At 50.5% G+C, this 57,671-nt stretch carries 47 protein-coding genes and 5 tRNA genes (2 of these 52 cut by a window edge); 17 read left to right on the top strand and 35 right to left on the bottom strand.

Annotated elements, in window-relative coordinates; genetic code table 11:
• The 24 genes from IE055_RS06940 to IE055_RS06825 form a co-directional block, all read right to left on the bottom strand.
• A protein-coding gene (locus IE055_RS06940; RefSeq protein ID WP_189399288.1) for a hypothetical protein crosses the window boundary here: on the bottom strand, positions 1–612 show its 5' portion. Its footprint begins 21 nt before the window's first position; the window shows 612 of its 633 coding nt (coding positions 1–612); it begins with the start codon at positions 610–612; its stop codon lies beyond the left edge, outside the window.
• Between the two features lie 220 nt (positions 613–832).
• Positions 833–5,077 (bottom strand): DNA-directed RNA polymerase subunit beta', encoded by a 4,245-nt coding sequence (gene rpoC, locus IE055_RS06935; RefSeq protein ID WP_189399287.1) that lies wholly within the window; start codon positions 5,075–5,077, stop codon positions 833–835.
• Positions 5,078–5,107: 30 nt separating this feature from the next.
• Complete coding sequence (gene rpoB / locus IE055_RS06930; RefSeq protein WP_189399286.1) at positions 5,108–9,202, bottom strand: DNA-directed RNA polymerase subunit beta; 4,095 nt, start codon at positions 9,200–9,202, stop codon at positions 5,108–5,110.
• 253 nt (positions 9,203–9,455) lie between these two features.
• On the bottom strand, positions 9,456–9,830 hold the full coding sequence (rplL, locus tag IE055_RS06925; protein ID WP_189399285.1) for a 50S ribosomal protein L7/L12: 375 nt from the start codon (positions 9,828–9,830) through the stop codon (positions 9,456–9,458).
• Positions 9,831–9,908: 78 nt separating this feature from the next.
• Positions 9,909–10,430 carry a 50S ribosomal protein L10 gene (gene rplJ, locus IE055_RS06920; protein ID WP_189399284.1) on the bottom strand — a complete coding sequence of 174 codons (522 nt, stop codon included), beginning with the start codon at positions 10,428–10,430 and terminating at the stop codon, positions 9,909–9,911.
• A 208-nt stretch (positions 10,431–10,638) separates the two neighbouring features.
• The gene (gene rplA, locus IE055_RS06915) at positions 10,639–11,328 is read right to left on the bottom strand and encodes a 50S ribosomal protein L1 (protein WP_189399283.1); all 690 of its coding nucleotides are present in this window, start codon (positions 11,326–11,328) and stop codon (positions 10,639–10,641) included.
• Between the two features lie 2 nt (positions 11,329–11,330).
• The gene (gene rplK, locus IE055_RS06910; protein ID WP_189399282.1) at positions 11,331–11,762 is read right to left on the bottom strand and encodes a 50S ribosomal protein L11; all 432 of its coding nucleotides are present in this window, start codon (positions 11,760–11,762) and stop codon (positions 11,331–11,333) included.
• Between the two features lie 174 nt (positions 11,763–11,936).
• On the bottom strand, positions 11,937–12,464 hold the full coding sequence (gene nusG / locus IE055_RS06905) for a transcription termination/antitermination protein NusG (RefSeq protein WP_189400280.1): 528 nt from the start codon (positions 12,462–12,464) through the stop codon (positions 11,937–11,939).
• A 103-nt stretch (positions 12,465–12,567) separates the two neighbouring features.
• Positions 12,568–12,930 carry a preprotein translocase subunit SecE gene (secE, locus tag IE055_RS06900; RefSeq protein WP_189399281.1) on the bottom strand — a complete coding sequence of 121 codons (363 nt, stop codon included), beginning with the start codon at positions 12,928–12,930 and terminating at the stop codon, positions 12,568–12,570.
• 149 nt (positions 12,931–13,079) lie between these two features.
• Positions 13,080–13,155, bottom strand: a tRNA-Trp gene (locus tag IE055_RS06895).
• Positions 13,156–13,385: 230 nt separating this feature from the next.
• Positions 13,386–14,570 carry an elongation factor Tu gene (gene tuf, locus IE055_RS06890; RefSeq protein WP_189399280.1) on the bottom strand — a complete coding sequence of 395 codons (1,185 nt, stop codon included), beginning with the start codon at positions 14,568–14,570 and terminating at the stop codon, positions 13,386–13,388.
• Positions 14,571–14,837: 267 nt separating this feature from the next.
• Positions 14,838–14,912, bottom strand: a tRNA-Thr gene (locus IE055_RS06885).
• Positions 14,913–15,008: 96 nt separating this feature from the next.
• Positions 15,009–15,082: transfer RNA gene (locus IE055_RS06880), tRNA-Gly, on the bottom strand.
• Positions 15,083–15,177: 95 nt separating this feature from the next.
• Positions 15,178–15,262: transfer RNA gene (locus IE055_RS06875), tRNA-Tyr, on the bottom strand.
• 79 nt (positions 15,263–15,341) lie between these two features.
• A tRNA-Thr gene (locus IE055_RS06870) sits at positions 15,342–15,417 on the bottom strand.
• 119 nt (positions 15,418–15,536) lie between these two features.
• Positions 15,537–16,241 (bottom strand): SPOR domain-containing protein, encoded by a 705-nt coding sequence (locus tag IE055_RS06865; protein WP_189399279.1) that lies wholly within the window; start codon positions 16,239–16,241, stop codon positions 15,537–15,539.
• A 40-nt stretch (positions 16,242–16,281) separates the two neighbouring features.
• Positions 16,282–17,013, bottom strand: a complete 732-nt coding sequence (locus IE055_RS06860; protein ID WP_189399278.1) for a type III pantothenate kinase — start codon at positions 17,011–17,013, stop codon at positions 16,282–16,284.
• Positions 17,010–17,969 carry a biotin--[acetyl-CoA-carboxylase] ligase gene (locus IE055_RS06855; RefSeq protein ID WP_189399277.1) on the bottom strand — a complete coding sequence of 320 codons (960 nt, stop codon included), beginning with the start codon at positions 17,967–17,969 and terminating at the stop codon, positions 17,010–17,012. The genes IE055_RS06860 and IE055_RS06855 overlap by 4 nt, the downstream gene beginning before the upstream one ends.
• 92 nt (positions 17,970–18,061) lie before the next feature.
• Positions 18,062–18,748: a phosphoadenosine phosphosulfate reductase domain-containing protein gene (locus IE055_RS06850; RefSeq protein WP_189399276.1), complete on the bottom strand. Its 687-nt coding sequence runs from the start codon at positions 18,746–18,748 to the stop codon at positions 18,062–18,064.
• Positions 18,749–18,878: 130 nt separating this feature from the next.
• Positions 18,879–20,075 (bottom strand): M48 family metallopeptidase, encoded by a 1,197-nt coding sequence (locus tag IE055_RS06845; protein ID WP_189399275.1) that lies wholly within the window; start codon positions 20,073–20,075, stop codon positions 18,879–18,881.
• Positions 20,076–20,107: 32 nt separating this feature from the next.
• Positions 20,108–20,929: an alpha/beta fold hydrolase gene (locus IE055_RS06840; protein WP_189399274.1), complete on the bottom strand. Its 822-nt coding sequence runs from the start codon at positions 20,927–20,929 to the stop codon at positions 20,108–20,110.
• Between the two features lie 22 nt (positions 20,930–20,951).
• Entirely contained in the window at positions 20,952–22,547 is a 1,596-nt protein-coding gene (locus IE055_RS06835; RefSeq protein ID WP_189399273.1) for an ABC-F family ATPase, read from the bottom strand.
• A 200-nt stretch (positions 22,548–22,747) separates the two neighbouring features.
• Positions 22,748–23,767, bottom strand: coding sequence for an OprO/OprP family phosphate-selective porin (locus IE055_RS06830; RefSeq protein ID WP_189399272.1), 1,020 nt, complete (start codon positions 23,765–23,767; stop codon positions 22,748–22,750).
• Positions 23,768–23,999: 232 nt separating this feature from the next.
• Positions 24,000–24,236: a hypothetical protein gene (locus tag IE055_RS06825; protein ID WP_189399271.1), complete on the bottom strand. Its 237-nt coding sequence runs from the start codon at positions 24,234–24,236 to the stop codon at positions 24,000–24,002.
• Positions 24,237–24,342: 106 nt separating this feature from the next.
• On the opposite strand from IE055_RS06825, the gene IE055_RS06820 reads away from it, so the two are divergent.
• From IE055_RS06820 to pyrB, 5 genes are all read left to right on the top strand, one after another.
• On the top strand, positions 24,343–25,728 hold the full coding sequence (locus tag IE055_RS06820) for an SLC13 family permease (protein ID WP_189399270.1): 1,386 nt from the start codon (positions 24,343–24,345) through the stop codon (positions 25,726–25,728).
• 110 nt (positions 25,729–25,838) lie between these two features.
• Positions 25,839–26,780, top strand: a complete 942-nt coding sequence (gshB, locus tag IE055_RS06815; RefSeq protein WP_189399269.1) for a glutathione synthase — start codon at positions 25,839–25,841, stop codon at positions 26,778–26,780.
• Between the two features lie 4 nt (positions 26,781–26,784).
• Positions 26,785–27,690, top strand: coding sequence for an energy transducer TonB (locus IE055_RS06810; RefSeq protein ID WP_189399268.1), 906 nt, complete (start codon positions 26,785–26,787; stop codon positions 27,688–27,690).
• Positions 27,690–28,097, top strand: coding sequence for a Holliday junction resolvase RuvX (gene ruvX, locus IE055_RS06805; protein WP_189399267.1), 408 nt, complete (start codon positions 27,690–27,692; stop codon positions 28,095–28,097). The genes IE055_RS06810 and ruvX overlap by 1 nt, the downstream gene beginning before the upstream one ends.
• A gap of 44 nt (positions 28,098–28,141) precedes the next feature.
• Positions 28,142–29,059, top strand: a complete 918-nt coding sequence (gene pyrB / locus IE055_RS06800) for an aspartate carbamoyltransferase (RefSeq protein WP_189399266.1) — start codon at positions 28,142–28,144, stop codon at positions 29,057–29,059.
• 58 nt (positions 29,060–29,117) lie between these two features.
• On the opposite strand, the gene IE055_RS06795 is transcribed toward pyrB, so the two are convergent.
• Together IE055_RS06795 and IE055_RS06790 are read right to left on the bottom strand one after the other, a co-directional pair.
• Positions 29,118–30,251, bottom strand: a complete 1,134-nt coding sequence (locus tag IE055_RS06795) for a PilT/PilU family type 4a pilus ATPase (RefSeq protein WP_189399265.1) — start codon at positions 30,249–30,251, stop codon at positions 29,118–29,120.
• Between the two features lie 42 nt (positions 30,252–30,293).
• Positions 30,294–31,331, bottom strand: a complete 1,038-nt coding sequence (locus tag IE055_RS06790) for a type IV pilus twitching motility protein PilT (protein ID WP_189399264.1) — start codon at positions 31,329–31,331, stop codon at positions 30,294–30,296.
• 72 nt (positions 31,332–31,403) lie between these two features.
• Here IE055_RS06790 and IE055_RS06785 point away from each other — a divergent pair, with 72 nt between their 5' ends.
• From IE055_RS06785 to IE055_RS06755, 7 genes are all read left to right on the top strand, one after another.
• Positions 31,404–32,099, top strand: a complete 696-nt coding sequence (locus tag IE055_RS06785) for a YggS family pyridoxal phosphate-dependent enzyme (protein ID WP_189399263.1) — start codon at positions 31,404–31,406, stop codon at positions 32,097–32,099.
• Between the two features lie 103 nt (positions 32,100–32,202).
• Positions 32,203–33,021 carry a pyrroline-5-carboxylate reductase gene (proC, locus tag IE055_RS06780; RefSeq protein WP_189399262.1) on the top strand — a complete coding sequence of 273 codons (819 nt, stop codon included), beginning with the start codon at positions 32,203–32,205 and terminating at the stop codon, positions 33,019–33,021.
• Between the two features lie 68 nt (positions 33,022–33,089).
• Positions 33,090–33,641 (top strand): YggT family protein, encoded by a 552-nt coding sequence (locus IE055_RS06775; RefSeq protein ID WP_189399261.1) that lies wholly within the window; start codon positions 33,090–33,092, stop codon positions 33,639–33,641.
• Between the two features lie 17 nt (positions 33,642–33,658).
• Positions 33,659–34,819 carry a homoserine O-succinyltransferase MetX gene (gene metX, locus IE055_RS06770; RefSeq protein WP_189399260.1) on the top strand — a complete coding sequence of 387 codons (1,161 nt, stop codon included), beginning with the start codon at positions 33,659–33,661 and terminating at the stop codon, positions 34,817–34,819.
• Positions 34,816–35,457, top strand: coding sequence for a methionine biosynthesis protein MetW (gene metW, locus IE055_RS06765; protein ID WP_373299178.1), 642 nt, complete (start codon positions 34,816–34,818; stop codon positions 35,455–35,457). The genes metX and metW overlap by 4 nt, the downstream gene beginning before the upstream one ends.
• Positions 35,454–35,933, top strand: coding sequence for a YehS family protein (locus IE055_RS06760; RefSeq protein WP_189399259.1), 480 nt, complete (start codon positions 35,454–35,456; stop codon positions 35,931–35,933). Before metW ends, IE055_RS06760 begins: the two co-directional genes overlap by 4 nt.
• Positions 35,933–36,661: a formyl transferase gene (locus IE055_RS06755; RefSeq protein WP_189399258.1), complete on the top strand. Its 729-nt coding sequence runs from the start codon at positions 35,933–35,935 to the stop codon at positions 36,659–36,661. Before IE055_RS06760 ends, IE055_RS06755 begins: the two co-directional genes overlap by 1 nt.
• On the opposite strand, the gene IE055_RS06750 is transcribed toward IE055_RS06755, so the two are convergent.
• Positions 36,658–38,145, bottom strand: a complete 1,488-nt coding sequence (locus IE055_RS06750) for a Na+/H+ antiporter NhaC family protein (protein WP_229794179.1) — start codon at positions 38,143–38,145, stop codon at positions 36,658–36,660. The two genes, IE055_RS06755 and IE055_RS06750, sit on opposite strands and share 4 nt — an antisense overlap.
• Before the next feature lie 387 nt (positions 38,146–38,532).
• On the opposite strand from IE055_RS06750, the gene IE055_RS06745 reads away from it, so the two are divergent.
• Positions 38,533–41,025: a TonB-dependent receptor plug domain-containing protein gene (locus IE055_RS06745; protein WP_189399257.1), complete on the top strand. Its 2,493-nt coding sequence runs from the start codon at positions 38,533–38,535 to the stop codon at positions 41,023–41,025.
• A 122-nt stretch (positions 41,026–41,147) separates the two neighbouring features.
• Positions 41,148–42,629 carry an alanine/glycine:cation symporter family protein gene (locus tag IE055_RS06740; protein ID WP_189399256.1) on the top strand — a complete coding sequence of 494 codons (1,482 nt, stop codon included), beginning with the start codon at positions 41,148–41,150 and terminating at the stop codon, positions 42,627–42,629.
• 61 nt (positions 42,630–42,690) lie between these two features.
• Here IE055_RS06740 and IE055_RS06735 read toward each other — a convergent pair whose 3' ends face one another.
• The 5 genes from IE055_RS06735 to zwf all read right to left on the bottom strand — a co-directional run bounded on the left by IE055_RS06735 (position 42,691) and on the right by zwf (position 48,472).
• Complete coding sequence (locus IE055_RS06735) at positions 42,691–43,659, bottom strand: DUF2333 family protein (protein ID WP_189399255.1); 969 nt, start codon at positions 43,657–43,659, stop codon at positions 42,691–42,693.
• 106 nt (positions 43,660–43,765) lie between these two features.
• Entirely contained in the window at positions 43,766–44,440 is a 675-nt protein-coding gene (eda, locus tag IE055_RS06730; RefSeq protein WP_189399254.1) for a bifunctional 4-hydroxy-2-oxoglutarate aldolase/2-dehydro-3-deoxy-phosphogluconate aldolase, read from the bottom strand.
• A complete protein-coding gene (gene edd, locus IE055_RS06725; RefSeq protein ID WP_189399253.1) occupies positions 44,437–46,266 on the bottom strand; it encodes a phosphogluconate dehydratase in 1,830 nt (609 codons plus the stop codon). The genes eda and edd overlap by 4 nt, the downstream gene beginning before the upstream one ends.
• An 18-nt stretch (positions 46,267–46,284) precedes the next feature.
• A complete protein-coding gene (gene pgl / locus IE055_RS06720; RefSeq protein ID WP_189399252.1) occupies positions 46,285–47,010 on the bottom strand; it encodes a 6-phosphogluconolactonase in 726 nt (241 codons plus the stop codon).
• Between the two features lies 1 nt (position 47,011).
• Positions 47,012–48,472 (bottom strand): glucose-6-phosphate dehydrogenase, encoded by a 1,461-nt coding sequence (gene zwf / locus IE055_RS06715; RefSeq protein WP_189399251.1) that lies wholly within the window; start codon positions 48,470–48,472, stop codon positions 47,012–47,014.
• Positions 48,473–48,840: 368 nt separating this feature from the next.
• Between zwf and glk the strand changes: the two genes are divergently transcribed.
• A complete protein-coding gene (gene glk, locus IE055_RS06710) occupies positions 48,841–49,812 on the top strand; it encodes a glucokinase (protein ID WP_189399250.1) in 972 nt (323 codons plus the stop codon).
• A gap of 82 nt (positions 49,813–49,894) precedes the next feature.
• Here the strand turns inward: glk and IE055_RS06705 are convergent, their stop codons facing one another.
• Positions 49,895–51,148 carry a sugar MFS transporter gene (locus IE055_RS06705; protein ID WP_189399249.1) on the bottom strand — a complete coding sequence of 418 codons (1,254 nt, stop codon included), beginning with the start codon at positions 51,146–51,148 and terminating at the stop codon, positions 49,895–49,897.
• A gap of 361 nt (positions 51,149–51,509) precedes the next feature.
• On the opposite strand from IE055_RS06705, the gene IE055_RS06700 reads away from it, so the two are divergent.
• Complete coding sequence (locus IE055_RS06700) at positions 51,510–52,556, top strand: LacI family DNA-binding transcriptional regulator (protein WP_189399248.1); 1,047 nt, start codon at positions 51,510–51,512, stop codon at positions 52,554–52,556.
• Between the two features lie 4 nt (positions 52,557–52,560).
• Here IE055_RS06700 and IE055_RS06695 read toward each other — a convergent pair whose 3' ends face one another.
• The gene (locus tag IE055_RS06695; RefSeq protein ID WP_189399247.1) at positions 52,561–54,069 is read right to left on the bottom strand and encodes an MFS transporter; all 1,509 of its coding nucleotides are present in this window, start codon (positions 54,067–54,069) and stop codon (positions 52,561–52,563) included.
• 46 nt (positions 54,070–54,115) lie between these two features.
• Positions 54,116–55,978: a glycoside hydrolase family 13 protein gene (locus IE055_RS06690; RefSeq protein ID WP_189399246.1), complete on the bottom strand. Its 1,863-nt coding sequence runs from the start codon at positions 55,976–55,978 to the stop codon at positions 54,116–54,118.
• A gap of 584 nt (positions 55,979–56,562) precedes the next feature.
• Here IE055_RS06690 and IE055_RS06685 point away from each other — a divergent pair.
• Positions 56,563–57,671, top strand: partial view of an alpha-amylase family glycosyl hydrolase gene (locus IE055_RS06685; RefSeq protein WP_189400274.1) — the 5' portion only. 523 nt of this gene lie beyond the right edge of the window; only the first 1,109 of its 1,632 coding nucleotides appear in the window; the start codon lies at positions 56,563–56,565; its stop codon lies off the right edge, out of view.

Below are 57,671 nucleotides of genomic sequence, written 5' to 3'. Positions count from 1 at the left end.
CAGTGGCAAAGTTTCTGCCTTACGCGCTGACTTGTGATCGCCAGATTTATTCTGCTTGGTGTAGACCACACGCAGACGCTCTGGTTCAACACCACTTTGGCGTTTCAGCTTTCGAATCAACTCATTGATACGCCCTTGAACTAAACGCTGCTCACGCGATGATTCGGGGTCACGAGGCTCGTGCACTAACAGCTCGAAACGCGTATCACGGCTGAAATAACGCAGTGCATTGGCCATCTGTTCGACCGCACTGCGACCGCTCGCCGTCATAATGATAGAGTCAACGGCAAAGGCAATATTAAAATTAACGGCAGCCCCCGCACCAGAACTCAATGCCTTATAGGCATCAAAGTCATTAGCGGAGTTCACCGTCATCGTGTCATCAGATTCGTATACAACTTCTGCGGAGACTCTTTTTCTGCTTACAACTAAGTCTTCTAGTACTTGTGTATCGCCTGGCGATAACAAGACTTGAGTCGAGCTTGGGTTAGGCGCTCGATTTTGCTCAGCAGACGGGTTACCTGCCAGAGCGTTGTCGACTGGGGTTAGGGCAAAACAAACAGTCATTAACAGCGAAGTTGCATAGATCGTTTGGTATTGGGTTAGGAGCATACTTAAACGATTGGGTAGCAATTTCACACAGCGTCAGCTAGTTAGCTGACATATTGTATGAATTATTATAGACCAGTCAAATTGACATTTGTGTTAAAAAAACCGAACTTTCTGCGGATTTCAGCAATCACCTTCGCCTAATCTTCTATCTCTAATTTGCATAAAAAAACCCTCATGCTGTCACCAGCATGAGGGTTAGTGCTTTTATTTCGACGACTGATTATTCAGATTCGGCAGCGACAGCACCATCTGAATCTTCGTATGCATCGAACGCTGCTTCCGCGTCCGCGGTTTCCTGTGCTAACAGTGCAGCCAATTCAGCTTCTTTTTCATCCGCTTCACGACGACGGCGTACACGATCTTCATGGTATGCCAAGCCAGTGCCCGCAGGAATCAGTCGACCGACGACCACGTTCTCTTTCAAGCCGCGCAGACTGTCTACTTTACCCGCGATAGACGCTTCGGTCAGAACGCGCGTTGTTTCCTGGAACGATGCCGCTGAGATAAATGACTCCGTGGTCAGGGATGCTTTGGTAATACCCAACAACACTGGTTCGGATTTTGCTGGAATCAGCTCATCCTTCTCAATTTTTTCGTTTTCTTCCAAGAAGCGCGTACGCTCAACTTGCTCACCGGGTAACAACTTAGTTTGCCCTGGATCAGTGATACGAACCTTACGCAACATTTGCCGCACAATGACTTCGATATGTTTATCGTTGATCGTCACACCTTGCAAACGGTAAACGTCTTGTACTTCGTCTACGATATAGTCGGTTAGCGCTTCTTTGCCTTTGAGCGACAAAATGTCTTCTGCTACCGGCGCACCGTCAACCACAACCTCACCTTTTTCTACCGTCTCACCTTCAAACACGTTGATGGTACGACCTTTAAGGATTAGTGTTTCAACCGACTCACCATTGGTGTCGGTAATCACCAGACGTTGTTTGCCTTTGGTCTCTTTACCAAACGAAATAACACCTGACGCGGTTGCCATAATGGCGGCATCTTTTGGTTTACGAGCTTCAAACAATTCCGCAACCCGAGGCAGACCACCGGTAATATCACGTGTTTTAGACGATTCCTGTGGAATACGTGCTAGTACGTCACCAACACCAACTTTCTGACCATCGTTAACCGTGACAATTGCACCAGCCTGTAATGAATAACGCGCTGGGACATCTGTACCTGCCAATGTAAGCTGCTTACCACGACCATCAACCAACTCGATCGTTGGCTTCAAATCACGGGCTGAACCACGCCGCTCTGATGGGTCAATTACTTCGTAGGACGTTACGCCAGTCAACTCGTCAGTTTGCTTGTGTACTGTCAGGTTTTCGGTCATTTCCGAGAACTTAACCTTACCCGCCACCTCAGTAATAATTGGATGCGTGTGTGGATCCCAGTTAGCAACTATCTGACCAGCTTCGATCTTATCACCATCGTTTACTTGCAATACCGCACCGTAAGGCAATTTATAACGCTCACGATCAGAACCATTTTGGTCCCGCACGATCAGTTCTCCAGAACGCGCAACCACAACTTGCTTTTTATCTGAGTTAGTAACAGAGCGCAAATTTTCCAGCTTGATTGAACCGTTATTCTTAACCTCAATGTTCGAAACCGACGCGCCCGCTGTTGCCGCACCACCGATGTGGAAGGTACGCATTGTCAACTGAGTACCAGGCTCACCGATTGACTGCGCTGCAATGACACCAACGGCTTCTCCGCGATTGACCAAGTGCCCGCGCGCCAGATCACGCCCGTAACACTTAGAACAAATACCATAACGCGTATCACAGGTAACGGCTGAACGTACTTTGACTTCGTCAATATTGTTGGCTTCAATCGCCTCGAAGTAACGCTCATCAATCATGTGGCCATCTGGCACTACCACTGAATCGTCCACGTTCGAGTAAACGTCACCGACCACAGTACGACCCAGAATACGATCGCGCAGTGGAATCACAACATCACCGCCCTGGACTAGTGCTTTACGTAATACGCCGTTGGCCGTACCGCAGTCTTCCTCGGTGACAACCAGATCTTGACACACATCTACCAGACGTCGGGTCAGGTAACCCGAGTTCGCCGTTTTCAATGCGGTATCCGCCAGACCTTTCCGCGCACCGTGCGTAGAAATAAAGTAATGCGATACGTTCAATCCTTCACGGAAGTTAGCGGTAATCGGTGTTTCGATAATCGAACCATCCGGTTTCGCCATCAGACCACGCATACCTGACAACTGACGGATCTGAGCGTGTGAACCCCGCGCTCCGGAGTCTGCCATCATATAGATAGAGTTGAATGACTCTTGCTCGACCGTTTTGCCTTCGGCGTCGATAACCTCATCGGAACCGAGGTTATCCATCATGCGGTTGGCGATGTTTTCCGATGTACGAGTCCAGATATCGACGACTTTGTTGTAGCGCTCGCCGTCGGTCAACAGACCGGAAGCATACTGCTCCTGAATGTGCTTAACCTCCGTCTCAGCCTCGTCCACAATCGAGTGTTTTTCAGCCGGCACGACCATATCATCCACACCAATCGAGATGCCTGCCAATGCCGCATTGCGGAACCCGGTGTACATCAATTGGTCAGCAAAAATAACCGTTTCTTTCATACCGACTGAGCGGTAACACAGATTGATGGTTTCAGAGATAGTCTTCTTCTTCATCTTCTGATTGATGGCCGAGAACGGCATACCATCCGGTAAAATTTCGGACAACAAAGCACGACCAGTGGTGGTTTCGTACTTATTAAATGTCACCGTGCGCTCACCCGTTTCCTCGTCGATAGCGACTTCACGCACTCGCACATGAATCTTAGCGTGCAGGGAAATGCTTTTCGCGTCATACGCTCGTCGCACTTCGTCAACCGTTGAGAAGTGCTTGCCTTCACCAGCAACGTTGATCATTTCGCGAGTCATATAATACAGACCCAAAACGATATCTTGCGACGGCACAATAATCGGCTCACCATTTGCAGGCGACAGAATGTTGTTGGTCGACATCATCAACGTTCGCGCTTCGAGTTGCGCTTCCAATGACAACGGAACGTGTACTGCCATTTGGTCGCCGTCAAAGTCAGCGTTGTATGGCGTACATACCAGCGGATGCAACTGAATCGCTTTACCTTCCACCAGTACCGGCTCAAACGCTTGGATGCCCAAACGATGCAAGGTCGGGGCCCGGTTGAGCATAATTGGATGCTCACGAATCACTTCTTCGAGGATATCCCAAACTTCGGGCGTCTCTGCCTCAACCAACTTTTTAGCTTGCTTGATCGTAGTCGCCAAACCACGAAGCTCTAATTTGTTGAAGATAAACGGCTTGAACAGCTCAAGGCCCATCTTCTTGGGCAAACCACACTGGTGAAGACGCAGGGTTGGACCAACCACGATGACCGACCGGCCAGAATAGTCCACGCGTTTACCCAGTAGGTTTTGACGGAAACGACCTTGCTTACCTTTGATCATATCCGCCAGTGACTTCAACTGACGTTTGTTGGCACCGGTAATCGCCTTACCACGACGGCCATTATCCAACAACGCATCCACGGACTCTTGCAGCATCCGCTTTTCATTGCGAACGATGATGTCCGGCGCATTCAAATCCAACAAGCGGCGCAAACGATTATTTCGGTTAATCACACGACGATACAGATCATTTAGGTCGGACGTCGCAAAACGTCCGCCTTCCAGCGCCACCAAAGGACGCAGATCGGGCGGCAGCACCGGCAGCACTTCCATAATCATCCAACGTGGATCATTGCCAGAAGACTGAAATGCTTCAAGCACTTTCAAACGCTTGGTGATATTTTTGATCTTAGTCTCTGAGGACGTATCCGCCAGATCATCACGAAGCGACGTAACTTCTTTATCAATGTTGACGCTGGTCAACAATTCCTTGATCGCTTCTGCGCCCATACCGGCTTTGAACTCGTCGCCATACTGCTCTACTGCGTCCAGATATGCTTCTTCCGTCATCAGCGTTTTCGCTTCCAACGGAGTCATACCTGGATCAATAACGATATAAGCCTCGAAGTAAAGTACGCGTTCGATTTCACGCACGGTCATATCCAGCATTAAGCCTAGACGCGACGGCAAAGATTTCAAGAACCAAATATGCGCTACTGGGCAAGCCAGGTCGATGTGACCCATGCGCTCACGACGCACTTTCGCCAAGGTGACTTCTACACCACATTTTTCGCAGACCACACCGCGATGTTTAAGACGCTTGTACTTACCACACAGACATTCATAGTCGTTTATCGGGCCAAAAAGCTTGGCGCAAAATAGGCCGTCACGTTCCGGCTTGAATGTACGATAGTTAATCGTCTCAGGTTTCTTTACTTCACCGAAAGACCATGAGCGAATTTTTTCCGGCGATGCGATACTGACACGAATCGAATCAAAATCGTCACTAACCGCACCCGGTTGCTTAAAGAGATTGAGTAAATCTTGCATTGTTTTTTCCTCTGTTAGATCGGTAACGGCTTAGTTAATCGCGTCTTCTTGCAGCTCGATATTGAGACCCAAAGATCGGATCTCCTTCACCAGCACGTTAAACGACTCAGGCATGTTTGCCTCAACCTGGTAGTTACCTTTAACAATGTTTTCGTACATTTTGGTACGACCGCTCACGTCATCGGACTTCACCGTCAACATTTCTTGCAAGGTATATGCTGCACCATATGCTTCCAGCGCCCATACCTCCATCTCACCGAAACGTTGACCACCGAATTGCGCTTTACCACCCAGTGGTTGTTGCGTAATCAGGCTGTAGGGTCCGGTGGATCGAGCATGCATCTTATCGTCGATCAAGTGGTTCAGTTTCAAGACATACATATAGCCGACGGTAACCGGACGATCGAATTTCTCGCCGGTACGTCCATCAAATAGCGTTGTCTGACCTGAGGTCGGCAAGTCTGCCAACTCCAGCATGCCTTTGATTTCGGTTTCCGCTGCACCGTCAAATACTGGCGTCGCCATGGGCACGCCGCCACGTAGGTTTCCGGCCATCTCGACGACTTCATTGTCAGTCAGTGCAGAGAGGTCTTCAGCTTTACCGCTGGTGTTGTAAACCTTACCAAGGAATTCACGCATTTCAGCCGCAGTGCGTTGCTCGCGCAACATTCTGTCGATCTTCTTACCGAGACCCGCCGCAGCCCACCCGAGGTGGACTTCAAGCACCTGACCAACGTTCATCCGTGACGGAACACCCAATGGATTCAAAACGATATCCACCGTGGTTCCATCTTCCATAAACGGCATGTCTTCGACAGGCACGATCTTGGAGATAACACCTTTGTTTCCGTGGCGACCTGCCATTTTATCACCAGGCTGTAAGCGACGTTTCACCGCCACGAACACTTTGACCATCTTTAACACGCCAGGTGCCAGATCGTCGCCCGCTTCTAATTTGCCGCGCTTCTCATCGAATAGTTCGTCGAAGTATTTACGCTGTTGTACCAAGCTCTCTTGCAATTGCTCAAGCTTGTCCGCCGCGTCGGCGTTGGTCAGACTGATCTCAAACCACTTGGTGCGATCAGTTTCGTCCAAATACGCTTGCGTGACCTTTTGACCTTTCTTCAAGCCTGGCGCACGCACAACCTCTTTGTTTTTCAACAGGGCTTCAATACGCGCGTAAGTATCTTCTTCAACGATACGGAACTGCTCATTCAAGTCCTTGCGGATGCTGGACAGTTCAGACTCTTCGTTTGCCAAAGCGCGTGTGTCTTTCTCAACACCGTCACGAGTAAAGACTTGAACATCAATTACAGTTCCTTTCATGGATGAAGGAACACGCAGTGACGTGTCTTTTACATCGGATGCTTTCTCACCGAAAATCGCACGCAATAGCTTTTCTTCCGGTGTTAGTTGGGTCTCACCTTTAGGCGTCACCTTACCGACCAGAATATCACCGCCTTTAACTTCAGCGCCGACATACACAATGCCTGCTTCATCCAGACGCCCAAGCGCGTGCTCACCGACATTGGGAATATCGCGCGTGACTTCTTCCGAACCGAGCTTAGTATCACGAGCGACACACGTCAGCTCTTCAATGTGAATCGTAGTGTACACATCTTCTTTTACTAGGTTCTCTGAGATCAGGATCGAGTCCTCAAAGTTGTAACCGTTCCACGGCATGAACGCCAGCATCACGTTACGACCCAGCGCCAATTCACCCATGTCAGTTGACGGGCCATCGGCCAAAACATCACCGCGCGCAATCTCGTCACCGGCTTTCACCAAAGGTCGTTGATTGATATTGGTGTTTTGGTTAGAACGTGTGTACTTAGTCAGATTGTAAATGTCGACACCGACGGAATCCGCAACAACTTCGTCTTCGTTGACACGAACCACGATGCGGGCCGCATCGACCGATTCAACCTTACCGCCACGACGAGCAGTTAATGCCACACCGGAGTCAACCGCGACCACGCGTTCCATCCCAGTGCCGACCAACGGTTTCTCACTGCGAATTGTTGGTACAGCTTGACGCTGCATGTTCGAACCCATCAATGCACGGTTCGCGTCATCGTGCTCAAGGAACGGGATTAACGATGCCGCTACGGACACAATCTGCGATGGCGCGACGTCGATAAACTCAACTTGTTCAGGAGTCGCCAGCGAAAATTCATTCTGGTGTCGGCAGTTAACCAATTCGTCGGTTAGATTACCCTTGGCGTCCACTTCCGCGTTCGCCTGTGCAATCACATATTTACGTTCTTCGATCGCAGACAAATAAACAACTTCGTCAGTCATCTTGCCGTTTGCGACCTTCAGGTACGGTGTTTCAAGAAAACCGTAATCGTTGGTACGAGCGTACACAGCCAACGAGTTAATCAAACCAATGTTCGGACCCTCTGGCGTCTCAATCGGACACACTCGACCGTAATGCGTTGGGTGTACGTCACGCACCTCAAAGCCGGCTCGCTCACGGGTCAGACCGCCAGGGCCTAATGCGGAAACGCGGCGCTTATGCGTCACCTCAGACAAGGGATTTGTCTGATCCATGAACTGCGACAACTGGCTTGAACCAAAAAACTCTTTAACCACCGCGGACACTGGCTTGGCGTTAATCAGATCTTGTGGTGTCAGGCCTTCAGCTTCCGCCAGGGTCAAACGTTCACGCACGGCACGTTCAACACGCACCAAGCCAACACGGAATTGATTTTCAACCAACTCGCCAACCGAACGTACGCGTCGGTTACCCAGGTTGTCGATGTCATCGATATCGCCTTTGCCGTTCTTAAGATCGATCAAGGTTTTCATCACGTCGATGATGTCTTCCTTGCTCAACACACCGTCACCGGTATCTGATTCACGATTCAAACGACGATTGAACTTCATACGACCAACGGTCGAAAGATCGTAACGATCGGGATTGAAAAACATATTCGCGAACAGGCCTTGAGCAGCTTCTTTTGTTGGTGGCTCACCCGGACGCATCATGCGATAAATTTCGACTTGTGCTTCCAATTCATTATTGGTTGGGTCGGTACGCAGAGTCTCTGACACATACGGACCTTCATCCAAGTCATTGGTGTAAATGACTTCGATCGACTTAACACCTTTTTCGATAAAGGCTTCGATCAAATCTTCAGTCACAACCTGATTGGCTTCGGCCAGCAATTCACCCGTTTCCAAGTCAGCAATATCTTTGGCTAGCGTACGACCGACTAAGAACTCAGTCGGTACCACAATGGAGTCAAGCTTCGCTTCTTCCATTTCACGAATGTGACGTGCTGTAATGCGACGACCGGCTTCAACAATCACACCACCACGCTTCTTGGTGATATCAAAAGCCAGTTGCTCACCACGCAAACGTGATGGGACTAAGTCCATTGATATTTCTTTTTCCGACAGATTAAACGTGTCGTTATTGAAGAACATCTCAAGTATTTCCTGAGTGGTGTAACCCAGCGCACGCAGGAGGATCGTCGCTGCCAACTTACGACGGCGGTCAATACGGATGAACAGCAGATCTTTGGGGTCAAACTCGAAATCCAACCATGAACCACGATAAGGAATAATTCGAGATGAAAACAACAGTTTACCAGACGAGTGTGTTTTACCACGGTCATGGTCAAAGAATACGCCCGGAGAACGGTGCAACTGAGCCACCACAACACGCTCGGTGCCGTTGATAACGAACGTCCCGTTTTCGGTCATCAAGGGCATGTCACCCAGATATACCTCTTGCTCTTTGATTTCTTTTACTGATTTGGCACCTGTGGATTTACCCTCTTCCTTATTGTAAATCACCAAACGCATTTTCACACGGAGCGGTGCAGCAAAAATCAAGCCGCGTTGCTGACACTCGCGCACGTCGAATGGCGGGACGCCAAGTCGATAGCTTACAAACTCAAGCGCCGCGCTGCCGTTAAAACTTTCGATCGGGAATACCGATTTAAACGCAGCCTGCAAGCCGGTTTCTGAACGTGCTTCCGGATCAGCATCTGCTTGTAAAAACTTGCGATAAGACTCAAGCTGAGTCTGGAGTAGGTAAGGAATTGGTAAGACGCCTTCCGGACGCTTCGAAAAACTCTTACGTAAACGCTTCTTTTCGGTAAAAGAGTAGCCCATGGATAACCTCGATTTTTACAAGCTTATTAAGAGTGTCGCTGGTCGGCTAGTTCATACTCGCCGGACAACATCGACAACTCCGAAAAATTCATTACACTGCACCAACAGGGTAGTTTCAAATCCCGCATTTGCGAATGAAAATACCTAGAAGCGAGATAAGGCCGACCAGCATTCGCCGGTCAGCCTCAGTGCATTTCTCGCTGTGTAGCAGCCATGCGCACGCTGCGCATGGCCAGCAAGAGATCGCAATCTCTTACTTCAACTCTACAGAAGCGCCTGCTTCTTCAAGTTGCTTTTTCAGCTCTTCAGCTTCAGCTTTAGCAACGCCTTCTTTCAACGTAGCTGGTGCGCCTTCAACCATTTCTTTGGCTTCTTTCAAGCCAAGGCCAGTTGCACCGCGAACCGCTTTAATCACGGCTACTTTGTTGTCACCGAAACCAGCAAGAACAACGTCAAATTCGTCTTTCTCAGCAGCAGCTTCACCAGCGTCTCCGCCAGCAGGAGCGGCAACAGCAACCGCAGCAGCGGCAGCAGAAACGCCGAATTTCTCTTCCATTTCAGTGATCAGTTCAGAAAGCTCTAATACTGACATTGACGCAATCGCGTCTAAGATATCTTGTTTACTCATTTGTAAAACCTCAAAAAACAGAGTCTAGGACTCAATTAAAATGTAAAAACTGGTTGAAACGCGTCATCGAAACCTGAATTAGGCTTCTTTTGCATCTCTTACTGCAGCCAAACCACGCACAAACTTGGTTGGAACCTCGTTAAGTGTCTGAACGAACTTGGCGATCGGCGCTTGCATCGTGCCCATCAGTTTCGCCAGCAACTCTTCACGGCTCGGAAGCTGTGCTAGTGCTTTGATATCGCCTTCTGACAAAAGCTTGCCCTGCATCGAGCCCGCTTTAATTTCCAGCGCGTCATACTCTTTCGCGTATTTGTTCAGAACTTTAGCCACCGCAACAGGATCTTCTGATGCAGCGAATGCCAAAGGACCAACCAATAACTCGTCCAAGCATGCATGTTCGGTGTCTTGCACAGCGCGACGCAAAAGAGTGTTTTTCACCACTTTTAGGTACACGTTGTTGTCGTGAGCTTCGCGACGCAGAACTTTCATTTGCTCTACGGTCAATCCGCGGTACTCAGCAACAACCGTTGCTTGTGCATTACCGACTACGGCAGAGACGCTTTCAACGACCTGTTTCTTTTGATCAAGATTTAGGCTCATGTGAGAGCTACCTCCAGTTTTGGCACCCTAAGTCAGTTTTACAAAGGTGTTACCGAAGCAACAAAAATACAAAACCAGTCTGGGACACCATCTACGTAGGATATTAAGCACGCCACTCTATTCGTGACGTTCACCTACGGTCTTTGACACGCCCGACAAACCAAAATGGATTGCCGAACACCCAATGTCAATCGCTAACACCTACCGCTTAGAGCTGCGGTAGAGTTTGGCGATCAACACGAATTCCTGGGCCCATTGTGGTGGACACAGAAACTCGTTTAAAGTACTGACCCTTGGCAGTCGCTGGCTTAGATTTATGCAGCGCTGTCAAAAGAGCCAAAAAGTTTTCTTTCAGATCTTCCGCGGAGAAAGATGCCTTGCCAATCGTGCAGTGAATGATGCCTGCTTTATCGATACGGTATTGAACCTGACCTGCTTTGGCATTACGAACCGCGGTAGCCACGTCGGCTGACACAGTACCGGTCTTCGGGTTTGGCATCATACCTTTTGGCCCTAGAATCTGACCTAACTGACCAACCACGCGCATGGCGTCTGGACTGGCAATCACAATATCAAAGTCAATATCACCTGCTTTCACTTTCGCTGCGAGGTCGTCCATACCAACAATGTCGGCACCGGCTTCTTTGGCTTTTTCGACATTATCACCATCGGTGAACACCGCTACGCGAACACTCTTACCGGTGCCTTTTGGCAGCACGGTAGCGCCTCGTACGGCTTGGTCTGACTTACGCGCATCAACACCGAGGTTAATCGCAACATCGACACCTTCGTCGAATTTCGCTGACGCCGTTTCTTTCGCTAAGGCAAATGCTTCATCTAATGCATAAAAACTATCTACATCGACCTTAGCTGCAACTGCTGAATAACGTTTTGCCATGATTAAACTCCTTCAGTCTCGATGCCCATGCTACGTGCAGAACCAGCAATAATTTTCACCGCTTGATCCAGATCGTAAGCGTTTAAATCCGCCATTTTAGCTTGGGCAATTTCTTCTAGCTGAGCGCGTGTCACCTTACCAACCTTGTCAGTGTGTGGCACACCTGAACCCTTTTGGATCCCAGCAGCTTTTTTCAACAACACCGACGCCGGTGGTGTTTTCATGATGTAAGTGAAGCTCTTATCGCTGTAAACGGTAATCACAACAGGAACTGGTAAGCCCTTTTCCATTTCTTGTGTCGCCGCGTTAAACGCCTTACAGAACTCCATAATGTTGACACCATGTTGACCCAATGCGGGGCCAACCGGCGGACTTGGATTTGCGCCACCAGCGGGCACTTGAAGCTTAATCAAAGCATCGACTTTTTTAGCCATTTTTTACTCCGGAGCATGTAACTTCACGCTCTTTTGCGGGTACCAACGCCGTTAGGCTCCCCAGTTACAATAAAATAAATAGTTGGTGCACGGAACAATAAATACTCATTCACACCTGATCGCCGAAGCAATCAAAACGCCGCCTCGCATCAAATGCTGCGCGGCGGCTAAAACTTAGCCTTTTTCGACTTGGGCAAAATCCAATTCAACAGGTGTGGATCGACCAAAGATCGATACCGCCACACGCAGCTTGGACTTCTCGTAGTTCACATCTTCGACGGTACCATTGAAGTCTGCGAACGGACCCTCAATAACACGCACCACTTCGCCAGGCTCGAAAGAGAACTTGTGTCGTGGCTGATCTGCGCCCTCTTGAACCTGCTGCAAAATGCCCATGGCTTCCACATCAGTCAACGGCGTCGGATCAGAGGCCTTGCCACCAATAAAGCCTGAAACTCGCGGCGTGCTTTTTACTAGGTGCCAGGTTTCATCATTCATCACCATCTGCACTAACACGTAGCCAGGAAAGAACTTGCGCTCGCTGGTACGTTTCTGGCCCGCTTTCATCTCGACTACTTCTTCGGTTGGAACTAAAATATCACCGAAATAATCCTGCATTCCGTGACGCTGGATGCTTTCCTCCAATGTCAACTTGACGCGCTTCTCATAGTTTGAGAACGCCTGCACAACATACCATTGCATCTGCGACTTTTTATCGGCAGAACCTGCAGACTCTTGATCTGTTACTGGATTATCTGACATTGTTTACCTTTTATTCCTGACACTGGACTGTTAGTGGACTAGATTAGTCTTCCACACCTAACAACCAGTCATAAATAATTTCAAATACACTCATATCGATTAACCAAAGGAACAGCGCAACCAGCACCACCAAGATCAATACGATAATGGTCGTTTGCGTGGTTTCCTGGCGTGTGGGCCAGACCATTTTGCGCAGCTCAATTCGAGCACCTTTCGCGAACTCTAAGAATGAGGACCCGTATTCAGATGTCAGTGCCACAACAGCAGCCACCACCAAGGCCACCAACAGCAAGCCAACTCGCCATAAAATCGATACATCCTGGCCTAAATATTGAGGCAGCTGGTAATAACCAACCACACCTCCGACCGCAATCAATAACGACGCGATTACCTTGACTTTATCCATCTTTAACTTTTCTCTTCTTTAATTGCTTCGAAAAACGACATCGTGAGTATTTACGACCGAATTTCTCGAATTCAATCTGAAAATCTTGCCTGTTTGACTTATTACCGCGCTGCAAACGGAACCACACACGCAAACAAACTTTAATTTAGTGGCAGGCCAGGAGGGAATCGAACCCCCAACCTACGGTTTTGGAGACCGTCGCTCTGCCAATTGAGCTACTGGCCTAAACTAAAATTTGATTAAAAATCAGCAAATTAGCTGATGTTTACAGACTGCATATACGCAAAAAGGTGCGCTAATATACATTAGCACACCAAGATTATCCAGCCCCGCAGCGCCTTTCTTGACTAATTTATCCGAACACCAAAACTCTGGCCGACGAATTAATTGAGTCGCGCGCAACCCAATCGCACAGATTAGCGGCAATTGGGTTGTGCGAAAGCTGGATAAGCGCGTTAGTCAGTAATCTTCGCTACAACGCCCGCACCAACAGTACGGCCGCCTTCACGAATCGCGAAACGAAGACCTTCTTCCATCGCGATTGGCGCAATCAACTCAACTTGCATTTTGATGTTGTCCCCAGGCATAACCATCTCAACGCCTTCTGGCAATTCACATGCACCCGTTACGTCTGTCGTACGGAAGTAGAATTGTGGACGGTAACCTTTGAAGAATGGCGTGTGACGACCACCCTCTTCTTTACTCAACACATACACTTCTGCTTCGAACTTCGTGTGCGGTGTAATTGAACCAGGCTTGGCCAATACTTGACCACGCTCGATATCTTCACGCTTAGTACCGCGCAACAGAATACCAACGTTGTCGCCCGCACGACCTTCGTCCAGCAACTTACGGAACATCTCTACGCCGGTGACCGTCGTTTTCGTTGTGTCTTTAATACCAACGATTTCAATCTCTTCACCAACTTTGATGATGCCGCGCTCAACACGACCTGTCGCTACAGTACCGCGACCTGAGATAGAGAATACGTCTTCGACTGGCATGATGAACGCACCGTCAATCGCACGCTCTGGCTCTGGAATGTATTCATCCAACACTTTGCCCAGCTCAATGATTTTCTCAACGTATTGCGCATCGCCTTCCAATGCTTTCAAAGCAGAACCAATCACGATTGGCGTGTCGTCGCCTGGGAATTCATACGAATCCAACAGCTCACGCACTTCCATCTCAACCAGCTCCAACAACTCTTCATCGTCAACCATGTCCGCTTTATTCAGGAACACTACGATGTAAGGTACACCAACCTGACGTGCAAGCAGGATGTGCTCACGCGTTTGTGGCATTGGGCCGTCAGCGGCAGAACATACCAGAATCGCGCCGTCCATTTGGGCCGCACCAGTGATCATGTTCTTTACATAGTCCGCGTGACCTGGGCAGTCAACGTGTGCGTAGTGACGATTATCTGTCTCATACTCAACGTGTGCGGTTGAGATAGTGATGCCACGCTCGCGCTCTTCTGGCGCATTGTCAATATTCTCGAACGCTACCGCTGCCCCGCCGTAGGTCTCTGACAATACTTTCGTAATCGCCGCCGTCAACGTCGTCTTGCCGTGGTCTACGTGACCAATCGTGCCCACGTTAACGTGCGGTTTGGTTCTTTCAAATTTTTCCTTAGACATAGTATTAACCTATCTACTCGTTCTTTCGTTAAACAATTACCAACTAAACACGATACCGGCTCAGCCGGTAATCATTCTGCACACCACCCCAATCTCAAACAGGGCAATCGTGCTTTATTGCAGATCAGCATGACAAGACAATGACAAACCAAACCGCAAAACTACTAATGCCGCAGGTGCAATACACCTCCGGCATAATATTCGTCCAGCGAAACACTCGTTAAGCTAAACGTAAAAGCCAGTTGATCAACTCAACCGGCTATGTTCTGGTGCCCACGATCGGAATTGAACCGATGGCCTCTCCCTTACCAAGGGAGTGCTCTACCCCTGAGCTACGTGGGCTGAAATTCTATCCGGCGCACCGCCGCTAAATCTCGCAAACTCGCGGAAAGCCTGCAAAAAGAGCTGCCAGCACTTTACTTGCAAGACATCACAAACTGGAGCGGGTGATGGGAATCGAACCCACATCATTAGCTTGGAAGGCTAAGGTTCTACCGTTGAACTACACCCGCATACCTGGAACCGAACTACTGGCAATCGAGGCGGATCCGTACTCTCAAGATCAAATCACTACTTGCAATCAGTTAACAGAAGACATTGACGTAAATGGTGGTGGGGGCTGGATTCGAACCAGCGTACTCAGAGAGAACGGATTTACAGTCCGTCGCCTTTAACCACTCGGCCACCCCACCATACATCAATTTCTGATAACCCGCTTCTAGCAATTTAACTAATGAAGCAGCGAGCTTACATTCAATCTAAAATACTGAATGGAGCCTGCAGTCGGAATCGAACCAACGACCTACTGATTACAAGTCAGTTGCTCTACCTACTGAGCTATGCAGGCTTAACCTCGTTCAGGTGGCGCATTTTATGGCGACTCTCTCGGAATTACAACGATTCTTGCAAAAAAAAACAATTATTTATTCGTATTTAAATTTTGCCAATTTTGCCTCGCAGTAAAAGCTATGCATTACATGGATACAATCCCATCTTCGCAGACTGCTCACCCCAATCCATGGCAGACAACTGCAGCCTCGATACTTGTTGATCCGTCATCGAAAAATGCAACCAAAAACTCTCTGGCAAGACAACCACTTCACTTTGTTTTTGCACACCGCTCAATTTACCATCAAACAAATCAACCGCGGTATCCGCCGCCAATTGCGTGCTGTATATACCCAGCGAAATAATGTAGCTTCCGTCATCTTGCTTACGCACGAAATGATCCAATACATTATTTCGCTTGAGATCAGTACGCGCATCAGCAACCTGCTCCCTCGTCTCATAAGGCCCAAGAAAGACTCTAAAAACATCCGATTTTTTACTTGCTCGCTTGGACTTCCGATATTCCAGATTGGCATTCAACAATACCGCTTGGGCCAATTCATAGTTTTCCCGATGCATAAAAGGGCCTAGCCGGTAGCAGGCTTCACCAGGCTTTGAAATCGCGGCTAACTGCACTTCTTGACCCGCTGGAACGATTTCGTCCGCCGCCGCCACTTGGGTGTAGAACCGCTCCTCAATCTCTTTATTCAGTCGAATAAAATGCGGGTTAACATCCTGTCGCGCGGCATGCACATTCGGCGCATAAGTAGCACCACTCGGCCATAAAAACACAACAACATTTAACAACACCAGACAGGCTGCAAACAGGACTGCGAATCGCATCTATTAAGCTCCCAACATGAGTTAACGACGGTTTTAACGCCTAAGACAATACCACAGACAGACCACTGAAAACCAAATCAACTTCCACACGGTGCTCAATGGGCAACAAGGCTGACAATCGCTCAGCATCGCCACCACACATTAACACGCATGGCACGTCGGATCCGCCATCTCCAGACCAGCCCGTCATCTCTCTAATATAACGCTCTATCGCACCGGCCACGCCGAATTGCGCACCCGCATTCACACACTCCTGAGTAGTCCGACCCACTACAGAGCGCACATCACTCGGCGCTGACACAACCCCGGCCGTATTCCCAGTCAGACACTCCTGGATCAATCGTATACCTGGGAGTATCACACCGCCTTGGAACACATTATCAGCGGTCACCAGATCAACCGTAACAGCCGTGCCTGCATCGACCACAATTAATCGGCGATCTTGAATTAGACTGTGCGCACCAATCGCCGCCAACCAGCGATCAACACCCAGTTGGTCACGCCGTCGATACGCGTTCAGGAGCTGGCCTTGACGATCAGTGACAACTGCCCGCTGCAGTTCAAGCTCTAGCTGTTCCCGTACACGTAGTGCAAGCTCGTTGAAGACACGCTCATTCGCAACGCAGGAAGCAATCGAAGCAGACACTTGAAACCCTGTGAAATCGAGCTCCTTCAGTTTATGGTTACCCAAAACCCCACGAGCATGCGGGGCGCCGCCGTCCAGCATCAACCACTTGGTGCGCGTGTTTCCGATATCTATCAGCAGATTCACGACAAACGCACACTCACATTGCTGTCGACTACCCTAGACACACCTTGACCGTCAACATCAATCAGTAACGCACCCATCTCATCGACCCCACGCATAACGCCCTCAAGCTCGTCACCCACACCGAGCACGCGCACGCGTTTCCCGGCGTATTCTGACAAGCTGTTCCAGCGCGCGGTTCGAGATGCAAACCCAGTAGTCGCAAAATCCGACAGCATCTTAACCAAACGGTTAGCTAGCCCCGAGACCAATTCGTTACGATCACATCGAATGCCCAGCCCCGAGAGGTCCTGCCATTGGTATGCGCCACCCTGAGACCAATCGGGCTGATGCACATTGAGTCCCAATCCGATAACAACATTGCAGGCACCAGTCGACTCACCACCTACGTCAATCAACACACCCGCCAGCTTTGCCCCGTTCACCATTAGGTCGTTGGGCCATTTGATCTGGACATCAACATGGAATGATTCACGCAAATACTCGGCGACCTCCAATGCTACTGCCAATCCGAGGCCGGTGATTGTTTCAGGCCAGCGCTCAAATCCCCAACTAATTGACATCATCACATTCCGGTACGGGGCAGAAAGCCACTCGTTACCACGGCGACCACGCCCAGCGCTCTGCGACTCCGCAACACAAAGACGCGCACGTCCGGTGTCGATCGGTTGCGTCAACAAATAGGAGTTAGTGGATTCAATCGACTGAAACAAACTTACCGAATGAATCAACTGATTATTGAGCGTTGCGCTTAATTGTTGCTCGCTGAGGAGTGACACGCCTTCTGGCAAGCGGTAGCCGACACCGGGCACTGCGTCGATCGGCAAGCCGTTATCGGATAGAGTCTGTATACGCTTCTGAATGGCAACACGAGATACGCCAAGTTGCTGCCCTAGGACCGTCCCTGACACAGCGTCACGACTGTTGAGGGCAAAGAGTAGTTTATCATTATCTAGCATCGCGCTAGTGTATCAAACCAGCACAAAAGGGCGACTGAAACTTACATTTAGCGGCTATTTTAGTCGAGGAAAAACTTCAGCTTCGAGCCAAACTACTTCTGCAACAACAGGCCACACTCTCGGTGCTCTTCGCCTTTCGTGGGGTCAAAGTAATCGTGATTGTCTGGCAACTCCCGATCGTAAATGTATTCTTCGACATCAAGTTCGGTAAGGTGAAACATTGGGGCTACGCGCACGGTTCCATGACTCCCAAAAGTGAACACATCCAGGTTCTTGCGGTGCGCATTTTGATCGTGACGGATACCGTTCAACCAGACATCCGGCTTCAACTCCTCCATCGCACGATTAAATGGCTCCAGCTTAACGATCTCCGAAAAACGATCGTGTTCGGGCGTATCCAGCGGCGGAATGGGGCCATACACAGCAGTATAATGAGCCGCTGACATGCGAGGTGAGTACACGTGCAAATTCAGGTCCAGCGTGTTAACAACACGCTCAATATGGCGGTAGGTCTCAGGCGTGTTAAAGCCGTGATCAACCCAGATTACAGGGATATCCTTCTTCGGCTGCGTAACCAAATGCAAAAACGCCACGGCCAATGGACGGAAATTTGTAAAGATGACCGGGTTCTGCGCATGCTCGATCGTAAACTTCATGATTTCACTGGGGCGACTATTTTGGAACTCACGATTTAACGCAATTAAGTCGGCATCCGCATGAAACACCCGCTCTGATTTTGACTCAGTTTTAGACAATGTTTTAACCAGTTCTATACTCATCTTTATTTTCCCTTTACGTTACGCTGTAAGCGTTTGGGCACGTTTTAATTAGTATAAGTGGCCGAACATATAATTAGTAATACTATAAAAATATTTAGTTATTCGTTTTTTATCTAAAGAACGCCGCAGACTAATCCAAGTCACGCTCTTCACAGATTGTCTGGCAAATGAAGGTGCTCGGAATATGTAGCTCTTGAGCAATACCTTCCAGTACCAACCGTTCACTGGGCAACACACCACCATTCGCCTGCGCCATAACACACAGGTCGCGCAACACCTGCATGGCCTGTGTTTTTGACGCGCGCTGATGCACTTCTCGACTACGCCTCTCCACTGTGGCTTTGGTTTTCTCAAGATCCAGTGTGTCTTTGAATGCGTATTTACCAAAGTATTGCTTAAAAATATCCAGCTCTTCTTCGGAGATTCCCGCCTCCGCATCCGCCACGGCGATCAAGCCAGCAAACAGCAAGCGTCGCATCGATTCAGCGGTGTCGGTTTTGGCTTCTAAATAACTGGGCTCCATCAAACTCAAGACCGACTGCACCCCCACTTCAAGGTCTTCACGCGACACCTGCCCGCCATACAGCTGAGACTCCTCAAACAGTTTAAGCGCTTTAACGCGCAAGGGACTGAACGGATGCGTCGAGAACCAATCGGATTGCGGCGCCCCCTTACCGGGCTCTTGGTCGTCCACTATCATGTCGTCAACTTGAGCGACAAAGTCGTCCAAACTGAACTGCACAACCTTGCTAGTCAAACCGGACGACAACTTGAACAATGCTTTAGCCACTGCGTCCATATCATGAGCGCAATGCGCACCCGCCCGATCAGCGGACAATTCCGCGTAACGCGACCAAGTAAACAACTCCAGTGCCAATTTAGGGTCAGGCCTGGTTTCGCCCCGCAGCAAATAGCCAATCGGGACGGCATGGTGGTCGTACACATGATGTCCCAACTCGTGACCCATCACAAACTTTAGCTCCGCATCGGTAAAACCTTCCAACAAGCTGGAAGAAAACATCACGTACAGCCGATCATTCTCCGGCTTGAAGCACGCAGCATTGAACTGGGGGCTGGAGTACACAAACAACTCCAGCGGCAATTGCACACCGAGTCGCTCCACACATTCATCGGCCATCGCGGCGATGCCTGGCGCCATATTGCGCGTGAGACGCACCGACGTTGAGAGCAAATTGCGCCGAATACCCGTCGGCCCTTCTGCCTCGTGGCGCGCGATCAAGTCGTTCACACGCACAACATCTGGGTGTGCGATCAGTTTCGTATAAAGAGCCAGGTCGTCAAGACTTCGAATATCGGCAGCTTGCATACAATTCCTCTGGTGCAATTAATTAATAAAGGTCACAGTTTATCCACAATAAACTGACTAATGGTCTTACGCGCCACAACCGCCTCGCGCGCCACGCCGTCTATGCAATTGTGGCGCAAGTTTTTAAACAGCTTCAGTTTAACGTGCGACGGCATTTTCGCTGGATCCGGCGCCAACGCTATCTCATCATCCAAGGAATGCAATAACAGCACGCGCGTAGACAAGTGTTCCAGAGCTGCAGAGGAAGCGAGACCGGTATAGTAGACTTGAGCCGAGGTATTAAGCGGGATGCGCCCTTTATACACCAACTCGTCTTCGTGGATGGACTTCTGCACCGCTGCCTGCGGCGAAATTTTGCTGATATCCATCTCGCGAATGGTGAGCAAATGACTGTAGTTTGGAACCTTATAAAACAAAAATCGAGAAATTGGCGCGATCAGTCGAGCCAGCCACAATTGCCACCACGGCACATTGTGCCCCACATCAAACGCGGTACTGATACCAATCAGCCCAGCCACGTTGGGATGAAAGTCTTGCGCCTGTTCCAATTCGTCCGCAGCAAGCGTCATCAAAGCACCGCCAAAGGAGTAACCCATCAAGATAACTTGCTCAGCATCTTTGGATTGGCGTCGAACTTCATCCGTGATCATCGCCACCAGATCGCGATAAGCCGGCACCATACAGTGCTCCTCAAACGAGTCCTCACCGTGCCCCGGCATCTCCAGCGAAATAACGCTCACACCATGGTTCTTCACCATGTGCTCGAGTGCAGCCTTTTGCGCAAACGCGTGTCCCCGCAAACCGTGCAGGTAGAAAAGTATCGTCTTCTTGGTGCCTATTTCGAACGCTTTCATCGACGTGCGCTAGACATTTAAACTAGGCTGCTTGCGCATCCTTTTTAGCCAGAAACTCATCGTAACTGCCGACGAAACGCTCGATTTTGCCATCTTCGATCTCAAAAATTTGGTTAGCCAAGCTGCTGACAAACTCGCGGTCATGACTCACAAAAATGAGCGTGCCTTCATAATTTGCCAACGCCAGATTAAGTGACTCGATCGACTCCATGTCCAGATGATTGGTTGGCTCGTCCATAATAATCACATTGGGGCGCTGCATCATAATCTTGCCAAACAGCATACGCCCTTTCTCGCCGCCAGATAACACCTTAACGGATTTTTTGATGTCATCTTTAGAGAACAGCATCTGCCCCAGCACTCCGCGCACAAATTGTTCGTCTTCAGCCGCTTTACGCCACTGATACATCCAATCATAGACACTGATTTCCGTCTCGAAGTCATCAGCATGATCCTGCGCGTAGTAACCGATTTCGACATTCTCAGACCATTTTACGGTGCCCGCTTGCGGCTCAACCTCGCCCAGCAAATTCCGAATCAGCGTTGTTTTACCGGCGCCATTTTGACCAATGATCGCAATACGTTCCCCCACCTCAACATTAAAAGTTTGATTGGTGTATAGCGGCGCATCGTAAGCCATCGTCAAGTTTTCTACTTCCAGCGCGTTGCGAAACAACTTTTTGTCTTGCTTAAAACGGATAAACGGATTAACGCGACTGGACGGTTTCACTTCATCCAGTTTAATTTTTTCCAGCTGCTTCTGACGCGATGTTGCCTGTTTGGCTTTTGACGCGTTGGCCGAGAATCGACTCACAAAGGTCTGCAATTCTGCGATTTGCGCTTTTTTCTTGGCATTCTCAGCGTGCAAACGTTCACGCGCCATTTCCGCCGCCGTCATGTATTCATCGTAGTTACCAGGAAACAACTTGATATCCCCGTAATCGAGGTCAGCCATGTGAGTGCACACCGCGTTCAAAAAGTGGCGGTCATGCGAAATAATAATCATCGTACTGTTACGCTCTTGCAGCACTTTTTCGAGCCAGCGAATGGTGTGGATATCCAAGTTATTGGTTGGCTCATCCAGAAACAAAATATCCGGATCTGAGAACAGCGCCTGCGCCAACAATACGCGAAGCTTCCAGCCCGGAGCCACTTTGCTCATAGGCCCGAAATGTTGCTCGATGGGAATGCCTACCCCCATCAATAATTCACCAGCACGCGCTTCAGCGGTGTAACCGTCCATTTCGGCAAACTCCATTTCCAGCTCTGCGACTTTGATGCCCTCCTCTTCACTCATCTCGGGCAGACTGTAGATTCGGTCACGTTCTTGTTTGACTTCCCACAGCTCGCGGTACCCCATGATCACCGTATCGACAACCGTGTACTCTTCGTAGGCAAATTGATCCTGATTCAACTTGCCGATGCGCTCATTTGGCGTGATCGACACATTGCCTCCGGTCGGCTCTAGCGAGCCATCAAGAATCTTCATAAACGTGGACTTTCCGCTGCCATTGGCACCGATCAGACCGTAACGGTTGCCGTCACCAAACGTGACAGAGATATCTTCGAACAGCGGCTTATCGCCGAATTGCATGGTGATATTTGCAGTGGTAATCATGACTATAGAGGGAGTCCAAAATTTAATCGGCGTAGTGTACTGATTTGTCTTCGGCTAGCAAACCGAGAATAGCAAGAAACAAGACAAATTGGCTAACCCGGCCTGGGTAGCACTAAGACGAGCGCGCCGAGCGTGTGCACAGCAGGCATAAAAAAGCCGACCCATCCGTGGGCCGGCCTTTATTTAAAACAGCGTTAGACTTAGAACGTCAACTGAAAGCGTACGCGGAATTCGCTGCCATCGTCATCCGACGTATTGCTCTCGCCATCCGTGTAGTTCACACCGATCTTGACGTTTTTGTGTGCGTAATAGTTTACGCCCAACGTGTAGGCAGATGCATCGTCATCGCCAAGTTCGATATCGCTGTGGTTTCCGTCGCCGTCTTCGAAGCGCGCTACCATTTCCCACGCACCCGCTTTACCTTTGGGCGCAACACGCTTGAACGCACCATCTTTATAAGGGCGAGTCTCGCCAGTAAGAATGTAGCCAGCTTGAACGTAATAACCGCTCAAATCGTCGGCCGCGCCTTCTTCACCATCCACGTACTCGGCTTGAATATGGAAAGGACCTGATGAGAATGCAGTTTCCAGACCCAGCGCTGAACTCTCATCGATATCTTTGTATGCCACACCCAAATGAAATACAGACGTGTCTGTTTTTAGCGGCGCAAATGTGTAACGCGCGGCGAAACCAATTTCAGAATCCTTCTCGTTATCGGTAAAGATACCGATACCGTACGTTGATTTGCCGCCTTTACCAGATAGCTGAACACCTTCAGCACGGCCAACCGCGTAACGTTCAGTAATCGCAGAACGCTCAAGAACGCTAATGTCTTTTGAAGACGTCAACTCTTCTAAACCGAATGGCATTTTTTGGTTACCAATAGTCACTGTAGCACCTTTACCCCAACCGGTGTAGCGCAGGTAGGCATCTTCGATACCACTACCATCGATATTGAACTGCGACTTGAACGCCCAGTTCTTCGATACATTACCTTTTACGTAAATTCGACCACGACGTAGGTTAATATCGTCCTCGTCTACTTCACCATTCAACTCAGAACGGTTGTAGTCATACATGATTCGACCACCAGCTTCAAACTTGTAGTCACCGCTAGACACCTTCAGGCCACCTTTGGTTGACACTTCAACCTCAGCGTTAGCATTGGAAGCTGCCAATGTAGTTGCAGCCACAAGCGCTGCGATCAACTTAATTTTCATTTAACTCAGACCTCTATTTATATAGGAATAGTGAAGTCGCAGATACGTCACCACAACCTGAAAGCACGACTTATCTAACGGACTTCTTATTTGCCAGATTACTCAAGACGGGGGTATTCTCGCCACAGACAGTTACAGAAATATGACAACGACCATCTATCGCCCCACACACAGGCATAAAAAAAGCCAGCTAATGCTGGCTTTAATTGACCAAGTTGAATGTTCGACTGCACTACGGCGCGCCGGTCTGCGTCTGCTCTTCCTGTTGCTTTCGCCATTCATCATATGAGATAGCTTCATCTGGGTTGGTCGCTTCAGCCGCGGGTTTTGGCGTGTCTTTGACCATCACTGGTGGACGCGTTATGTCCGCCGTTGGGCCAACCACCATCACGTCATCTTTATTACTGCACGCAGCAATAAGACAACAACTTGCCAGTACCACGAGGTATTGTGTCACTTGTTTGAACATACTAAGGTTGTCTCTGCAGGTTAAATTCGGGTGCAAAATCGTGCCGGTATAATAGCAAAATAAAATAATTAGTCATCTTAACTAAGCGACAAACCTACCCTTACCTATGTCTCAGGCTGCCAATCGCATTAATCCTCACCTTATTATCGGTCCACTTATTGCGTCGATAAGCTATACAGTGCTGTATGCCAGCGCGTTACCACCGGTTGCCTGCGCTACTGCCGCCATCACCCTACTCACCGCGTGGTGGTGGGCTACCGAAGCGTTACCGATTCCCGCGACCTCCCTAGTGCCCTTCTCCCTGTTCCCTATTTTCGGTGTAATCGACCATAAAACCGCAGCATCTGGGCTTGGATCCCACATTATCCTACTGATGATGGGCGGCTTTATGATGGCCAAAGCATTAGAACGAAGTGGCGCGCATCGTCGTTTCGCTGTCAGCATTCTGCGCTTGGTTGGGCCGCACAGCATCAAACGACTAGTGGCTGCATTTATGCTGTCCGGTGCACTACTGTCGATGTGGATCAGCAACACGGCCACCTGCCTGATGTTGATGCCGATTGCACTGGCCTGTCTAAAACAGGTCGACAACCCAAAGCTCGCAGCGCCACTGGTCATTGCCATCGCGTATGCGTGCTCTATTGGCGGTATTGCCACGCTGGTAGGCACACCGCCGAATGTCATTTTTGCCGGTGTTTACTCCGAAGTGACTGGCCAAGGTTATGGTTTTTTAAATTGGATGAAAATCGGCGTTCCAATCGTCGCTCTGTTGATTCCCATCGCTTGGCTTTGGCTGACACGCAACTTGCACGGGGAATGCAATGTAGACTTGCCGGCAAAAGCCGAGTGGAGCCCGGACGAACGGCGCGTGGTCGCCGTCTTCACGCTCGTCATCGTGCTATGGGTCTTTCGCAGTCAACCCTTTGGCGGTTGGACCGGCCCATTCAATCTCAGCGGTATTGGCGATGCTACGGTGGCCGTATTGGGCGCGCTACTGATGTTCGGTGTACGCTCTTCGCGCGGCGGCGGTTTACTTGACTGGCCCACCGCCCGCTCGATCCCTTGGGGAATTTTACTCATGTTTGGCGCCGGCATTACCATCGCAAAAGCATTCTTCGCCAGCGGCCTAGCGGAGATAATCGGTGCCGGCATGAGCTCCGTGATCAGCGATTTACCGGTCTTCATTGTCATTCTCATGATCTGTGCTGGCATCACGTTTTTTACCGAAATCAATTCCAATCTCGCGACCACCACACTGGTACTACCAATACTCGCTGCGACCGCCACGGCGACTGACATGCCGCCGGCATTGTTGATGATTCCGGCAACCATTTCAGCATCCTGTGCGTTCATGCTGCCGGTGGCCACGGCACCGAATGCCATCGCGTATTCAACGGATCTGGTGAGTGTAAAGACCATGATGCGCGAAGGCCTGACTCTCAATATGCTATTTGGGCTAATTATCAGCACACTGTGTTACCTGCTTGTCTAACCAAATGATCACAATCCCCAGGGGGATAGCTGGTTACTTTCATCGCTTTTCGCGTTACCATACGGGCACCACGCGCACACCGTGGCCTACCCATACATAGAGCATCAAGCATGAAAATTGGCGTTGTGATGGACCCCATCGGCTCCATCAATATAAAGAAAGACAGTACCTTCGAAATGATTTGGCAGGCCCAGCTTCTTGGCTGGGAAGTTGTGTATTTTGAAATGCATGACCTACTGATCGAAAACGGCAAAGCCGTTGGCGACGCACGCAGCGTCACCGCGTTTCAAGATGCGAACCATTGGTATGAGCTGGGTGAAACATATCGCATGGCACTCGGCGACTTAGATGCGATCCTGATGCGGAAAGACCCGCCATTTGATATGGAGTTCGTGTACGCCACCTACATACTCGAGCTGGCAGAAGCTCAAGGCGCGATGGTGGTCAACTCACCACAAGCACTACGCGACTGTAACGAAAAGACCTACTGTGCTTGGTTTCCCGATGTATGCCCAGAAACACTAATAACACGCAATGCGCGAGATTTTCGACGCTTTTTGGACACCCATAAGGATGTCATCTTAAAACCGCTTGACGGCATGGGTGGTGCGTCAATTTTCCGCGTACAGCAGGACTCACCGAATATTGGCGTCATCATCGAAACATTAACCAAACACGGCACACGATTTGCCATGGCCCAACGCTATCTTCCTGAGATCACAGCCGGCGATAAACGCATACTGGTGGTGGCAGGCGAAGCGGTGCCGTATTCCCTCGCCCGCATTCCCGCCCAAGGCGAAACACGCGGCAACCTCGCAGCTGGTGGTCGCGGCGTTGCTCAACCCCTGAGCGACAGTGACTTTGCCATTGCTAAACGAGTTGGACCGGAGTTAGTCAAACGCAATATCCTGTTTGCCGGACTGGACGTAATCGGTGATCGTCTGACCGAAATCAATGTTACCAGCCCAACCTGTATCAAAGAAATTAATGCCGAGTACGACACCAATATTGCTCTCGATTTACTGAAGGCAATCGAATCCAAGCTGCACTAATTTCATGAGTTATTTTGATAACCATCGTCAAACTGACGTACTGAGCGTAACGGCGTTCTTTTCGGCATTACTGCATGCTGCCATTATATTGGGCATCAGTTTCAAATTGCCGGAGATTGGTGCACGCAAAAGCACCGACAATACGTTGGATGTCGTGCTACTCAATTCCTCAAACAATAAGGTAGCAGACGGTGCCGAACTGATCGCCAGTACCGATAACGCCGGTGGTGGCACGGATGAACAGGAGGCTGAATCGCCACTACCTTGGAAAGCGGTTAACCCATCGAAAATTCAATCGGTTAAAAAAGTGGCTGACCGCCAACCCACCACCAGCCTAACCCCAGACCAGTTCCTCACTGCAAAGAATAGCGAATTGGTAGTACAGCGTCGGCCAGCGGAGAAGACCAAGCTCGAAAACTTGCAACCAATAAAAGGTCCGGACAAATTCAACACCGATGCGCGCCAACTCGAACGCGAACGTTTAGTCGCCAAAATTAGCCAAGCGCAAAGAGATTACGAGAAACGACCTAAGAAAGAGTTTCTATCACCACTCACCAAAGCACATGGTGCCGCAGAGTACTTGGATGCCTGGAAACAACGTGTCACCACCGTGGGCAACGCTAACTATCCAATCCAAATTAAAGCCAACGGCATCCACGGCAGCCTGATTCTAACCGTCGAAATCAACCGTAATGGGACCCTGCGTGACATCAATATCAACGAGCCTTCTAAATACAAGATCCTGAACGAAACAGCCAAGCGGATCATGCGTGACGCGTCCCCATTTCAAGCCTTCCCGGATGAAGAGTTTTTCCGCAATACTGACATTCTGGTGATCACGAGAACCATTCATTTCTTACCCGACAACCGTTTTGCCAGCACCGCTGTCTCGGCACCTGGAGGCGATTAGTGGGCTGCGTGCTGGCGCTGGACGTTGGCTTGCGGCGCACCGGTGTCGCGGTTGGACACACACTCACTGGCACCGCCAAACCCTGCACCACATTGACCGCCGATCGCGGTCGCCTCAACTGGGATCAGTTCGATCAGTTGATTAAGGAATGGCAGCCCGAACGCGTCGTGATCGGAGATCCTCAAACGGATGACCCGCACCTGAATAAACTGATAAACCGTATCAAAAGCCATATTCAGCAGAACCACAAATTACCGATACACGGCATGGATGAGCGCCTAAGCTCTTCTGCAGCCAATGCTGAACTCGCCGACCATGGACTCAACGCAGCGAAGAAGCAGGCGTTACGTGATCAGGTCGCAGCCTGTTTGATTCTCGAAAGTTATTTTCACTCACTGTCCGATTAAGCCCTGTGATATTCTTCGCGGCAACTGTTCGCTGAGGTCGCTCCATGCTCCCGTTCAAATCACTTATCTCGTCTAGTCAACTCACACCCAACATCATCAAGAGTATATTCAGCGCCACCGACAGCATGGCCGAGCGAATTGAAAGTGAAGGACGAATTGATTTACTCGACGACAAAGTGGTGGCCCTACTGTTCTTTGAACCCAGCTCTCGCACTATGATGAGTTTTCAAAGTGCCGCCCAACGACTCAAAGCCGGCATGGTGTTTGCGCAGAATGCGAGCTCGACCTCATTCGAAAAAGGCGAAAGCCTGGAAGATCTTATTCGCATGGTCGAAAGCTATGCCGACATCATCGTGATGCGCCACGCCTTGCCGGGCAGCGCAAAAATTGCTGCCGACACCAGCGCGGTCCCCTTTATCAATGCCGGTGACGGTGGCAACGAACACCCAACGCAGTCGTTGATCGACGCGTACACGATCTACAAAGAAAAAGGCCGCCTGGATAACCTGAATATAGTCTTTGGCTTTGACTCACTGCAGTCCCGCAGCATTCACTCCCTGTCGCGCCTACTCTCGCAATACGCAAACAACCGCTTCACATTCACTGGCCCAACAGAGCTCTTCCCCAGCCCCAACATGTTAAACGAGCTGCATGCCAATGGCGTGGATTGCGAGGTACGCAGTGAAGTTCGTTTACACGATGGGTACGATGTCGCCTATATCAATCGCTTGCAGGAAGAGCGTTTTGAAGACAAAGCACTGTTCGATAAGCACCGTCGTCGATATCGCCTAAATCGCGACGATGTTGAGGGCTCCGAGTGTTTGATTCTCGATCCGTTACCACGCATTGATGAGATCAGTACAGACGTCGACTCACTACCAAATGCGGTTTACTTTAAACAAGCGAGCTACGGAGTACCAGTGCGGATGGCCTTGTTGGGTATGCTGTTGGATAAACTATAATTCGACAAGCCGGTGTAACGTACCGGCTTTTACCCCTCATCTGCCTGTTGGCCTAAGATCAATAGTCGTCTTCTTCCTGAATCGCCACGTCTGCCAACGTTTCACCAAACTCGGTTTTACCCGCGGCCTTGCCTCTCAATTTGATTGCCAAGCGTAGATCGTTCTCAGATTCGGCATTTTTAATCGCGTCGTCATAGGTGATCAAATCGCGCTCATGCAGGTCAAACAGCGATTGGTCAAAGGTTTGCATGCCCCACTCGGTTGACTTTTGAATTGCGGTACGAATCTCGTTAATTTTATGATCCTTAATTAGATCAGCAATCATCGGACTGTTGATCAAGACCTCTACCGCCGGCACTCGACCCTCGCGGCCTTTCACCGGCAACAATCGCTGCGACACCAGACCGTATAAGTTCAGTGACAAATCCATCGCCAGCTGGTCACGCCGGTCGGCTGGAAAGAAGTTAAAAATTCGATCCAACGCCTGGTACGAGTTGTTTGCATGAAGCGTTGCGATACACAAGTGTCCCGTTTCAGAGAACACGATTGCCGCGTCCATCGTCTCCCGAGTTCGAATCTCACCGATCTGAATAACGTCCGGGGCCTGTCGCATTGCGTTAATCAAGGCATTATCAAACGAATCGGTATCCACGCCGACTTCTCGCTGCGTCACAATCGATTTCTTATGCGTATGCAAATACTCAATCGGGTCTTCGATCGTGATGATGTGATCCTGCGCATTGCGGTTGCGATAATCCACCAGCGCTGCCATCGAGGTACTTTTACCAGTACCGGTACCCCCAACGAAGATCAATAGACCACGTTTTTTCATGATCATTTTCTTTAACACATCGGGGATTTGCAGTTCGTCAGTGCTTGGAATGTTGGTTTTAATCGCCCGCAACACCATGCCAACACAGTCCTGTTGAATGAACACGTTGACACGGAAGCGACCGATTTGTTTGGGATGAATCGCGAAGTTACATTCTTTCTCACCCTCAAAAATGCGGCGTTGCTCTTCATTCATGATGCTGTAACAGAGCTCTTGCGAATCTTTCCCAGTTAAGGGTGTGCCCGCAATCGGATAGATTTTGCCATCCACTTTAAAGCTCGGGGTAGCGTTTGCAGTGATGAACAAGTCCGATGCGTTTTTCACCATCATGGCGCGCAACAAGTCAGCCATCTTATACATGATTTACAACTCCTCTAATTAACGGTTTGATTGGCGGATCATCTACAGGAACTTACTCTTATCAACCGCGCGAGATCGCGCATCGGCTGGGGTAATCAGACGGTCTCGAACCAGTTTTTCCAAACACTGATCCAGCGTTTGCATTCCCTCATTCTGACCGGTTTGGATCATCGAATACATTTGGGCAATTTTATCTTCCCGGATCAAGTTACGAATCGCCGAGGTGCCAACCATAATTTCGTGCGCTGCCACACGACCGCCCCCAACACGCTTAATCAGTGTTTGTGAGATCACCGACTGTATGGATTCAGACAGCATTGATCGCACCATGGATTTCTCCTCTGCTGGAAAAACATCCACAACCCGGTCAATGGTTTTTGGCGCCGAGCTAGTGTGCAGCGTTGCTAACACCAAGTGACCGGTCTCCGCCGCAGTCATCGCCAAACGAATGGTTTCGAGGTCTCGCAACTCGCCCACCAGTATGACATCAGGGTCTTCACGAAGCGCGGACTTAAGGGCATTTTCAAAACTGTGTGTGTCTTTGTGTAACTCTCGTTGGTTGATCAGACACTTCTTACTCTTGTGGACAAACTCGATCGGGTCTTCCACGGTCAAAATATGAGAACGCTGCTTTTCGTTGATATAATCCACCATCGCCGCCAGCGTGGTGGATTTACCCGAGCCCGTTGGCCCGGTCACCAAAATCAAGCCGCGCGGCTTCATCACCAGTTCACCAAAGATCTGCGGCGCATTCAAATCTTCCAGACTCAATACCACCGAAGGAATGGTCCGGAACACGGCCGCTGGGCCACGATCCTGGTTAAATGCGTTAACACGGAAACGCGACACATTTGGAATTTCAAACGAGAAATCCACCTCGAGGTTTTCTTCGTAGGTTTTACGTTGCTGGTCATTCATGATGTCAAAAATCATGGCGATCACGGTCTCCGACTCCAAAACCGGCAAATCGATACGCTTCATCTCACCATCAACTCGAATCATCGGCGGCATGCCCGATGAAAGATGTAAGTCAGAAGCTTTATTTTTGTGAGCAAATGCGAGCAGTTCAGCAATGTCCATACCTTCTCCGAGGATTTGTGCGATACAATTTAGAATTCAATAGTTCACCAAGTATACCCACAAATTCAGCGAATGAGTAACCGCGATTACGCATCAACACAACTGGCTAAGGTATTGACACGTATACAAAATGCCTGCACCAAGGCCGGACGCGACCCCAGCACGGTGCGCTTGGTAGGCGCCAGCAAACACCAGTCTGCCAGATTAATACGTGACTTTGCAGAGGCCGGCTTGCATGACGTCGGTGAGAACTATCTGCAGGAAGCCCAAGAAAAGCAATCAAAGCTCAGCGATACAACACTGAAGTGGCACTACATCGGGCAAATTCAGTCAAATAAATGCAAAGCCATTGCCGAACATTTCAGCTGGGTTCATGGCGTTGATCGCCTTAAGGTCGCACGTCGGCTAAACCAGCATATGTCGGCAGAACGTGCACCACTGAAGGTATTGGTACAGATTAATATTGATGACGAACAAAGTAAGGCGGGCGTTAGCGCGCAAGCAGCGCCCGATCTCTGCGCCCAGATCAGTGAATTAGAGCGGTTAACGTTAACCGGCTTGATGATGATTCCTGCGCCCCAATCCAGTCCCGAACGGCAACGTGCCACCTTTGCCCAAGCACGCGAGCTGCTAAGCCAGATTAATCAACACCATGGCCTGAGCCTGTCAGAGCTCTCGATGGGCATGTCTAACGACCTGGAGCAGGCAATTCTCGAAGGCAGCACCCAAGTTCGAATCGGCACAGATTTGTTTGGGGCGCGCACCTAAACAAGTGACTAAGGTCCTCGAAGCGCATCGCGCAATCGGGCAAATAGCGATACAATCAGTTGTCTGCAACCACTTTCTTAAACCCAGAAGGAAACACACGCCCGTGAGCACAACAATCGGATTTATTGGCGGTGGCAATATGGCTACCAGCATGATTGGCGGCATGATCACTAGCGGCGTTGATGCCACGCAAATTTGCGTATTCGACCCCAGTGCCGCACGCATGCAGGATCTGCGAACCCAGTTCGGTCTGCGCTGCTGTGAGGACAACAATGCACTGATCCGTAGTTGCGATGTGGTGGTGATCGCCATTAAGCCCCAGGTCATGTCGTCGGTACTTACGCCTTTAGCGGCGTCATTCAATGCCAAACGCCCACTGCTTATTTCAGTAGTCGCCGGCATTCGTGCCGATTCAATTGATGGCTGGTTAGCGCAACGCCACGCCATCGTTCGTGTGATGCCCAATACGCCAGCGTTAATCGGCGCTGGTGCTAGCGGGCTGTACTCCACTGAGTTGGTTAGTGCGGCTCAACGCCAGCAGGCCGAACAACTGCTGAATACGGTCGGCTTGACCTTCTGGGTCGACAATGAATCGGATATCGACGCGGTAACCGCACTGTCAGGCAGTGGTCCAGCGTACTTCATGCTATTTATCGAATCACTGGTCAACGCGGCCGTCAAGGCCGGTCTCAACCCAGATACAGCACTTAGCCTCGCGGTCCAGACCGCCGAAGGTTCAGCTAAACTAATCAAATCCAGCAGCGATTCATTACCAGCACTAATCGACAAGGTGACTTCCCCCGGCGGCACCACCGAACAGGCGATGCAGCAATTTCGTACACATGGTCTGGACAAACTGGTTGCAACTGCATTTGATGCAGCTCACCGCCGCGCTACCGAACTCGCCGACGAACTTGGTTGAGATGGACAAAACCGCTTCATACACCGTCGTGTCACAACAATACTGTTAACCAACACCCTGAATTAGATATGCAAAACGCCGCTCATTTCTTAATCCAAGCCGTACTCTCACTGGCGCTGTATGTTGTGTTACTGCGCTTCTGGATGCAATGGGTGCGCGCAGATTTTCGTAACCAGCTTGGGCAGTTTATCATCGCGATGACCAACCCGATTGTCATACCGTTGCGCAAAATTTTGCCCAGCATTGGCACCATCGACACTGCCACAGTCGTACTGGCGCTGCTTATTGCGGCGATTAAGCTCACGGTTTACGTTGCCTTGCACGGCGCCAGTGCGAATCTAGTTACCATTCTAATGATCAGCATTGGACTGGTGCTCCGATACAGCATTTATTTGTTTATTGGCGCGATTTTAGTTGGCATCATCGCAAGCTGGGTCAACCCTCACACATACCATCCCGTGGTTATGGTGGCTCGCTCAATCAGCGCCCCACTGTTAGCACCCGCGCAACGCTTGATCCCGCCGTTAGCGGGGCTTGATTTTTCTCCGGTCGTGGTTCTGCTTCTGTTACAGGCGAGTCTGTATTTGATCTGGGAGTACCTTGCTCCGATACCTATCTAAACAGGTTTAATCCAACGATGAATAAGCCACATTCAGTCGGCATCGTTGAGCCGAAAGTTGCGCACTTCGATTCGCCACTGGAACTGACCAGCAAAAGTCGTCTCGACCAATATCAACTGGTGTACGAGACCTATGGCGAATTGAACTCAGACGCCAGCAATGCCGTATTGGTGTGCCACGCTCTGAGCAGCGATCACCATGCGGCTGGACGCCACGCCGGACAAAAACAGTCGACGGGTTGGTGGGATGCACTGGTCGGACCCGGCAAGCCACTGGACACCGAACGATTCTTTATTGTCTGCAGCAACAATCTTGGCGGTTGCAGTGGCAGCACTGGGCCTAGCAGCATAAATCCGGATACCAATAAGCCATATGGCCCAGACTTTCCAATTGTCACGGTATCGGACTGGGTTGAATCACAGGCTCGCTTAAGTGATCAACTTGGGATTCAGCAGTGGGCAGCCGTCATCGGCGGCAGCCTCGGTGGCATGCAGGTATTGCAGTGGAGCATCAGCTTCCCGGAGCGCGTTCGACACGCTATCGTCATCGCCTCTACCGCCAAGCTGACTGCCCAGAATATCGGCTTCAACGATGTAGCTCGCCAAGCCATCCGCACCGACCCGGAGTTCTTCGATGGCAACTACTATCAACACGGTACTCGCCCCCGCCGCGGGCTGCGTGTCGCCCGAATGCTCGGCCACATAACCTATTTATCGGACGACTCAATGGCGCATAAATTCGGTCGCAGTCTGCAACAAAAAGCCAAGTTCGACTATGAATTCACGCCCGAGTTCGAAGTCGAATCTTACCTGCGCTACAAAGGCGATCAATTTGTCGACCGCTTTGACGCCAATACGTATTTACTCATGACCAAGGCGCTGGATTACTTTGACCCTGCGGCCGACGCAGACGGCACGCTGAGCGGCGCCCTGAGTGCGGCCAGTGCTAACTTCTTGGTGGTCTCCTTTACCAGTGATTGGCGATTTTCGGTCGAGCGCTCACGCGAAATCGTGCGCGCACTGCAAAGTAATAAACTGAACGTCAGCTACGCAGAGGTTGAGTCTCCGCATGGCCATGATTCCTTTCTATTGTCGATAGATCACTATACCAGTGTTTTGCGCGCCTATATGAACCGTATACACCACGATCTCAACAGCTACGGGGAGGTAACAGGGTGAGCAAGATTCTTCATCAGACTGGCCTGACCCGACATGACTACCAGGTCATCAGTGATTGGATTGCCCCAAACAGCCACGTTATGGACCTTGGGTGTGGTAACGGCGCACTGTTAAAACACCTGCAGCAGGAGAAGAACGTCACAGGCTATGGTGTCGAGCTCGATCCTAGCAAGATCGCTCAGTGCATTGAGAATGGGGTAAATGTCATTCAAACCAACCTCGACCAAGGGTTGGATCACTTTAATACCGACGACTTCGATTACGTTATTCTATCACTGACATTGCAAGCCATGCGCAACCCTAAAGCGCTACTTCAGGAAATGATGCGAGTCGGAAAACAAGGTATTGTGACCTTCCCGAACTTTGCGCACTGGCGCAACCGATTACAGTTAGGTCTCGGCGGCTACATGCCTGTGAGCGAGGAATTACCTCACAAGTGGTACGACACACCCAACATCCATTTGTGCACAATCAAAGATTTTCGCGCATTGTGCGAGCAACTTGATTTCAGCATCGAATCGTCACTTGCGGTTCATCGAACAGGTCGTCAAGGTCTCAGCCTGAAACTGATGCCAAACCTATTCGGTGAAATTGCGCTGTGCCGATTCAGTAAAAACACCATTAGATACAGCACATGAACAATAACGACATACTTCGCCGCATCCGCTTTGCATTCGATTTTTCTGACCCACAAGCCGTCAAGCTCTTTAGCCTCGACCCAGCGTCGAGCGTGGCGATGACCAAGGACGACTTTGTGCGGCGCTTGGCCAAGGATGAAGATCCGGACTTTGTTGCTTGCACCGACATTGAGTTGTGTGCGTTTTTGGATGGCCTAATCGTGCACAAACGCGGCCTCCGCGATAACGCCCCGCCAGCCACTGCAAAGCCGACCAACTTTCACTTGACCAAGAACGATATCCTGAAGAAGCTACGAATCGCGCTGGCTTACCGCGAGGAAGACATGCTGGAGACCTTGGCTGAGGGCGGCACCGATATGTCCAAAAGTGAATTGGGCGCTTTGTTTCGAAACCCATCCCACAAGCACTACCGCGCTTGCGGCAATCAAGTGTTGCGAAACTTCATAAAAGGTCTGACCACCCGTCAAAGAGCGTAATGCGGATCACCCTGCTGATCAACTACGACGCGGCGGCACTATTGGCGCTCGCATATCTACAACCAGCTTTATCTAAACACCAAGTTTGTGTTTTCTATACACGCCACACTGCCAAAGTGACTGTTTCGCCGATGCTAGCCGACCTGAGTCAATTCGATGCCAAATTGACGCATCAAGCCGAATCCGCGATTGCGGCATTCTCACTGGAGAGACTGGATGACATCAATGGCGTGGATTTTGCGCGCTACCAGCAAACTAAGCCTGACTTGGTAATCAGCATTCGCCATATGCGTATTCTGCACGATGCCGCCATCGCGGTACCTAAACACGGTGTTATTAACCTTCACTCCGGCGCCCTACCCGCATACCAAGGTGTGATGGCGACATTCTGGGCGCTCCTCAATCAAGAAGAGCACTTAGGAACAACGTTACACTACATTGAGAACTCGGCCATAGATCAGGGCGCCATTATTGCCAGCAGCCACACGCCTGCACGCTACGATCATTCGTATTTATGGAATGTGTTAAATATCTATTCAGCAGGGTGCGCTAACGTCATCGACGCCGTGGGCCGACTGCACAATGGCGAGCCCCTCGATGCACGCGCACAAGCTGGCGGAGGCGCGTATTTTAGCTTTCCGGATCACGCGGCACTGACAAGCTTCCAACTGCCGTTGTTTGATCCAAGCGACACCCTAACGCGCTTTCTACCTCGCCGAGCACATTAAGCCCGCACCGCCTCATCTGCATTTTCCGCTATAGGCTCAAGGCGACGAATCTTGATCATGAACCACGCAAAGAGCAAGGTCATTAACGGGCTCAGCAAATTGAAAAAGCAAAACGGTAAATAGGTCATCGTACCGATACCCAACACAGCTGCATGATAGGCACCACACGTATTCCATGGAATCAGGACCGACGTCACGGTGCCCGTGTCCTCTAGCGTTCGACTCAGATTCTCAGATTTATACCCCATCTCTTTATACAAACCGGCATACATACGACCTGGGATCGCCACGGAAATATATTGATCTGATGTACTCAGATTGGTCACGATACAGGTTCCCGCGGTGCATGCCACTAGGCTGAAAAAACCGCTCACCAATGATTTAACTGCCTCCATGATACGCTGCAACATGCCGCAGGCTTCCATCACTCCACCGAACGCCATCGCGGCCAAAATCAACCACACGGTTTCCAACATACCGCGCATACCCGAGGCACTAAATAGATCGTTCAGCATTTCGTTGTTGGTCGGGATGTCCACGCCGCCAAATAGGGTGGTCATGATGATCGAGTACAATGCGTAGGGTTCACCGGGTTGCATAAGATCTGCCACCAATTCACGTTGAAAAAGCAAGGCACAGGCAATACCGGCTAACACGCCAGCAAACAGAGCAGGGATCGCGTCCACGCGGCGCATAATCAAGCCCAATGTAATAATGGGTGGCAATAGCAACCCGATGTGAATGTTAAATCGTTGCTCGATCGCCCCCAATACATTGGCCACATCCACTTCGGTCGCGGAGGTATCAATATTTAGCCCGATCACCGTAAATAAAACCAGGGTAATACCCATCGATGGACCGGTGGTCAAAAACAAATACCGAATGTGTGTGAACAGCGGCGTCTCGGTCACCGCTGCCGCCAGATTGGTCGTGTCTGATAGCGGTGAAATTTTATCGCCAAAGTAGGCACCAGAAATAATGGCCCCACCAATCAAACCATCCGGTATTTCCAGCGCCCGCCCCACACCGACCATCGCCAGACCAATGGTGGCCGCTGTTGACCAAGAACCGCCACTCATCAACGATGTCAAGGCACAGGCAATACAGCAGGCCAATAGAAAAATCGTGGGGTTGAGTATTTTAACGCCGTAGTACACCAACATCGGCACCGTGCCGCACAACAGCCAGATACTGGCCAAGGCACCGACCAACATAAGAATCAGGATCGATGGCATCGCATTACTGATGGTCGCGATGACACTCACTTGCTGCTTATGCCAAGGCGTTCCCCGTAGCAGCCCAATGGCAGCGGCAAAACCGGTCACCAAAATAATGATCACCTGAGTTGAGCCACTCAGGGCATCATCACCATACACCCAAACATTCCAAGAAAGCGCAGAGATCAGCACCAACACAGGTAAAAATGCGAGCCACAAAGGCATATCTGGTGTGCTTCGTTGAGCCGAAGTAGTGTCAATATCCATAAAATTAGTCTTTTTTAGTTTTTCTAGTGGTGGATTTTGTGAGGGGAATTCTCACAAGTAAAGAGCGACCCAGTGAATTTCAAACTTCTCAAGATTCATTTGCGGTATTCGGATAATCGTATACCTCGACGAAAATGTACAGAAGCGCGTGAAACTCGCCAGCCAGACGCCATTCTGGCGCGGGTCGTGAATTGCTGTTTTGAGCCACCAGGACTTACAACTTGTAAACCACTGATCTAAACCAGATTTACCTTGTTGACAAGGAAAAACTGGCGTAGGATTAAAAGTTGGTGGTTTTGTTGCAACAATTTGACCTCAAAACAACAGACTACCAGACATAACCTGAATAACAGTGAATCGAACCGGTTCACAGGAGAGTAATTAGTTATGAGAAAATTCCAACCCAGAGCACTTGCCCTGGCGGTTGCTGTCGCTTCTCTAGGCAGCGTCACAACGCCAAGCTTCGCTCAAGAAGATCGTTTGATCGAAGAGATCGTGACTATCGGCACACGCGGTAAACCGCGATCAGCAACCGACTCAGTTGCTGCGGTAGACGTCATCTCGGCCAGCGATTTTGTTTCTCAAGGCGGTGTCGACACTAGCAACCTACTGCGTAATGTCGTCCCTTCATTCAACGTGAACGACCAGCCAATCTCGGATGCTGCTACTCTCGTTCGCCCCGCTAACCTACGCGGCCTGGCCCCAGACCACACGTTGGTACTGGTTAATGGACAGCGACGTCACCGCGCGGCCGTCATCACCTGGCTGGGTAACGGAATCTCCGATGGCTCTCAAGGCCCAGACATCGCTGCTATTCCAGCACTGGCATTGCAAAGCGTTGAGGTACTCCGCGACGGTGCGGCTGCACAATACGGTTCTGACGCGATTGCAGGCGTAATCAACTTCAACCTCAAAAACTCAGACTCTGAAGGCTCAGTTGAAGCGCGTTACGGCCAATACACCGAGGGCGAATACCAATACACTTTGGCCTATAACCAAGGCTTCGCAATTGGCGATGGTTTCTTAAACCTGACGGCTGAATTTTCTGAAGCAGAAGCAACTGACCGTTCAGTACAACGTTCCGACGCCGCCGGCTTAATTGCGGCTGGTTACCAGGGCGTAAACGACCCAGCACAGGTCTGGGGCAGCCCAGAAATTGACGGTGACATTAAGTTGTGGGCAAACTTCGGCACACAACTTACCGAAAGCGTTGAACTATTCGGTAATGCAAATTACAACACCAAAACAGTGACCGGTGGTTTCTACTATCGTAACCCTACCAATCGCGGCGGTGTTTACAGCGCGGACGGCGGCGAAACCCTGTTAATTGGCGACCTCACTCCAAATGACGGTGTTGACTGCCCAGTGGTCACATTGAATGGCGTTACACCAGACCCAGATGCGTTCGCACAAGTGGCTTCCGACCCGAACTGCTTCTCATTCCAAGAGCTGATTCCAGGTGGCTTCACACCAAACTTTGGTGGTGACGTAACGGATCAATCTTTGTTACTGGGCTTGCGTGGCGAAACTGACGGCGGTTTGTTCTGGTCAGTCACCGGTTACTACGGTGCTAATGAAGCGGATTTCTTCATCAACAATACGGTCAACGCCAGCCTTGGTCCGAACACACCACGTGATTTCAATCCAGGCGCCTACGAACAGCAAGACCTAAATCTGAACGCTGACTTCAGCATGCCGTTGTCAGACACAGTGACATTGGCTTTCGGTGCGGAATATCGTAATGAGGAGTTCTCCATCGTTGCTGGTCAAGCAGAGTCTTACATCGACGGCGGCTTAGGTACTCAAGGCTTCTCGACGTCAACCAATGGCTTCCCTGGCTTTTCACCCACGATCGCCGGCTCATTTGATCGTGCCAACACCTCGGTCTATACCGACCTGGAATGGCAAGCAAGTGATGCATTGATCGTAGCGGCAGCGTTGCGTTACGAAGACTTTGATGACTTTGGTAGCACCACCAACTACAAACTGGGCATGAACTACGCGTTCACCGACACTTTCGGTATGCGTGCCACAGTGAGTTCTGGCTTCAAAGCACCAACACCAGGCCAGTCAAATGCGTCGAATATCTCAACACAGATCATTCAAGGCGTGTTGACCAACCAAGGCGTGATTCCACCCGATAGCCCCGCAGCACGCTTGCGTGGCGGCGGTCCACTAGGCCCGGAAGAGTCGCAGAACTTCACACTGGGTGCGTATTTCTCGGCTGGCCCAGTTGACGTGACACTGGACTACTTCGACATTGATGTGGACGACCGCTTGAGTCTGTCTAATGACTTCGTGTTGACACCTGAAGATCTGGAAACGTTGGCAGGCCAAGGTATCGATGCGTCTGACATCTCGCAGTTCCGCTTCTTCACCAACCAATTCGACACCAACACCAGCGGCTTCGATGTCGTTGCGTCTTGGAACACAGATTGGCTAGGTGGATCCACTAACTGGAACGTCGCTTACAACTACACGGATACGGAAGTGACGCGTCGCAACCCGAACTTGTTGAACGACAATCGCGTCAACTTGATCGAAAACGGCACGCCAGATACACGCTGGAATTTCACAGCCAACCATCAGCTTGAAAAGGTTCGTTTGTTAGCTCGCGTAAGTTACTACGGCGAATTCTATGATAACGAAGCTGGCGGCGAGTTTGACTCAAACGTATTGCTGGACCTGGAAGCAGGTTACAATTACTCGGACGCGTTAACCCTGACATTGGGCGCTCGAAACGTGACTGATGAGCAAGGCTGTTCAACCAACGTATGTGGTCAAACACCGGCCAACGCATTGGGCTTACCTTACAGCCAGTTCAGTCCTTTCGGATTTAACGGCACGTTCGTGTACGCTCGCGCAACCTACAACTTCTAGACCTAGCTACGGCAAGTCCTAGAGAACGGGCGTCGCATTCGACGCCCGTTTTTTTTGCCTACTGGTCAGGAACAAATCCCGTATACTGACCGCTTCGAATAACAACAATTCCTCGTTTTGCTATGCAAGAAACCGTAAATTTTCTGAACAGCATCATCTGGAGCCCAGCACTGGTGTATTTGTGTCTGGCAGCCGGCCTGTTCTATACCATTCTTACTCGCGGCCTTCAGGTGCGCCTTTTCGGTGAGATGATTCGCCTACTAAAATCCGGCAGAGGCTCGGAGCAAGGTATCTCGCCATTCCAAGCATTAGCCGTCTCGCTGTCTGGCCGAGTAGGAACTGGTAATATCGCCGGGGTTGCCGCGGCGATCGGTTTTGGCGGTCCGGGCGCGGTGTTCTGGATGTGGATTGTCGCCATCTTCGGCGCCGCCACAGCCTACATCGAAGCGACCCTCGCACAGATATACAAAGAAGTTCACAACGGCGAGTATCGTGGTGGACCGGCCTATTACATCGAAAAAGCCATGGGCCAGACTTGGTATTCATGGGTTTTCGCCATTGCCACGATCATTGCATGCGGATTCTTGTTGCCCACAGTGCAATCGAATGCGATTGGCAACGCGGTAGTTCAAACGCTGGGCCAAGGCTCTCTGGTGGATACTGCAGCGGGCACACTGAGCTCGACCAAAATCATTACCGGTGCCGTGATCGTGACGGTTCTGGGTTTTATTATTTTTGGTGGCGTAAAACGAATCGCGGGCTTCGCGCAATTCGTGGTCCCGTTTATGGCGATCGCCTATATCGTCTTCGCCTTGGCTATCATTGCCCTTAACTTAAGCGAATTACCGCGCATCTTTATGCTGATTGTTGGTGACGCATTTACACCCATGGCGGGGTTTGGTGCGGCCATCGGTTGGGGCGTAAAACGTGGAATCTATTCAAACGAGGCCGGACAAGGTACAGCGCCACATGCGGCCGCGGCCGCCGAGGTTGAACATCCGGCACAACAAGGGCTGGTGCAGTCTTTTTCAATCTACATTGACACGCTGTTTGTGTGTACTGCCACCGCGTTTATGATCCTGATCACGGGCATGTATAACGTGGCCGACAATACCGGCGCACTGATCGTACAAAACGTCGCCGCAGGAACGGAAATTAGTAGCCCTGCGTTTACTCAAATGGCCATTGAGAGCGTGATGCCCGGGATTGGGAACCCATTTGTGGCAATCGCACTGTTTTTCTTCTCTTTCACCACTCTGATGGCGTACTACTATATCGCAGAAAGCAACGTGGCCTACATTAGCCGTTTTGTACGCATCCCAGGTGCCATCACCGTACTCAAGGTAGGGCTGATGCTGGCGGTATTTTATGGCACCGTAAAAGCAGCCAGCCTCGCTTGGTCGTTGGGCGATATTGGCGTCGGGCTGATGGCTTGGGTCAACATCGTCGGCATCTTGATCATTTTCTTTATGGGGCGTCCTGCGCTAAAAGCCCTTAAGGATTATGAAAGACAACGCAATGCCGGTGCAACGAGCTTCTCTTTTGACCCCAAAGCGTTGGGGATCAAAAATGCAGATTATTGGGAAGATAAACAGAACTCATAGCGGCTACTCCCGATTCGGCGTGCGCATTACAACGTATCGCCGAATCGGTCTGCACCGATCATCAACCATCGGCCAGCAGTCGGCGCAAATCCGCAATCGCTGAATTCGCACGACCAATATACGAACTCATGACCAGAGAATGGTTAGCGAACATCCCCATGCCGCTACCATTGAGAATCATTGGACTATCAACATCCTGCTGAGTTGATTCCAGTTCACGAATAATTTGCCGCAGTGTGGGGACCGCGTTCTTGTCTTCAAGAACAGGTCGGAAATCAATTTCGGCGGCGCGCAGATAATGGATAAGGGCCCAGGCCGTGCCTCGCGCTTCATAAAAGTTATCATCGATATCGAACCAGGAGGTTTTGGCCAGCACTTCATCGGCTGCCGAAGTCGACTGTTGAGCTCGCGCATCGCCGGCTAAATCAGTATTCACACGCACTTGCGGACGCGCTTGACTTAACCGTTGAGACAGAGACCCCAGCCGTTTCTCTACCAAGCCCAACCATTCACCAAGATTATCGGCGCGCGCATAAAACTGTGCATTCTGCTGATTTGGATCCCGTAACCGCAGCTCATATTTACGCAGTGCTTTAATCCCCTCCTTGTACTCGCCTTCGGCCGAAGGAAACATCCAGGCATCACTGTCGACATTGAACTTGGGCTCCGCGATTTCCAAATCAGGGTCGGCAAGAGACTGAGTCTGTGAACGGCTATAATCATTCCGCATCGCCTTAACCAGATCACGAATTTGTTGCAGAACACCAAACTCCCAATTTGGCACGTTATCCATCATCACCATCGGTGGCATGATGTCATTACTCATGTAGCCACCACGCTTCTCGAGCAGCGTTTCGGCCGTTTTGATTAGCATCTCCGTCGTAGCCGAACCGACAACCGTGCGTTCAGCGTCGGTGGACTGATTCAGCTGCTGAAATTCAGGCTCATCGTCCAAGTACCAGCCCGAAATTAATACCAAGCCGATAATAGATAAAACACCGATAACCAGAGGATGTCGTAGAAAAGCCATGCTGCGCTCCAAATAATGTCGTTAAGCGCCGCTTCCAAACAGCGCACCTACAATATCAATGGGAGCCGAAGGCGAAATTACAAGACCGAAACTGAATTGTTTCGCTTTATGCGGTCACCGCTTTACACAGTTCGGTAATGGCTGCCCAGTCACCTTTTCTGACGAGATCAGTCGGCGCCAACCAACTGCCACCCACGCACATGACGTTCGGCAATGCAAGAAACTCACGGTAATTTGACTCGCTCACCCCACCGGTCGGACAGAATCGAATTTTTGGGAACGGGCCATTAAACGCTTTTAAAGCACCGATTCCACCGACCACGGTGGCCGGGAACAATTTGCATTCGGTCAAACCATATTCGATGGCTAGCAGCACCTCTGAGGCACTCGCCACCCCAGGCAAATACGGCACACCGAGCTCCTGCGCAGCCTCCACCAGCTTGCGTGTCAAGCCTGGGCTGATAACCCCATCAACCCCTGCTTTAACGACCGCGGCCATCTGTGCAGCGGAATTTACCGTTCCGGCCAACACCATCATCTCTGGGTAGGATTGTTTGATCAACTCAATGGCTTTTATTCCGTACTCATTTCGTAACGTGATTTCGATAACCGATACCCCGCCAGCCAGCAATGCGCCCGCAAGACCATGAGCTTGAGCCTCATCTTCGATTACAACAACAGGCACAACCTGTTGATTACCCAGTAACTTACTGACGACTGGCAGATTGTTCACAATTGTTTCTCCCTCAGTGCTCTCTAATATCGCTGCAGATGCTTTCATTCGCTATTTCCAATACGTTCATTTGCTTTGCCAATAAATGATGCGCCGTGCGTTGAATCACCAACCACTTCTCGCATCTTCTCAAATAGTCCTCGCCCCAGTGTATTCGGTGTCAGAGGCTCGACTGCCGGTGTCCGGCTCGCTAATTCAGACCCATCCACTAGTGCTTCCAATTCGCCGGTATGGCAGTTAATACGCACCACATCACCGTCGTTTAAGTACGCCAGTAACCCACCCTTTTTCGCCTCCGGTGTGACATGCATCGCCGTCAACACCTTACCAGAGGCACCAGACATGCGACCATCGGTCACTAACGCAACTTTGTGGCCGCGATCCTGCAGGATTCCGAGATAAGGAGTAAGTTTATGTAGTTCCGGCATCCCATTGGCCGAAGGACCTTGAAAACGGACGACGGCAACATGGTCACAACCTAACTCTCCCGCATCAAACGCGGTTTTTAGCGCTTCTTGCGTATCAAAAATCTTACACGGTGCCTCAATAACCTGGTATTGCTCGTCTACGGCAGATATCTTCACCACACCCGTCCCAAGGTTTCCAGTTACCGTGCGCATCCCGCCTTCTGGTGCAAACGGCGCTTCAATCGGAGATAGAATCGTATCGTCGCCACTTTCGGCGACCGGCTGTCCCCATGAAATTACGCGTTCCCCATCGAGCTCAGGCTTTCGAGTGTACGCATCCAGACCCTCACCCATTACGTTCACAACATCTTCGTTCAATAATCCTTTGCGACGCAATTGATACACCACATAAGCCAGCCCTCCGGCCTGCTCGAAGTGATTCACGTCGGCTTGACCATTTGGGTAAACCCGGGCTAGCAACGGCGTCATCCGCGAGACTTCGTCCATATCTTCCCAGCTAATCTGAATTCCTGCTGCTGCTGCCATGGCGATCAAATGCAGGGTGAGGTTGGTCGACCCACCGGTCGCCATCATCATCACAATCGCGTTCACCACGGACTGCTCAGTCACCACTTCAGCCATCGGGCGATAGTTCGCGCCTTTCGTGGTTTGATCCAACAGTCGGCGCACCGACTCTTTGGTCAATTCGGTGCGCAGCAGTGTCCCTGGATTAACAAACGATGTACCCGCCAATTGCAGGCCCATGGCTTCCATCAAAGTTTGATTGGTGTTCGCAGTACCGTAGAACGTACAGGTACCGGCACTGTGATAGGACGCGGACTCCGATTCCAATAGTTTGGCCTTATCAATTTCGCCGGCGGCAAATTTTTGTCGTGCCAGCGCTTTTTCTTTATTCGGAATTCCGGAGGGCATCGGTCCAGCCGGAACAAACATCACCGGCAAGTGACCAAATTGTAAAGCGCCCATCACCAAACCGGGAACGATCTTGTCACACACGCCCAAACACATCACACCATCGTAGACGTCGTGTGACAACGACACTGCGGTCGCGAGCGCAATCACATCGCGACTAAACAGGCTTAACTCCATGCCCGGCTGACCCTGCGTTACCCCATCACACATCGCGGGCACACCACCAGCAACCTGCGCGGTGGCCCCCATGTCACGCGCTGTCAGTTTGATGATATTGGGGTAGCTTGCAAACGGTTGGTGCGCAGACAGCATATCGTTATACGCAGTCACAATTCCGATGTTAGCCCCTTGACCGGCTGGCATCGCTTTTTTATCAGCTTCCGATTCGGCGGCCACCACGTGCGCCCAGTTACTGCAGGACAATCGATCCGGTGCTGGTGGCGCATTTCGCATGGCGTCGACCATTGCAAGGTATTCAGCACGGGTGTCCCTACTGCGCTCGATGATTCTGTCGGTAATTTGTTTAATCGTCATAATTGGAAGCAGTCCAAACTAGTCTGCGTAGTAAACCTGTAATGGAATCTGTTGCTGAAAAATAGCACTTCGGATAGGCAGCTCAGTGGCGTCCGTCCCAGCACACGCTTGCTCAAACACACGGCGCTTCTCCGCGCCCGTGAAATGCAAAGCCAAAAACTGAGTATTTAGTAATGCGGGTAAGCTCCAGGTAATACGTGGAACCTGAGTAGTGGGGCTTTCGCACGTCAGCAAGAGCGACGACGACGCCGGATCAACCAATTCCGCCACATTGTCTGCATCCGGAAAAAACGACGCGGTATGACCATCACCACCCATACCTAAAATAACAATATCAAATGGGCGTGGGGCGTCCATCGACGACGAAGTCGCCACACAATAATTACCCAACACGGCCGAGTAAGAAGCCACCACGCTCTGTGCAGGCTGGTACAGCGGCACAAAACGCACGCTGTCCGGCAAGGCGTCTAACAAATAGCGATGCATAAATGCAGCATTTGAGAGCTCATGCGTTTCCGGCACCCAGCGCTCGTCCACCAGCGTAATGACGACTTTCGACCAATCTACATCGTGGTCGGCTAGCGCTTTAAATAACGGTTTAGGTGTGGAACCACCCGACAGCGCCATCACGGCGATACCATTTCGGGCAATGGCTTCACTGAGTTTGACCACCAACTCACCTGCTAAGTTATCTGCCAGACTGTCGGCATCACTACCTTGATGCCAATCGAAGTTTGCGTCCATCTTAGCCACCATAATCCTGCCACTTGCGGCCATCTTTAATCAGCAGCCCAAGCGCATCATCCGGCCCAGTCGAACCGGCCTTGTATTTTTGTGGTTTTTGCTGCGTCGTCTTCCAACCATCGATCATGCCATCAACCCAGCGCCAGGCGCCGCGCAATTCGTCGGATCGCATAAACAGGGTCTGGTCGCCGCGTGTCACATCCAGAATCAATCGCTCGTACGCACTCGGGCTACGGTGATCCTCGAACGCTTCTTCGAATGACAGGTTCAGGCCCACGTTTTGCAAGGTTGTCTTCTCACTCAGCCCTGGCACCTTGTTCATTAACTTCATTTCCACACCCTCGTTAGGCTGTAGACGAATCACTAACTGATTGTTATTGATTGCGTTTGGGTCAATATCAATAAACTTGAAGATCACTGGCTTAAATTGAATAACGATTTCGGAATAGCGATTCGCCATCCGCTTGCCAGTACGTAAATAAAACGGAACACCCTGCCAGCGGTTGTTCTCGATCTCAGCCTTGATCGCAACGAAGGTTTCAGTATCCGACTCGCCTGATGCATCGTCTTCCTGACTGTATCCTGGAACCAACTCTTGGCCGACCGAGCCTTCGGTATATTGCCCTCGCACCGTGAGCGTTTGCACGTTTGAGGCATCAATCGGTTTTAGGCTGCGAATAACTTTCAGCTTCTCATCGCGAATATCATCTGCCTTATTACGCGACGGAAACTCCATCGCCACCAGACACACAAGTTGCAACAAATGGTTCTGCACCATATCGCGTAATGCACCAGACTCATCATAGTAAGCCCAACGACCTCCAGCACCAACGCTCTCAGCCACGGTAACCTGTACATGGTCGATATAATGTCGATTCCACAGCGGCTCGAAAAAGATATTAGAAAATCGCAGCGCCAGCAGGTTTTGAACAGTTTCCTTACCAAGATAGTGATCGATACGATAAATCTGCTGCTCTTCGAATGTCTCAAACAGCGTGTTATTGATCTCGTTGAAGGACTCACGAGAAGACCCTAATGGCTTCTCAACCACCAATCGTGTGGTATCGGTGACCGCACCAGCCTCGCCCATAGCCTTACAGATCGGCGCAAAAATTGACGGTGGCGTCGAAAGGTAGAATACGATTTCGCCTTCCCCCATCTCTTTTTGCAAACGCTTAATGTCGCCTGGATCGGTCGCATCACCAACAAAATGCAAGATACGGTCAGCAAAGCTGGCCCAAGTCTCATCGTCGACCCCTTTTACGTAATCACTGTCCTCCGTCCATTTGCGCATATTATCGACAAATGCCTCGGCAGTGTATTTGCCACGACCAAAGCCCACGACTTTCGAGCAGTCCGCCAGTAAAGACTCTTTGTGAAGACTGTACAGCGCCGGGTATAATTTCCGGAAGGCGAGGTCGCCTTCGCCGCCAACAATCACGATGTTACAGGTGTTAAGCATTTGTTGCTCCAATCCAACGCTGACGACCTACTTCAAACGACAGCGGAAAACAGGTCGGTTTCCACGATTGAAAGTTTCACTGGCCAATCAGATTTATGTAATTAATTTACATATTTTAGGGATAATGTTAAATTATTTCAAATTGAATGTTATTTTATTACAAAAATTTGCACGCCAGATCGAGCATATACTCGGGCAGAGCGCACCGCAAAGACTACACGTTAACGCTAAAGCATACTAACCCGTTGACGCCTAAGCGCAAGTAATGCGTACAACACCGGCCCACGCGGGCACTAACCCACATTTCTGACCTTAAGACCGCGCAATCAGAGTACCATAGCGGCGACCATAATAAGGAGCGAGGACCCATGAGTGACAACCCGACGCTAATCGCAGACATTGGCGGCACCAACGCGCGATTTGCGCTGACCACCGATGCACCGCGTTACTTCCAGCAGGCACAAACGCTGGAAGCCGCTGAATTCGAACACGTGTCGGATGCCATCGACACGTATCTGCATTCGCATAACATAAAACAGCTGAAAGCAATTTCGCTGGCTGTCGCCGGCCCGATCAGGGACGGCAAAGTCACGTTTCCGAACAGTCACTGGTCGATTGATTGTCACTCACTGCGAGCGCGTTACCACACCGACCACGTCAAGCTGCTCAATGATTGGGAAGCAATCTCCTACAGCTTGAGCTGCCTAGACTCTGGTGATCTCATCAATATAGGTGGCACCTGGGACGGTCTGCCGGATAGCGATTATACGGTTGGTGCGCTCGGACCGGGCAGTGGCCTGGGCATGTCTGGCCTACTGCGCCGCAATGACGTTTTAATTCCGCTGGTAACCGAAGGTGGCCACGCGGGCTTCTCACCTGAGAATCAGTTGCAAGGCGAAATCCTGGCCTATTTGCATCAAAAATTTGATGACCGCATTTCTCGAGAACGACTGCTTTCGGGTCCGGGACTGGTGAATATCCATGAAGCCTTGTGCGAGATCCATGGCCAGGAAAACCCAGGCCTCATCGCTGCCGACATCGCCGTAGCAGGCATCAATAAAACGGATCCAATCTGCGAAGAAACCTTCGACCTATTTTTCGAAGTACTGGGACAAGTCGCCGGTGATATCGCCTTGGCGCTCGGTGCCAACGACGGTATTTTTATCGGCGGTGGAATTTGCCAGCGCTACCCAAATCAACTGTTGGCAAGTCGTTTCCGCAAAGGATTCGAAAACAAAGGCCGACACAGCCCCTTGATGAAAGACATCCCGACCTGGTTAATCACGCATAAAAACCCGGGTCTGCTCGGCGCCAGCGTATTCGCGCAAACCAATCTTTAAATCAGCCAACGTATGTCAACACAAAAAAGCCCCGATGTTTTGCATCGGGGCTTTTTGCTTGAAACTCGACAAATCCGAGCACCTAGGCTTCGCTAACGCCTGGGCCCGATGGTCGCCACCCTTTGGCACCGTAGAAGGCAATGTACACGTAGCAAACTAAGGGAATCAGGAAAGAAATCTGTAAACCAGCATTGTCTGCCACCACGCCTTGTAGCAGTGGAATCAATGCCCCACCAATAATCGCCGTACACAACAATCCGGAACCGCGACTGGCCAACGGGCCGAGTTTGGCAATGGCCAGACTGAAAATAGTTGGAAACATCAGCGAGTTGAAGAAACCGACCGCCACCAATGCCAGATACGCAGGCTTACCGCCGGTAGTGATGGTAACCACCAACAGCGCCACTGCACACAAAGCATTGATCAGCAGCATACGGTTACCCGGAATGACAAACATCAGCGCCACGCCAACGAAGCGGCCGATTAGTGCCAGCCCCCAGTAATACGCCACAAAGTCCGCCGCTTGCTCTTCCGGCATACCCGCTATCGCTGGGTCAGCCATAAAATTGATAATCAGGCTGCCGATCGCCACTTCCGCACCAACGTAGACAAAAATAGCAATCACACCCAGCACCAAATGGCGAAACCCGAGTGCATCTTTGTAACTGCCCTTGTGAGACTCGTCGCTCAAATTTGGCAACTTCACGAACATAAAAACCACGGCCATGACTAACAGCGCGATCCCGAGATTTACGTACGGCATTTTCACAGCGTCTGCTGACAGTACGGTCGCCGACACCGCTGCACCGAGTAACAACGAACCGCCTATTTTTGGTCCCAAAAAAGCACCAAAGGAATTAAATGCTTGGGTTAACGTTAATCGTCGTGGCGCCGTCGCAGCAGGGCCTAACTGTGCCACATAAGGATTGGCCGATACCTGTAACAAGGTAATTCCCGACGCCAACACAAACAAGGCGCCCAGAAACAGGTTGTAGTTCAAATTATTTGCCGCTGGCACAAACAGAAAACAACCGACTGCGGCCACTGCCAGCCCAACCACAGCACCACGTTGATAGCCGATCCGCTTAACCAGCGTGCCGGATGGAATACTGCATACACCGTACGCGGTAAAAAAGCAGAATTGAATTAGCAAGGCCTGCGTATAATTTAAATCAAACAGCTTCTTAAAGTAAGGAATCAAGACGTCATTCAGCGAGGTTAAAAAACCCCACATAAAAAACAACGATGTCAAAATAATCAGGGGAACCAGATAATTGGTATTTTCGCCCTCGCCGAGCGAAGTGTCGGGGGCCTTCCAGTTTGGTGTTTGAGCCATGGTGAGTTCTCTTTCGTTATTAGTGTTATATAAGCGCTCGATTATTAAGCACGAAGCTCAAAATCGATCTACTTGTTGCGGAAAGTTGCCTGGCCAGTGCCACCAGTGGCATGACAATCAACGACCTTCCATCCTCTTACTTTCTGCTGTGTTGACTGCCAACACACGCTACAATGCGACTCGGCGGCAGACAAATTGCGGGCTAATCCTCGTTCCAAGTTAGCCATATTCACAGCATTAGTGCTACTCTGCTCTTACGAGCGAGCGAACCCTCTCCGCCTGTGAGAATAATAAGATGGTCAACAAGTTACAAGTAAGCGGCAACTAATAATGTAATTTATTTACATAAATCCATCCACCTATGAAAGGCAAGAACAAACCCACATCCGTTGACATCGCTCATCTAGCTGGCGTGTCGCAGCCCACGGTCTCCCGAGCGCTGCGAGACAGCCCCTTGGTAAGCCTAGAGACGCGCAAACGCGTACAGCGTATCGCGCGCGAACTGAACTACAAGGTAGATGTTAATGCGCGCAACCTACGCTCACAGCGCACCAACACGCTCGCCCTGCTGTTGTTTGAGGACAGCGACGAGCATGAAGCATTTATAAACCCGTTCTTTCTTTCCATGTTGGGCAGCATTACTCGTGCCTCGGCGCAGCATGGCTATGATTTACTGATTTCGTTTCAACAGCTCAGCGACGACTGGAATGCGGAATACGAGGATGCCAACAAAGCCGATGGCATCATTTTTCTAGGCTATGGCGATTACCCAAGCTATATCGAACGCATTTCCAAACTCGATCAGGAAGGCGCTCACTTCGTTACCTGGGGACCGGTGATCAAAGACCAGCCTGGGTTGTTTATCGGCAGCGATAATGAACTCGGTGGCTACCTTGCCGCCGACCATCTGATTCGCATGAATCACACGCGGATTGCTTTTCTGGGCGACCAATCGAATGATTATCCAGAGTTTCGTGACCGATATGCTGGGTACTGCCGTGCCCACGCGGAACACGGCCTCGAGGTGGATCCTCGCCTGCGCGTCAACGCGTTCTTTTCTGAGGAATGCGGTTACAAAGCCGCTCACCAATTAGCCATGAGCGGCGTGGAATTTACCGCCATCAGCTGTGCCAGCGACTTGATTGCCATTGGCGCCATCAAGGCCTTACGTGAGCATGGATTACGCGTGCCACGAGACAAAGCCATCGTCGGTTTTGATGACATCCCCACCGCCGAACATCTGGCACCATCGCTGACCACCATCCAACAAGACACCTTCGCAGCAGGTCAAGCTCTGGTGGAAAGCGTGATTCGCTCCATCAACGGTGAGCCGGCAAAATCAATTCTGCTGCCCACACGCCTCGTGGTGAGAGACTCTTCTGGTGCCAAAGTTCAGATCAAACAGTAAGCACTCAGTCGTCGTGCTTCACAAAACTCATTGCCAGTGCAGCCACCACCCATAAGCCGGCCGCCAAGCCGAGGATGTAGATTGGTTTATCAGGGAACAGGAAGCGCGACGCCAGACCCAGCAAACTGGCTGCGACCAGCTGGGGAATCACAATAAAGAAATTGAACACGCCCATGTAGATACCCATCTTATTGGATGGCACAGAGTCTGACAGAATAGCGTAGGGAATCGACAAAATTGAAGCCCACGCAAAGCCCACGCCAATCATTGAGACCAACAACCAGTTTGGATCTTGAATGAGGATCATTGATGCAAAACCCAGCGCGCCCAGTAGGAGGTTAACCTGATGGGTCAGCTTCAAACCGCAAATCCGCACCATCATGGGAATCAACATCGCCGCCAGAATAGAGAATGCATTATAACCAGCGAATAACATGCCAACCCAGTCGGCACCTTGGTTGTAGGCTTCACTCAGCGGGTCGCTACTGCCAAAATGGTGTGAGGTTACCGCGGGCGTGGTGTAAATCCACATCGCGAACAAGGCAAACCAAGAGAAGAACTGCACTACCGCGAGCTTACGCATAGTGGTCGGCATTAACACCACACTCCGGCATGCCGCGTAAAATCCGTTACTGCGACCCGCCGCTTCCAACCGCGCAGAGTACCATTGAATCAACCCATAAATAGCGATTCCGATCGTCAGGATATACAGTTGATACGCCCAGTTAAAACCGTAGATAGCAGCCGTACTTAAAGCTCCTGCCAAGACCCAAACCATCGCAGACGAAACTGAAAAAACCGCTTGCCCGTCCACTTCATTTTGCGCTTGCACAGCTTTCGCGGCATTTTCGGGCTCAGCGAAATTCGCCAGCTCCGCAGGGCTGTATTCCCGCGTGCGCAGAATCGTCCAACCAACCGCCAGTGCCACAGCGGCGGCACCGAGATAAAACGAATAGCGCACCGAGTCTGGAATCTGACCTTCCGGCGCGGTGTTTGCCACATCCAAAAGGTTGGTAAATATCCATGGCAGCATCGAGGCTACCACCGCACCGACGCCGATAAAGAATGTCTGCATCACGTAGCCGAATGTACGCTGCGAGCTGGGCAACATGTCTCCGACGAACGCACGAAACGGTTCCATCGTGACATTGATCGACGCATCCAGAATCCATAACATGCCCGCTGCCACCCAAAGGGTTGGTGAACTCGGCATTACGATCAACGCCAGCGTGGTCAACAATGCGCCCCAGAAGAAATACGGACGACGTCGCCCTAGACCGTTCCAGGTTTTGTCACTAAAGTGACCAACTATGGGTTGCACAATCAAGCCGGTCAACGGTGCTGCAATGAACAGCAGCGGGATGGCGTCCATGTCGGCGCCCAAGGTTTGAAAAATACGACTGGTGTTAGCGTTCTGTAACGCAAAGCCAAACTGGATACCCAGAAAGCCAAAGCACATATTCCAGATTTGCCAAAAGCTTAATGCCGGTTTTTGTCGTTGATTTACGGACATTGGTTATTCTCCTCAGCAGTGCGCTGTGCTCACAGCAGCAGGCGGTTTATTGTTTTAGTTCGACAATCATCGTGGTTTTAGCGGGAACCGAAATGCCCGTCGCCAATTCACCGGTGGCCTGCGTTAATACATCCTGCCAGCGAGTATGCGCGCCGAGCGTCTCTTTGAAGCGCGCCGTATTGATTTGCTTAGTTTGCTCGTTCTTATTCATCAACACCATTACCACGTCATCCTTGTGGACTCGAAAATACACATACACGCCATCTTTCGGCACGTAGTGCACCAACTCTCCCGAGTGGATAGCGACGCTGTGCTTACGCCAATTCAGCAATTCGCGAACCGTATTCTGCATGTCGAGCTGCGCTTGGGTAAGGCCTTGACCGGTGAATGCGTTTACCGTATCTCCGACCCAGCCACCGGGATAGTCACTGCGAATCACGCCGTGGTCGTCGGTACCGGTATTATCCATCAAAATCTCGGTGCCATAGAACAACTGAGGGATACCGCGAATGGTAAACAAAAACCCAAGCGCCATTTTTGTCAACGCCACATCCTGCTTGAGCCAGGTGTGCACGCGGTTCATATCGTGATTATCACTCAACACCACGAGGTTATCGGCATCTGGATACTGAAAATCATTCGCCAGCATGACATGCAAACGCATTAAGCCTTTGCGGTCGGCTTCGGGTTCAGTTAAGGCTTGAATTAGCGCTTCCTGCAACGGAAAATCCATCAAACTTGGCGAACCGGCATCAAAACCATCCTGGTTTAGTTTGCCGCGCTGCCAATAAGCGACAACGGCCGGATTGGTACTCCATTCTTCACCAACAATATTGAGGTTGGGGTATTCGGCCAAAATGCGCTGATTGTAATCACGAGTGAAGTGCTTGTCCGCATACGGCAAAGTGTCGACTCGCAAACCGCTCAAACCGGCATACTCGATCCACCAAATGGTGTTTTGCACAATGTAATTTGCCAGCAGCGGATTGGATTGATTCAGATCCGGCATGCTCGGTACAAACCAGCCGTCGTTGAATTCCCGACGCTCACTTTCTGGCGCATAGGGATCCTGGATCATTTCATGCCGATGCGAGGTTTGGGTAAATTTCCCCTCATTATGAATCCAATCTTTACTTGGCAGGTCGCGCATCCACCAGTGCTCGGCACCAATGTGATTGGGAATGCTGTCCATGATTACACCAATTCCGAGTTCGCGAGCACGAGCTGTCATGCTTAGCAAAGCTTGATTTCCACCCAGGCGCGCATCAACTTGATATAAGTCACTGATGGCGTAGCCATGATATGAGTACGTCGCCTCATTGTTTTCCTGAATTGGATTCAACCACAACTGAGTGATACCCAGGTTCGCAAGGTATGCCAGGTTTTGCGTTATTCCCTGCAGGTCTCCACCATGCCGTCCACCAGGGTGCGACCGATTGGGCTGTTCGGTTAAGCCAGCGACCGCATCGTTGTTCGGGTTGCCATTAGCAAACCTGTCCGGCGTCAGCAAATAAACCACATCTTTGGATGAAAAGCCGGCACGCTCTGCCGATCCGGCAGCACGCGCGTTGAACGTATAACGAACCGTTTGCTGTGCGCCGTCATCCAATTCAAACCGGAGCGCTGTGTTGGCCTCACCCTGCTCAAGTTCCGTTGTCAGATCAACAAATATATAGTTGGGATTGTCTGTGGTGTGGACGTTTTGGACAATAATACTGGGGTTCGATGACGTAACCGTGGCTTTGCCAATACTCTTGCCGTAAACCATCAACTGCACCGTCTGCTCGGCCATTCCAGTCCACCAGAACGGCGGTTCGATGCGGTCAATTAGACTTTCCGCGTAGGCGGCTCGAGTCAAACTAAAAATCAAAATCGCGATAAATAGGGTCTGGACACGTGCTTTATGCATCTTATGGTCTCCTGCAATAGTGGTTGGTGGTTATGCAAGGTGGCAAGTCTGTTTCATCATCAAACAATTTCTCGCTCGGGTAAATATGCCTTGGAGCTTAAAAAAAATCCCGCTGCCTCAATTGGTAAACGGGATTAACTCGAAGGGAGCTAGAAAATAATGAGAATGGATAGTTAAGTGAGCCGTTGCGGGTTTGTCAGTCGCTTTCTCATGCTTGCCTTTTCCAAGATCAGGCTTAGCACGGAATCCCAATAACAACTTTCAGTACGCCGAATACCAACATTGCACGCACAACTTAGCCAAATTGCATCATCACAGCTTACGCACAGTTGCTGCAGGCTGAAAGTCGTTACATACGTATTCATCACTTGCAACCCACGTTACATACGTATTCAAAGCCTTGGTATCTCCCCATAATCAGCTTATCGCACTACTATGGAGCGCATAAGGTGGAGAAGCACTCGCGGTTGACGGTGATTCGCGGTATTACCGCTGCCAGCCCCCAATAATCGGCGAGTCAGGAAACAAAAGAACTATAAATTGTTGTGAAAAATGTATCTTTAAAGTCAGGCCACAGCCTGTCAATAACTGAATCCAACGCGACCCAAGCGCAGCACGAATGGTGGCGCGGTGCCGTCATTTATCAAGTGTATCCGCGCAGTTTTTGCGACACCAACGGTGATGGGATTGGTGATATACAAGGAATAATAAAAAAACTCGATTACATTGCCGAACTTGGCGTCGACGCGTTATGGGTGTCTCCGTTTTTCAAGTCGCCTATGAAAGACTTTGGTTATGACATCAGCGACTACCGCGATGTTGATCCAATCTTCGGAAAGCTCACTGATTTCGATGAACTGATCGCCAAGGCCAAACAACATGGGCTCAAGATCGTGATTGACCAAGTGCTCAGTCACACCTCTGACCAACATGCGTGGTTTCAAGAAAGCAGTCGCTCGAAAACAAACCCCAAAGCAGACTGGTACGTTTGGGCCGACGCCAAGGCCGACGGTTCGCCACCCAACAACTGGATTTCAATTTTTGGGGGCTCAGCATGGGAGTGGCACGAAGGTCGACAACAGTACTATCTCCACAACTTTCTAAAGTCTCAGCCCGACCTCAACTTCCACAGCGACGCACTGCGACAGCAGATCCTGCACGAACTCGAATTCTGGTTACAGCGCGGCGTTGATGGCTTTCGACTGGACGCGATTAATTTCTGCTACCACGACCAATCACTACGAGACAACCCATTCAAGCCAGTCGAAAAACGTACCGGTCGCGGGTTTTCTCCTGACAACCCTTATGCTGCGCAATATCATCTTTACGACAACACACAAAGCGAGAACATCGCTTTTCTGGAGTCGGTGCGCGCCTTGCTCGATCGTTATCCTGGCACAGTGACATTGGGCGAAATTAATTCTGAAGACTCCCTCAAAACGCTGGCTGAATACACCCAAGGCAAGACTCGATTGCACATGGGGTATAACTTTGAATTGTTGGCTGATGAGTTTTCCCCGCATCACTTTCTGCACACCGTCGGCGCGCTTGAAGAAGTAATTGGCGAAGGCTGGCCATGCTGGGCCGTTAGCAACCATGATGTAACACGCGTAGTTTCGCGTTGGGGTTCTGGCAAGCACAATAATGACTTCGCCAAAATGGCACTCGTGCTCGCAGCCAGCTTGCGCGGCAC

The sequence above is a fragment of the Arenicella chitinivorans genome (assembly GCF_014651515.1).
Classification (GTDB): domain Bacteria; phylum Pseudomonadota; class Gammaproteobacteria; order Arenicellales; family Arenicellaceae; genus Arenicella; species Arenicella chitinivorans.
This window is presented reverse-complemented; position numbering and strand designations above follow the sequence as displayed.

Excerpts from the sequence above, each read along its gene's own strand:
- pyrB (WP_189399266.1), top strand. The coding sequence starts at position 28,142 with ATGCTCCCGTTCAAATCACTTATCTCGTCTAGTCAACTCACACCCAAC.
- rplJ (WP_189399284.1), bottom strand. The coding sequence starts at position 10,430 with ATGAGCCTAAATCTTGATCAAAAGAAACAGGTCGTTGAAAGCGTCTCT.
- rplK (WP_189399282.1), bottom strand. The coding sequence starts at position 11,762 with ATGGCTAAAAAAGTCGATGCTTTGATTAAGCTTCAAGTGCCCGCTGGT.
- secE (WP_189399281.1), bottom strand. The coding sequence starts at position 12,930 with ATGGATAAAGTCAAGGTAATCGCGTCGTTATTGATTGCGGTCGGAGGT.
- IE055_RS06830 (WP_189399272.1), bottom strand. The coding sequence starts at position 23,767 with ATGAAAATTAAGTTGATCGCAGCGCTTGTGGCTGCAACTACATTGGCA.
- IE055_RS06795 (WP_189399265.1), bottom strand. The coding sequence starts at position 30,251 with ATGTATAAGATGGCTGACTTGTTGCGCGCCATGATGGTGAAAAACGCA.
- IE055_RS06825 (WP_189399271.1), bottom strand. The coding sequence starts at position 24,236 with ATGTTCAAACAAGTGACACAATACCTCGTGGTACTGGCAAGTTGTTGT.
- IE055_RS06745 (WP_189399257.1), top strand. The coding sequence starts at position 38,533 with ATGAGAAAATTCCAACCCAGAGCACTTGCCCTGGCGGTTGCTGTCGCT.
- IE055_RS06850 (WP_189399276.1), bottom strand. The coding sequence starts at position 18,748 with ATGAGTATAGAACTGGTTAAAACATTGTCTAAAACTGAGTCAAAATCA.
- IE055_RS06700 (WP_189399248.1), top strand. The coding sequence starts at position 51,510 with ATGAAAGGCAAGAACAAACCCACATCCGTTGACATCGCTCATCTAGCT.
- metX (WP_189399260.1), top strand. The coding sequence starts at position 33,659 with ATGAATAAGCCACATTCAGTCGGCATCGTTGAGCCGAAAGTTGCGCAC.
- IE055_RS06750 (WP_229794179.1), bottom strand. The coding sequence starts at position 38,145 with ATGGATATTGACACTACTTCGGCTCAACGAAGCACACCAGATATGCCT.
- IE055_RS06775 (WP_189399261.1), top strand. The coding sequence starts at position 33,090 with ATGCAAAACGCCGCTCATTTCTTAATCCAAGCCGTACTCTCACTGGCG.
- IE055_RS06835 (WP_189399273.1), bottom strand. The coding sequence starts at position 22,547 with ATGATTACCACTGCAAATATCACCATGCAATTCGGCGATAAGCCGCTG.
- IE055_RS06840 (WP_189399274.1), bottom strand. The coding sequence starts at position 20,929 with ATGAAAGCGTTCGAAATAGGCACCAAGAAGACGATACTTTTCTACCTG.
- IE055_RS06740 (WP_189399256.1), top strand. The coding sequence starts at position 41,148 with ATGCAAGAAACCGTAAATTTTCTGAACAGCATCATCTGGAGCCCAGCA.
- IE055_RS06855 (WP_189399277.1), bottom strand. The coding sequence starts at position 17,969 with ATGCTAGATAATGATAAACTACTCTTTGCCCTCAACAGTCGTGACGCT.
- IE055_RS06790 (WP_189399264.1), bottom strand. The coding sequence starts at position 31,331 with ATGGACATTGCTGAACTGCTCGCATTTGCTCACAAAAATAAAGCTTCT.
- IE055_RS06690 (WP_189399246.1), bottom strand. The coding sequence starts at position 55,978 with ATGCATAAAGCACGTGTCCAGACCCTATTTATCGCGATTTTGATTTTT.
- nusG (WP_189400280.1), bottom strand. The coding sequence starts at position 12,464 with ATGCAATGGTATGTTGTGCAGGCGTTCTCAAACTATGAGAAGCGCGTC.
- rplA (WP_189399283.1), bottom strand. The coding sequence starts at position 11,328 with ATGGCAAAACGTTATTCAGCAGTTGCAGCTAAGGTCGATGTAGATAGT.
- gshB (WP_189399269.1), top strand. The coding sequence starts at position 25,839 with ATGAAAATTGGCGTTGTGATGGACCCCATCGGCTCCATCAATATAAAG.
- pgl (WP_189399252.1), bottom strand. The coding sequence starts at position 47,010 with ATGGACGCAAACTTCGATTGGCATCAAGGTAGTGATGCCGACAGTCTG.
- rplL (WP_189399285.1), bottom strand. The coding sequence starts at position 9,830 with ATGAGTAAACAAGATATCTTAGACGCGATTGCGTCAATGTCAGTATTA.
- IE055_RS06845 (WP_189399275.1), bottom strand. The coding sequence starts at position 20,075 with ATGCAAGCTGCCGATATTCGAAGTCTTGACGACCTGGCTCTTTATACG.
- IE055_RS06705 (WP_189399249.1), bottom strand. The coding sequence starts at position 51,148 with ATGGCTCAAACACCAAACTGGAAGGCCCCCGACACTTCGCTCGGCGAG.
- glk (WP_189399250.1), top strand. The coding sequence starts at position 48,841 with ATGAGTGACAACCCGACGCTAATCGCAGACATTGGCGGCACCAACGCG.
- rpoB (WP_189399286.1), bottom strand. The coding sequence starts at position 9,202 with ATGGGCTACTCTTTTACCGAAAAGAAGCGTTTACGTAAGAGTTTTTCG.
- IE055_RS06810 (WP_189399268.1), top strand. The coding sequence starts at position 26,785 with ATGAGTTATTTTGATAACCATCGTCAAACTGACGTACTGAGCGTAACG.
- tuf (WP_189399280.1), bottom strand. The coding sequence starts at position 14,570 with ATGTCTAAGGAAAAATTTGAAAGAACCAAACCGCACGTTAACGTGGGC.
- IE055_RS06755 (WP_189399258.1), top strand. The coding sequence starts at position 35,933 with ATGCGGATCACCCTGCTGATCAACTACGACGCGGCGGCACTATTGGCG.
- IE055_RS06820 (WP_189399270.1), top strand. The coding sequence starts at position 24,343 with ATGTCTCAGGCTGCCAATCGCATTAATCCTCACCTTATTATCGGTCCA.
- rpoC (WP_189399287.1), bottom strand. The coding sequence starts at position 5,077 with ATGCAAGATTTACTCAATCTCTTTAAGCAACCGGGTGCGGTTAGTGAC.
- zwf (WP_189399251.1), bottom strand. The coding sequence starts at position 48,472 with ATGCTTAACACCTGTAACATCGTGATTGTTGGCGGCGAAGGCGACCTC.
- IE055_RS06785 (WP_189399263.1), top strand. The coding sequence starts at position 31,404 with ATGAGTAACCGCGATTACGCATCAACACAACTGGCTAAGGTATTGACA.
- eda (WP_189399254.1), bottom strand. The coding sequence starts at position 44,440 with ATGAAAGCATCTGCAGCGATATTAGAGAGCACTGAGGGAGAAACAATT.
- IE055_RS06865 (WP_189399279.1), bottom strand. The coding sequence starts at position 16,241 with ATGCGATTCGCAGTCCTGTTTGCAGCCTGTCTGGTGTTGTTAAATGTT.
- IE055_RS06695 (WP_189399247.1), bottom strand. The coding sequence starts at position 54,069 with ATGTCCGTAAATCAACGACAAAAACCGGCATTAAGCTTTTGGCAAATC.
- edd (WP_189399253.1), bottom strand. The coding sequence starts at position 46,266 with ATGACGATTAAACAAATTACCGACAGAATCATCGAGCGCAGTAGGGAC.
- IE055_RS06760 (WP_189399259.1), top strand. The coding sequence starts at position 35,454 with ATGAACAATAACGACATACTTCGCCGCATCCGCTTTGCATTCGATTTT.
- IE055_RS06735 (WP_189399255.1), bottom strand. The coding sequence starts at position 43,659 with ATGGCTTTTCTACGACATCCTCTGGTTATCGGTGTTTTATCTATTATC.